The organism is Allokutzneria multivorans (assembly GCF_039537405.1).
In the GTDB taxonomy this organism is placed as follows: Bacteria; Actinomycetota; Actinomycetes; order Mycobacteriales; family Pseudonocardiaceae; genus Allokutzneria; species Allokutzneria multivorans.
Genome location: NZ_BAABAL010000026.1, coordinates 55,970 through 111,381, shown reverse-complemented (window position 1 = coordinate 111,381; position 55,412 = coordinate 55,970). Strand labels below are relative to the sequence as shown.

The following is a 55,412-nucleotide window of genomic DNA, read 5'->3' as shown; positions in this document are numbered from 1 at the left end:
ACCTGGGCGCGCCCGGTCTGCCCCCGACCGACCCGGACGTCGAGGACCTCGGCGCGGCCAACGTCATCCTCACCAACGGCGCGCGCCTGTACGTCGACCACGCGCACCCGGAGTACTCCACCCCCGAGCTGACCAACGCCAGGGACGTGGTGATCTGGGACAAGGCCGGTGAGCGGATCATGGAGGAGGCCGCGCTGCGCTCGGCGAGCGTGCCCGGCCAGCCCAGGATCCAGCTCTACAAGAACAACATCGACGGCAAGGGCGCCAGCTACGGCACCCACGAGAACTACCTGATGTCGCGCTCCACCCCGTTCACCGCGGTGATCGCGGGCCTGACGCCGTTCTTCGCCTCCCGCCAGGTGGTCGTCGGCTCCGGCAGGGTTGGCCTCGGCACCGCCAGCGAGGACGCGGGCTACCAGCTCTCCCAGCGCTCGGACTACATCGAGGTCGAGGTCGGCCTGGAGACCACGCTCAAGCGCGGCATCATCAACACCCGCGACGAGCCGCACGCCGACGCGGACAAGTACCGCAGGCTGCACGTGATCATCGGTGACGCCAACCTCGCCGAGTACTCCACCTACCTCAAGGTGGGCACCGCCGCGATCGTGCTCGACATGATCGAGTCCGGTATGCGCTTCGACGACCTGCGGCTGTCCGACCCGGTCCGCGCGGTGCACACGATCAGCCGCGACCCCTCGCTCAAGGTCAGGGTCGACCTCGTCGGCGGGCGCAAGTACACCGGCCTGGACATCCAGCGCGCCTACCACGACCGCGCCGTGGAGTTCTACCACCGGCACGGCGCCGAACAGCCCACGCTGGACGTGCTGCGGATCTGGGGCGAGGTGCTCGACGCGCTGGCCAGGGACCCGATGGAGTGCGCCGACCGCCTGGACTGGCCCGCGAAGCTGCGCCTGCTGGAGGGCTACCGCGCCCGCGACGGCCTGACCTGGGCCTCGCCCCGGCTGCAGCTGGTCGACCTCCAGTACTCCGACGTGCGGCTGGACAAGGGCCTCTACAACCGCCTGGTGGCGCGCGGCTCGATGCGCAGGCTGGTCACCGAGGAGGAGATCCGCGAGGCGATCAAGGAGCCGCCGCAGGACACCAGGGCCTACTTCCGCGGCCGCTGCCTGTCCCGCTACCCCGGCGAGGTGGCCGCGGCGTCCTGGGACTCGGTCATCTTCGACCTGGGCCGGGAGTCGCTGGTGCGCATCCCCACGCTGGAGCCGCTGCGCGGGACCAAGGCGCACGTGGAACAGCTGCTCCAGGACTCCGAAACCGCCGAACAGCTGGTGGCGACCCTGACCCGACGCTGATCCGTAACAAGATCGATCAGACGGAGCAACGCCCGGTGCGGGACGAGTGTCGGTCCCGATCGGTACTGTTTGGACACAGGCGCCTATCGAACCGGAGGGCGAGATGGCACAGGAGCAGAAGCAGCGTCAGGGCGGCGGCGACGGCGACGACGGGTCGGACGACGCGGCGGCGGCCGGACAGGAACGCCGGGAGAAGATGGGCGAGGACGTCGACTCGATCCTCGACGAGATCGACGACGTCCTGGAGGAGAACGCCGAGGACTTCGTCCGGGCCTACGTGCAGAAGGGCGGCGAGTAGCCGCAGCGGGTCCGCCCCGCTCCCGTCCCAGCCGAGAAACCCTTGGAGACAAAGCCGATGGACAACCCCTCGGCCCGGTCCTACCCGGGCGCAGCCCTGCCGTCCGCCTTCTTCACCCCGGGCGTGTCGTCGTTCAGCGAGTTCTTGCAGGCCGCCGCGCCCGAGCTGCTGCCGGGGCGCAGACACGCCCCCGGCGGCGCACTCCACGGGAGCCACGGCGGGGGTCGCGGGAGCGAGGCGCACGCCCCGCACGGCACCACGATCGTCGCGCTGGTCTACGACGGCGGTGTGCTGATCGCCGGTGACCGCAGGGCCACCATGGGCAACGTGATCGCCCAGCGCGACATGGAGAAGGTCTTCCTCACCGACGAGTACTCCGCGGTCGGCATCGCCGGTGCGGCGGGGCTCGCGGTGGAGATGGTCCGGCTGTTCACCGTCGAGCTGCGGCACTACGAGAAGCTCGAAGGCGTGCCGCTGTCGCTGGACGGCAAGGCGAACAAGCTGGCCACGATGCTGCGCGGCAACCTCGACGCGGCCATGGCGGGCCTGGCGGTGCTGCCGCTGTTCGTCGGCTACGACCTCGACGAGCGCAGGGGCCGGATCGTCTCCTACGACGTCACCGGCGGCCGCTACGACGAGCACGGCGGCTACCACGCGGTGGGCTCGGGCTCGGTGTTCGCCAAGGGCGCGCTGAAGAAGCGGCACGAGGTGAGCGCGGACCGCGACACGGCCGTGCGCAACGCCGTCGAGGCGCTCTACGACGCCGCCGACGACGACTCCGCCACCAGCGGTCCCGACCTGACCAGGCGGATCTACCCGATCGTGGCCACGGTCGAGGAGAGCGGTTCGGTCCGGCTCGGCGCGGACGAGGTGGCCGAGGTCGCCGAGGCCGTGGTGCGCGGGCGCCACGAACGCCCCGGCGGCTGAGCCCGACCGACACCCTGGCCCCTGACCGCACTTCTCACGCCTGGAGCTCGCCATGACCATGCCGTTGTACGCATCCGCCGAGCAGGTGATGCGGGACCGCTCGGAGCTGGCCCGCAAGGGCATCGCCAAGGGCCGCAGCGTCGTCGTGCTCACCTACGCCGGCGGTGTGCTCTTCGTCGCCGAGAACATGTCCACCACGCTGCACAAGGTCTCCGAGATCTACGACCGGATCGGCTTCGCCGCCGTCGGCCGCTACAGCGAGTTCGAGAACCTGCGCACTGCGGGCATCCGCTGGGTGGACGTGCGCGGGTACTCCTACCACCCGCGCGATGTCAACGCCCGCGCGCTGGCAAACGTTTTCGCGCAGAGCCTGGGTTCGATCTTCACCGAGCAGCTCAAGCCCTTCGAGGTGGAGATCTGCATCGCCGAGGTCGGTGCCTCCTCCGCCGAGGACCAGCTCTACCGGCTCACCTACGACGGTTCGATCTTCGACGAGCCGCAGTTCGTGGTCATGGGCGGGCACGCGGAGGCGATCACCAACGCGCTCAAGGAGTCCTACCGGGAGAACATGGAGCTCTCCGACGCCGTCCAGGTCGCTGCCGCGGCACTGGCGGCGGGCACTCCGACCCCTCCCGCGGCGGCGAAGCAGGCGGCGGCCCCCGCCGCTCCCGCGGCCAAGGGCGGCGGTGGCTCCGGCGGCAAGCTGGAGGTCGCGATCCTGGACCGCACCCGTCCGCAGCGGGCCTTCCGCCGCATCGACGGTGCCGCGCTGGAAGAACTCTTCCCGGCCCCCGCAGAGGAAGCCCCCGCCGACAAGGCTGACAAGGCCGACAAGGACAAGGACACGGCCGAGGACGCTCCCGGGGAGTCCTGACGCGAAGCTCTCCGGCCGCCCCCATCCCCTCAGGGCTGGGGGCGGTCGCGCGTCACCAGGTGACCATCAGCCGGGTGGGGCGCATGTGGGCGGAGCCGCGCTGGAACGGGATGCGCTCCGGGCTGGTGGCCAGGCGCAGCCCGGGGAAGCGCTCGAACAGCTTCGAGAACGTCACCTCCAGTTCGAGCCGGGACAGTCCCGCGCCGATGCAGTAGTGCGCTCCGTGCCCGAAGTGGATGGGCGAGGCGTTGTCGCGGTGGATGTCGAAGCGGTGCGGGTCCGGGAACACCGCCGGGTCGTAGGCCGCCGCGAGCACCGGGGCGCACACCGAGGCACCCTGCGGGATCACCGTGCCGGACAGCTCGACCGGCTCGCGGGTGACGCGCAGCGCGCTCAGGTCGAAGCCGGGGCGGTAGCGCATGACCTCCTCGACAGCGGTCTTCCACAGCCGGGGGTTGGCGGTGCAAGCCGCGAGCTGCTCGGGGTGGTTGAGCAGCGCCTGCACGCCGAGGCCGACCACCGAGGACACCGTCTCGGTGCCGCCGACCAGCAGCACCGCCGCCGTGGCCAGCAGTTCGTCGTCGCTGAGCCGGTCCTCCTCGTCGCGGGCGGCGAGCATCATCGACAGCACACCGGTCCCCGGCCGCGCGCGTTGCTCGGCGACCAGCCGCTCCAGCAGCGCCCGCAGCATCCGGTACTGCCGCCGCAGGTCACCGGGCGCGGTCGTGGTGGTGTTGAAGCCCGATGCCAGCATCGCCGCCTCGGCCCAGTCCTTCGCCGCGATGCCGAACAGGTCGCAGTTCACCGAGATCGGCAGCGGGATCGCCAGCTGCGTCATCAGGTCCACCGGCGGCGTCAGCTGGGCGAGGTGCTCGATCAGCGCGCCGATCGAGCGCTCGATGAACGGCCGCAGGCCGCGCACGGCCCCCGGGGCGAAGACGGGGGCCAGGATGCGGCGCAGCCTGGTGTGGTCGGGCGCGTCCATGTTGAACATGTTCGCCGGGTCCCCGAACACCCCGACGCGCAGCAGCTTCGCGTCTCCGGTGCAGGTCAGAGCCCGGGAGAAGCGGGGGTCGGAGAGCACGGTGGCCACATCGCGGTAGCGGGTGACCAGCCAGACCAGCTCGCCGTCGGGCATCCGCATCGGGCACACCGGCCACCGCTCGCGCAGCTCGTCGAAGACCGGTGGCGGTCCGCCGTGCGGGTCCCTGGCGAACGGGTAGTCCACCCTCGGCCACGCCGGTGGGGACGACGGGGCGGCCGAAGCGGCGGTCATCGCACCGAGAGCCCCTCCCGGGCGTGGTCGTCGGCGGCGGCGCGCGGCGCGGGCACGATCGGCTCGGACTCGATCGAGACGACGACGTGGCCCTGGTCCGGGCTGATCCTGGGGGAGAAGGAGCTGCGCGAGAGCAGCTCGACCAGCGGGCTCTCCCGGTGGTAGCAGAAGACCGAGTTGGGCACGCCGAGGATGCGCGGGGTGTCCACCAGGAACGGCAGCTCGGCGAAGAGGTAGCCGATCAGGGACTCCCGGGTCCACGGGTCGGGGTTGGCCGAGCCGAAGTTCGTCTGCAGGACGCGCGTGGAGATCGACTCGCACGCCTCGCGGAACTCCTCGTTGTCCTGGTAGCCGGCCCACGCCTGCTCCAGGATTCGGTCGTAGTGGGCGTTGTCGGCCACCTCGGTCCAGGTGAAGGTGACCGCGTCCGGGTCGTCGACGCCGAGGTCCTCCAACGTCCGCTGCACCCTCCTGCGCAGCCGCGCCACCTCCTGCCGCGCCCGCTTCTTGGCCCGGCCGGGGTCGGCGCCGCGCATGCTGGGGATCCAGCTCGCCTCGGCACCCGGCAGCAGCACGTTGACGCGGGAGAACTCGCAGAAGGCCCAGCTCAGCAGCTGATCGACGCGCTCGTCGGTGTAGTAGCTGTTGAACGAGCTGATTCCCAGCAGAGCGTGCTCGCCGCTGCTGAGCAGGTCGGCGCAGCGCTCCGTGTAGGGACGGACGATCGGATCGGAACAACGGGAGACAACTCCGGGATTCATCGCCACCCGCTCAACGTAGATCGGTGACCCCGGTCACGGTATTGCCCGTGCGCGTGACGGCATTTCCCTCGTCTCGGCCGAACATCACCCTGCGAACACGTGAACGCCCGGCCGCAATCCACTGAACGGGGGGTGCGGCGGCGCGGCCGGGTTCACCGGTGCTCACGCCGCCGCACGAGTACCTCAGGTGAGGTTGTTGCGGCCGTGCTCCTCGCGGTAGGCGTGCAGCGCCGCCTCGTGCGCGGCGAAGCGGAACCGGTTGCCCTCCGGGCCGACCTCGCCGTCGGTGGCGATGGCCACGGCCGGGCCGAGCACCTCGACCACCAGGTTCGGCCGCTCCTGCTGCACGTAGGTGCGGCTGCGGTGCAGCGCCCCGGCCAGCGCGGAGGCCACGAACCGCATCCGCGACCACTTGATGTCGGCGCGGACGTAGCGGATGTCCAGCAGGCCGTCGTCCAGGCGCGGCCTGCGCGTGGGCGCGAACCCGCGCGGCCGGTAGGGGCCGTTGCCGACGAAGAGCAGCCACACCTTGTGCTTCTTGCCGTTGATCCGCACCTCCAGCGGCTGGGCCTGGTGCAGCACGCGGACCAGCGCGACGGCCGCCGCGGGCCACTTGCCCCACTTGCCCTGCCACTTCTCGCGCAGCGACACCATGTCCGGGTAGCCGCCGAGGCTGGCGGTGTTGATGAACCAGCGCTTGGGCTGGCCGTCGACCTTCACCGTGGCCAGGTCGACGCCGACCGCGTGGCCCTCGCGCACCGCGTCGTCGACGTCGAGGATGCCCTCGACGCCGATGTCGCGGGCGAAGTGGTTGAGCGTGCCCGCCGGGATCACCGCGAGCGGCAGCTTCTTGCGCGCGGCCACCGAGGCCATCGCGGCGACCGAGCCGTCCCCGCCCGCGACGCCGAGCGCCTTGACCTCGTCGACGGAGTCGGAGATCTCCTTGTCGATCTGCTCGATGAGGTCCATCCCCTCCTTCGGGTTGACGATCCGCGCGTTCGGCCAGACGCTGCGCACCTGCTCCGAGGGGTCCTCGCCGTCGATCCCGGAGTTCGGGTTGACCAGCACGAGCAGGCCCCTGCCCTCGTCTAGCGCGGCGGCCTCCACGTCGGGGCGGACCTCGGCGGGCTCGTCCGGGTGCACCGGCCACCAGCGGCGGGTCGCCAGCGCGATGCCCGTGCCGACGGCGGCGCCCGCGACCACGTCGCTGCCCCAGTGCACGCCGGTGTGCACCCGCGAGTACGCCACGGCGGCGGCCAGCGGCGCGATCGCGGCGCCGACCAGCGGCGACTCCATGGCGACCGCGGTGGTGAACGCGGCGGCGGAGGCGGCGTGGCCGGAGGGGAAGGAGGAGGAGGTCGGCGGGCTGGAGAGCCTGCGCCTCGGCGGCATCAGCTCGGCGGCCGGGCGCCTGCGCGGCAGCAGCAGCTTCATCGCCAGGTTGACGGTGGGACTGGTGCCCGCGATCGCCACGACACCCCGCGCGGCGGCTCGACGGGTCGGTCCCTTGCGGACGGCGAGCAGGCCCGCGACGGCGAACCAGAGCACGCCGTGGTTGGCGGCCCGGGACAGCGACTTCAGCGCGCGGTCGGCCTTGCTGCGCGGCAGGCTCGCACTGCGCCGGACCAGTGCCTGGTCGAGCTCGATGACGGCTTCTGTGGCCGCGTGCAGCTTCTCGATCACACCACGACGCTATGCAATGTCACATGTGCGCGCACACCGGCCCCGGTTGTGTGCCGTGGTGATGACGTTTGGGACACGCGGATCTTCATTCCCCGATCGGCGCACAGGTGATCGCCCGAAGACCCCCTACTGTGGAGAGATGCAGCGGCGGATCTTCGGCATCGAGACTGAGTTCGGGGTGACCTGCACCTTCCACGGGCAGCGCAGGCTCTCGCCGGATGAGGTGGCGCGCTACCTCTTCCGTCGTGTGGTGTCCTGGGGCAGATCGTCCAACGTGTTCCTGCGCAACGGCTCCCGGCTGTACCTGGATGTGGGTTCGCATCCGGAGTACGCCACGGCCGAGTGCGACGACCTGGCCCAGCTGGTCACCCACGACAAGGCGGGGGAGCGGATCCTGGAGGACCTGCTCATCGACGCCGAGCGGCGCCTGGCCGACGAGGGCATCGGCGGGGACATCTTCCTGTTCAAGAACAACACCGACTCCGCGGGCAACTCCTACGGCTGTCACGAGAACTACCTCGTGGCGCGCGCCGGGGAGTTCTCCAGGATCGCGGACGTGCTGCTGCCGTTCCTGGTGACGCGGCAGCTGATCTGCGGCGCGGGCAAGGTCCTGCAGACCCCGCGCGGCGCGGTCTACTGCCTGTCTCAGCGGGCCGAGCACATCTGGGAGGGCGTCTCCAGCGCCACCACGCGCTCGCGCCCGATCATCAACACCCGCGACGAGCCGCACGCCGACGCCGAGCGCTACCGGCGCCTGCACGTGATCGTCGGCGACTCGAACATGTCCGAGGTGACCACGCTGCTCAAGGTGGGCAGCGCGAACCTCGTGCTGGAGATGATCGAGGCGGGGGTGCAGTTCAAGGACTTCACCCTGGACAACCCGATACGGGCCATCCGCGAGATCAGCCACGACCTCACCGGCACCCGCCTGGTGCGGCTGGCGGGCGGGCGCGAGGCCTCCGCGCTGGACATCCAGCGGGAGTACTACAGCAAGGCGGTCGAGCACGTCGCCCAGCGGCAGCCCGACCCGATGGCCGACAAGGTCATCGAGCTGTGGGGCCGCACGCTGGACGCGGTGGAGCGCCAGGACCTGACGCTGATCGACCGCGAGATCGACTGGGCGATCAAGCACCGGCTGATCGAGCGGTACCGGGCCAAGCACGACATGGAGCTCTCCAGCCCCCGCGTCGCGCAGCTGGACCTGGCCTACCACGACATCCGGCGCGGGCGCGGCATCTTCGACCTGTTGCAGCGCAAGGACCAGGTGCTGCGGGTGACCGACGACAGCGAGATCGAGGCCGCCAAGGACACGCCCCCGCAGACCACGCGGGCCAAGCTGCGCGGGGACTTCATCGCCGCCGCGCAGGAGGCGGGCCGCGACTTCACCGTCGACTGGGTGCACCTCAAGCTCAACGACCAGGCCCAGCGGACCGTGCTCTGCAAGGACCCCTTCCGCGCGGTCGACGAACGCGTCGAACGCCTCATCGCCTCCCTCTAGAACCGCGTTCCGAAAGGGCGCCGCGCTCCCGCGCGGCGCCCTTCTCCGCGTGGGAAGGAGCTGGGTCAGGTGAGGGCGGCCAGGAGCTTGTCCAGGGCCGCGCGGGCGGTGGCGGAGGAGTACGGACCGACGGCGACGACGGCCGCGACGAGGGCGGCGATCTCGCCGGGGGTGAGGGGCACCGGGGCGACGGTGTGGCGGGTGGTGAAGGCGTAGCCGCCACACGGGCCTCGGCGGACGCTGATGGGCACACCGGCACCGACCAGGCGCGCCACGTCGCGCTCGACCGTGCGCACGCTGACGCCGAGGCGGGCGGCCAGGGTCTCGCCGGAGAGCCGCTGGGCGGCGCTCGCGCGCAGCTCCTCGATCAGCCGGTGCTGCCGCTCGACCAGCGGAGCACCCAGGTGCACCTGTTCGTAGGTCATCCCGATTCCCGTCACAGCCCTGTCGGGAATCGACCATACGCTCAGATCATGGGAACCACGTGGCACGACCAGCTGCACGAACAGCTCGACTGGTACTGGACGACCATGTTCCGGCCCAGGCTCGACGGGTTGACCGACGAGGAGTTCTTCTGGGAGCCGGTGCCGGGGTGCTGGTCGGTGCGACCGGGGCCGGACGGGCGGATGACCTGCGACTGGGCCTTCCCCGCGCCGGAGCCGCCGCCGTTCACCACGATCGCCTGGCGGCTGGCGCACATCGGCAGCGTCGTGCTCGCGATGCGGGCGTCCAACCACTTCGGCGACGGCTCGTTCAGCATGGACACGATCACCTGGCCGGGGAGTGCCTCGGCCGCGCTGGAGTACCTGGACGAGGGCTACCTGGCGTGGTCGCGCGGGGTCGCCGCGCTCGACGAGGAGGCTCTGGCCAGGCCCTGCGGGCCCCAGGAGGGGCCGTACGGGCACCTGCCGTTCGCCGCGCTCGTGCTGCACATCAACCGGGAGGTGGTGCACCACGGGGCCGAGGTGGCCACGCTGCGCGACCTCTACCGGGCGAGCGCGGGCGGCCGGACCTGGGGCGGAGATCGTTAGCACAGGTGTTCGACACACGTAGGGTGATGAGGGGCTAAGGTTCGCGGGTGCCGACCGTACGTGCCGAACGCCTGGTGAACCTGGTGCTGTGCCTGCTGGCCACGCGCCAGTACCTCACCGCTGAACGGATCAGGGGGATCGTCCCCGGCTACACCGACGCGCCCAGCGACGACGCGTTCTTCCGCATGTTCGAGCGGGACAAGGCGGAACTGCGCGATCTGGGCATCCCGCTGGAGACCGGGCGCAACTCCGTGTTCGACGCCGTGGACGGCTACCGGATCGCGCGCCGCGACTACGAGCTGGGCGAGATCGACCTGGAGCCGGACGAGGCCGCCGCGGTGGCGCTGGCCGTGCGGCTGTGGGACTCCCCCGACCTGACCGGGGCCGCGCACGGGGCGTTGATCAAGCTGCGCGCGGCCGGGGTGGAGGTGGACCCGGACGCCCCCGCCGTCGTCGAGCCCAAGGTCCGCACCTCGGAGCCCGCGTTCGCGCCGCTGCTCACGGCGGTGAACCGGGGTCGCGTGGTGGAGTTCGACTACCGCAAGCAGTCCTCGCCGCGACCGGCCCGCCGCACGGTGGAGCCCTGGGGCGTGGTGTCCTGGCGCGGCCGGTGGTACCTGGTCGGCCAGGACCGGATGCGGGAGGCGCCGCGCTGCTTCCGGCTGTCCCGGATCGTCGGAGCGGTCCGCGCGAGCGGCAAGGACGGCGTGGTGCACCGCCCGCCGGAGGTGGACCTGCTGGGCATGGTGGCCAAGCAGAACGACGCCCCGCCCGCCTCGTCCACCGCGCGGGTGTGGGTGGCGGCCGGCCGGGCGCAGGGGCTGCGCAGGCGGGCCAAGCCGATCGAGGACCTGGCACTGGACGGCGAACCGGGCGAGGTCGTGGAGATCGACCTGATCTACCCGGACTCGGCGGCCAGCTGGCTCGCCGGGTACGGCCCCGACGTGGTGGTGCTGGAGCCGGACTCGCTGCGCGCGCACGTCCAGATGCTGATGTCCGGGTTCGCGAAGGGAGCGGTGTAGTGGACTCCGCGCAGAACCGGCTGCCGAGGCTGCTGGCGCTGGTGCCGTACCTGCTGGCCAGGCCGGGCATCCTCGTCGCGGACGCGGCGGCCGACTTCGGCGTCACCGAGAAGCAGCTGCGGCGCGACCTGGAGCTGCTGTGGATGTGCGGGCTGCCGGGCTACGGGCCGGGCGACCTGATCGACATCTCCTTCGAGGGCGAGACCATCACCGTCGCCTTCGACGCGGGCATGCGGCGTCCGCTGCGGCTGACCGCCGAGGAGGCGACCGCGCTGCTGGTGGCCCTGCGCGCGGTGGGGGAGACCCCGGGCGTCGCCGACACCGACGCGGTGCAGCGGGCACTGGCCAAGGTCGAGTCGGCGGTGGGCAACGCCAAGCCCGCCGGGGTCGCGGTCGGCCTCGCCGGGCGGGAGAACCAGGCAACGGCGGAGATGCGCGAGCCGATCCAGGAGGCGCTGCACCGGGGCGTGGCGATCCGCATCCGCTACTACACGGTCTCCCGCGACGAGATCACCGAGCGCGTCGTCGACCCGATGCGGCTGCTGCTGGTGGACGGGCGCAGCTACCTGGAGGCGTGGTGCCGCCGGGCCGAAGGTGTCCGGCTGTTCCGGCTGGACCGCGTCGACGAGGTGACCGCGCTGACGGAGCGCGCCGCACCGCCGCCGCACGCCCGGCCCACCGACCTCTCCGAAGGCGTGTTCCGCGCCAGGGACGGCCAGGGGACGGCGGTGCTGCTGCTCGACCCGGACGCGCGCTGGATCGCGGAGTACTACCCCGTCGAGGAGGTCGCCGACCTGCCGGACGGGCGGATGCGGGTCGTGATGCGCTACGGCGACGAGTCGTGGATGGTGCGCCTGCTGCTCGGTCAGGGCGGTCGCGTGAGCGTGGAGGAACCCGCCTCGCTGGCCCGCCTGGTGGCCGAGCGGGCCGCCACCGCGCTGCGCAGGGCGGCCGCCGCGCAGGCCCGCGTGTGAGGTGCTGGTGAAGATCAGCTGGAGAATTCCGGCAGGCCGGACAACCTGGGACGAACCTTGGGCCAACCGGGTAGGACCGGTGTTCTCTCCGGGGCTCGTGACGGTTACGGTGTGCCAGTGCCGTACCTGCTGAGCCTGCTGCTGGTCCTCGCCGGACTGGTGGTCCTGCTGTTCGTCGCGGTCCGGGTCTTCCGCTCGCTGAGCCGCTTCGGCGCGGCGGCGGCGGCCGTCGGCGGGCACGTGGACGACCGCGCCGGCCTGCTCCGCGCCCGGACCGCCGCCCTGAAGGTGGCCATCGCGGAGCGCAGGTCCGACAAGACGAGCAACGACAGCGACGACTCCCTCGCACGTAGTATCTAGCGGGGGAGACGAGGAGGACACCGTGCCCAATCTCGGAGGCTTCGAGATCATCATCATCGCGCTCGTGGTGGTGCTGCTCTTCGGCGCTGCCAAGCTGCCGACGATGGCGCGATCCATCGGGCAGTCGATGCGCATCTTCAAGGCCGAGACCAAGGCCATGAACAAGGACGGCCAGGCCGAGGAGCAGGCCCCCGCCCAGCAGGCGCCGCAGCAGCAGTACCAGCAGCCCGCCCCGCTGCCCCCGGCGCAGCCGGTCCAGCAGCAGCCCGCCCCGCAGGTGGCGCCGCCGCTGGAGCAGCAGCCGCGCACCGACAACCGCTGAGAGAGGCCGGGACCACGAGGTGGCGAGCAATCCGCTGCGCCGCCTGATCCCGAGCGGGCGCAAGCGCAAGCCGTGGAGCCGGAAGCACAATCCCGACGGCACCATGACGCTGCTGGAGCACCTCCGTGAGCTGAAGCACCGGGTCGCGATCATCTCGCTGGCGCTCACCGTCGGCGGCGTCATCGGCTGGATCTGGTTCGAGACCAAGATCGGTCCCCTGCCCGCGCTGGAGACGCTGCTCAGGGAGCCCTACTGCGGGATTCCCGCCGCGCAGCGCTTCCCCAGTGACCAGTGCGTGCTGATCCAGCAGCAGCCCTTCGAGGCGTTCATCATCCGGATGAAGGTCGGACTCGGCGCGGGTGCCGCGCTGGTCAGCCCGGTGTGGCTGTACCAGCTGTGGGCGTTCATCACCCCGGGCCTGTACGCCAGGGAACGCAAGTTCGCGCGGATCTTCGTCTTCTCCGCGAGCTTCCTGTTCATCGTCGGCACCATCCTCGCCTACGTGGTGATCCCGGCGGGGCTGTCGGTGCTGGTCGGCTTCGCGGGGCAGTTCTACGTGACGGCGCTCAGCGGATCGTCCTACGTGAGCTTCGTGCTGACGATGCTGATCGTGTTCGGCGTCAGCTTCGAGATGCCGTTGATCATCGTGATGCTCAACCGGATCGGCGTGGTCAGCTACGAGAAGCTGAAGAAGTGGCGCCGGGGCATCATCTTCGGCCTCTTCGTCTTCGCGGCCGTCGCCACACCGGGCACCGACCCGGTCGGCATGGTGGTGCTGGCGCTCGCGCTGACGGTGCTCTTCGAGTTCGCGTTGCAGCTGTGCCGCGTGCACGACAAGCGCAAGGCCAAGCGGGACGAGACCTCGAAGTGGGCGAACATCTCGCCGGACGAGGCCGCGCCGCTGGACCTCACCCCGAGTGCGCCGGAGACCGCGACGCCGGAGCCCGTTGCTTCTGCGGAGCTTCCGCGCAACCGGTACGACGACGCCACGTGAGCAGCGGGCCGAAGGTCGCCTTAGTCGTCAGCCCCGCTTCTGGGGCTGGCGCGGCGGCCCGGGTCGCCGGGAGCGTCGCCTCGCGGATCAGGCCCGCTGTCGGAGAACTCGTGCAGTCCGTCGCGCGCAGCGGTGAGCACGCGATCGAGCTGGCCCACCGCGCGGTGGAGTCCGGTGTGGACGTTCTGGCGATGCTCGGCGGTGACGGGGCCGCGCATGCGGGCTTGCAGGCCTGCGCGGAGTCGGCGACGGCGTTCGCGGTGATCCCGGCGGGCACGGGCAACGACCTGGCCACGGCGCTGGGCTGGCCGAAGACCTCGCTGGCTGCGGCGGACGCCTTCGCGTCCGCGCTGGTCAGTGGCTCGTGGGGGCGCTTGGACCTGGGGCGGGTCGAGGGCGGCGCGTGGTTCGCCACGGTGCTCTGCGCGGGTTTCGACTCGGCGGTCAACGAGCGTGCCAACCGGATGCGCTGGCCGCGCGGGCCCAAGCGCTACGACCTGGCGATCCTGGCTGAGCTGGCGCACCTGCGCGCTCGACCGCTCGTCGTGGAGACCGAGCACGAGCGCCTAGAACTCGACGCCACGCTCGTCGCTGTCGGCAACACCCGTTGCTACGGCGGCGGAATCCCCGTCTGCCCGGACGCGGACGCCGGTGACGGGCTGTTCGATCTGACGGTGGTCACGGCCGCCCCGCGCGCGCTGATGGTGAAGATGCTGCCCCGCCTGCGTTCCGGCAGGCACGTCGAGCTGCCCGAGGTGCTGACGCTGCGCGCGCGGTCGGTGCGGCTGGGCGGGGACAACGACTGGGTGGCCTACGCGGACGGCGAGCGCCAGGCGGAGCTGCCGCTGACCGTGACCTCGGTGCCCGGGGCGCTGCGCGTGCTGGTGCCGGAATGATCAAGTTTGCGCGGCGTTGCGGCTGTCGCCGCCGCGCTGTCGGGGGTGTGTGACAACCTGGTCGGGTGTCAGCAAGCGGCTCCTCCCCGTCTGGTCCTCCTCCAGCAGCGGCCTACTCGGCGGCGAAGCGGCGTGCCGCCTTCCCCCGGCTCGCCGACTTCGAGCAGTTGGTCTCCTTCGAGCTCGACCCGTTCCAGCGCTCCTCCTGCGAGGCGCTGGAGGACGGCCACGGCGTGCTCGTGTGCGCGCCGACCGGCGCGGGCAAGACGGTCGTCGGCGAGTTCGCCGTGCACATGGCGCTCGGCGAGGGCCGCAAGTGCTTCTACACCACGCCGATCAAGGCGCTGTCCAACCAGAAGCACGCCGACCTGGTCGCCCGCTACGGCGCGGAGAACGTCGGCCTGCTGACCGGGGACACCTCCGTCAACGGCGGCGCGCCCGTGGTGGTGATGACCACCGAGGTGCTGCGCAACATGATCTACGCGGGTTCGTCCACTGTGGACAACCTGGGCTACGTGGTGATGGACGAGGTGCACTACCTCGCCGACCGCTTCCGCGGCGCGGTGTGGGAGGAGGTCATCCTCAGCCTCCCCGACCACGTGCGGCTGGTCAGCCTGTCGGCCACGGTCAGCAACGCCGAGGAGTTCGGCGAGTGGCTCAAGACCGTGCGCGGGGACACCACCATCGTCGTCGACGAGGTCCGCCCGGTGCCGCTGTGGCAGCACATGCTGGTGGGCAACCGGATGTACGACCTGTTCGCGGCCGAGGACGCGGCGAACTCCGGTGACACGCGGATCAACCCGGAGCTGGCCCGTCAGGTCGGCGAGCTGGACCGGCACTACACCCCGTTCTCCCGGGCGCGCGGGCCGCGCGGAGGTGGGCGCGGTCAGCGCTACCGCCCGCCGTCGCGCCCCGACGTCGTGCAGCGGCTGGACGGGGCCGGGCTGCTACCCGCGATCCTGTTCATCTTCAGCCGCGCGGGCTGCGACGACTCGGTCCGCCAGTGCCTGCGTGCCGGGGTGCGGCTGACGGTGGAGTCCGAGGTCGAGCAGATCCGCGAGATCATCAAGGAGAAGACCGCAGACCTGCCCGAGGGCGACCTGACGGTGCTCGGCTTCTGGGAGTGGCGCGAGGCGCTGGAGCGCGGCGTGGCCGCCCACCACGCCGGGATGCTGCCCGCGTTCAAGGAGACCGTGGAGGAGCTGTTCGTCCGCGGCCTGTGCAAGGCGGTCTTCGCCACCGAGACACTGGCGCTGGGCATCAACATGCCCGCGCGCACGGTGGTGCTGGAGAAGCTGGTGAAGTACAACGGCGAGGCCCACGTGGACCTCACGCCGGGGGAGTACACGCAGCTCACCGGGCGCGCGGGACGGCGGGGCATCGACATCGAGGGCCACGCGGTCGTGGTGTGGCAGCCGGGCATCGACCCCAAGCAGGTCGGCGGCCTGGCCTCCACCCGCACCTACCCGCTGCGCTCGTCCTTCCGGCCCGCCTACAACATGGCCGTGAACCTGGTGCAGCGCCTGGGCGTCGTGCAGTCCAGGGAGATGCTGGAGCAGTCCTTCGCGCAGTTCCAGGCCGACCGCTCGGTGGTGGGCGTCGCGCGCAAGATCGAGCGCAACCGCGAGGCGCTGGCGGGCTACTCCGAGTCGATGGCCTGCCACCTCGGCGACTTCGGCGAGTACGCGGGCCTGCGCAAGCAGATCTCCACCAGGGAGAAGGCGCTGGCCAAGCAGAACAGCTCGGCCAAGCGCGCCGAGGTGGAGACCTCGCTGGAGCGGTTGCACAAGGGTGACGTGATCGCCGTGCCGACCGGGCGGCGCAGCGGGCTGGCCATCGTCATCGACCCCGGGCTGGACCAGCGCGGCGAGACCCGGCCGCTGGTGGTCAACGAGGACCGCTGGGCGGGACGGCTCTCCGCCGCCGACTTCCCCGGCCCGGTCGAGCCGCTCGGCCAGGTGCGGCTGCCCAAGCAGGTCGACGTGCGCTCGCCCAAGTCCCGCCGCGACCTCGCCTCCACGCTGCGCGCCAGCGGGATCAGCGTGCCGGCGCGCGGCGGGCGCAAGCGCTCCGGCGTCGACGAGGACGGCGAGCTGGCGGCGCTGCGCAGGGCCCTGCGCGCGCACCCCTGCCACGGCTGCGACAAGCGCGAGGACCACGCCCGCTGGGGCGAGCGGTACTCGCGCCTGGAGGCCGAGACCGAGCAGCTGGAGCGCAAGGTCGCCGGGACGACGCACTCGCTGGCGCGGGCCTTCGACCGGATCAGGGCGCTGCTGCGCGAGCGCGGCTACCTCGACGGCGAGGGCCAGGACGAGCAGGTCACCGAGCACGGCCGCAGGCTGACCCGGCTCTACAGCGAGTGCGACCTGCTCGCTGCGGAGTGCCTGCGGCACGGCGTGTGGCGCGGACTGGACGCCCCCGAGCTGGCCGCGGTCATCTCCGCGCTGGTCTTCGAGGCGCGGCGGGACCCGCTCGGCGCGCCGAGGGTGCCCGCGGGCCCCGTCACCGAGGCGCTGGCCGCGACCGTGCGGCTGTGGGTCGACCTGGAGGACGACGAGCGCCGGTTCCGGCTGCAGAACCGCACCAGGGAGCCCGACATCGGCTTCGCCTGGCCGATCTTCCGCTGGGCCAGGGGCGAGTCGCTGGAGAAGGTGCTCACCGCCGCGGAGGTCAACGGCCAGGAGCTCTCCGCCGGTGACTTCGTCCGGTGGTGCCGCCAGGTGATCGACCTGCTCGACCAGGTCAGGGACGTCGTCGGCCGGGCCGATCCGGTCGGCGCGACCGCAGCCAAGGCGGCCAGCTCCCTGCGGCGCGGCGTGGTGGCGATGGGCACGTTGTGAGCGGTCAGGGGACACCAATGCGCGCCAATTCGCCGGTCCGCTGCGAAAGACGGCCGAAGCTGTGGTTGGATCGCGCGCAGCGACGCTCAGCCGACCAGACGTACCACCACCAGCAGTGCCGGGCGCGCGAAGTCGTCCATGGCGCGACCTCGATTCCGGAGGCGAACAGAGAATGACCAGCCCCTACGGCCCGCCCGGAGGGAACGACCCCAACCAGCAGCAGTGGGGTCAGCAGCCCTACGGCGGGGGGTACGGCCAGCAGGGCACCCCGTCCGGTGGTTTCCCCCAGCAGCCAGGCCAGCAGCCCCCGTACGACCCGAACCAGGGCCAGTTCGGCCAGCAGCCGGGCCAGCCCGGACAGTTCGGGCAGCCGCAGCAGCCCGGTGGCTACCCGCCGCCCGGCTACCAGCAGCAGCCCGGCCAGCAGGGCCAGCCCGGCCAGTTCGGCCAGCAGCCCGGCCAGCCCGGTCAGCAGCAGCCCGGTCAGTACCCGGGGCAGCAGCAGGCCGGCCAGCAGGGCTACCCCGGCCAGCAGGGCCAGCAGCCCGGCCAGCAGGGGCAGTTCGGCCAGAACCCCTACGGCGCGCAGCCGGAGAAGAAGAAGTCCAAGATGCCGCTGATCATCGGCATCGTGGCGATCGTGGTGCTGGCGGCCGTCGGCGTCACCGGGTTCATCACCCCGGGCTTCTTCGTGAGCAAGGTCTTCGACAACACGGCGATGCAGAACGACGTGAAGAAGATGCTCACCGAGCGCTACGGCCAGACCAAGACCGAATCGGTCACCTGCCCGGCAGGCCAGAAGGTCGCGCTCAACGCCACCTTCGAGTGCAAGGCCAAGATCGACGGCAAGGACAAGGCCATCCCGATCACGGTGAAGACCGCGGAGGGCCGCTACGAGGTCGGCTACCCCAAGTAGCACGGCAGAGCTGACAGGCGCGGGGCGATCGGATATCCGGTCGCCCCGTTCGCCTTTTCTGGAGAGGATCGCCGCGTGAGCGACTACCAGATCCGCCTGCTGGAGGAGTCCGAGACGCGCGCCGCGCACACGGTGTTCCTCGGCAGCATGCACAACGCCCCCGCCTCCGACGAGTCGTGGGAGCTGGGCTCGCGGGGTTATCCGACGCAGCGCTGTTTCGGCGCCTTCCGCGCGGGCCGGATCGTGGGCAGCGCCCAGTCCTTCCCCTCGACCATGGCCGTGCCCGGCGGCGCGGTGCTGCCGCTGGCCGCCGTGAGCCGGGTGGGCGTGCGCGCCGACCACACGCGGCGCGGCGTGCTGACCGAGCTGATGCGCGCGCAGCTGCGGCAGATCCGCGAGCTGGGCGAGCCGTTGGCCTCGCTGCACGCGTCCGAGTCGGTGATCTACGGCCGCTTCGGCTACGGCGTCGCCTGCCGGGGCCGCACGGTGGAGGTGGAGGCGAGCAGGGGGCGCCCGGTGCCGCCGCTGCCCGGCGTCGGCGAGGTCCGGATCCTGGACACCGAGGAGCTGGCCACCGAGCTGCCCAGGATCTACGAGCGGATCGGCCTGCACCGGCCCGGGATGATGAGCCGTCCGCGCGGCTGGTGGCTGATGCAGCTGGAGCGCAGGCTCGCGTTGAAGGAGCGCATCATCGCCATCGTCCACAGTGGACCGGATGGCGACGACGGGTACGCGCTCTACGAGACCACCATGGTGGACGCCGCGCCGGACCGCCAGGACCGCCGCATCGACGTGTTCGACATGCACGGGGTCTCGCTCGGTGTCGTGCTCGGCCTGTGGCGCTTCCTGCTGGGTGCCGATCTGGTCCGCAGCGTGCGGGCGTGGCTGAGACCGTTGGACGAGCCCGTCGAGCTGATCCTGCCGAACCGGGGCGACTGCCGGACCGCGAACCTGGAGGACGAGACCTGGCTGCGGCTGGTCGACGTGCCGACGGCGCTGGCCGCGCGGACCTACGGCGTGGCCGAGCCGGTGGTCCTTGAGGTGCACGACAGGTTCCTGCCGGAGAACTCCGGGCGCTACCGCGTCGGCAAGGACGGCGTGGAGCGCACCGACGCGCCCGCCGACCTGGAGCTGCCGGTGGACGCGCTGGCCATGCTCTTCCTCGGCGACCTGCCCGCGTCGCAGTTGGCCGCCACGGGCAAGCTCGTCCCGCACGAGCCCGCCGCGCTGGAGCGGGCCGACCGGCTCTTCAGCACCGCCCGCTCGCCCCACTCCGGGACCTTCTTCTGACACCCGAGGGCGACCACACTCCGGTGGCCGCCGCTCGGCGGGCGTAGTCGGCGAAGTCCCGTGGCTCGTGTCCGGTGGCTCGCAGCACCCCGTCGCTGAGGAATCCGGTGTTCCCGCGATGCAACCACTGGAACGGGCCCGCGTGCGTCCGCGCCGAGTCCCGGTCGTAGCCCCGGTCCATCAGGTGCCGCACGTACTCGGGCACGTCCACCGGCACGTACTCGATCTCCCGGCCGGTGGCCGTCGCGATCTCGGCCACCGCCTCGGCGAAGGTCATCGCCCTCGGTCCGGACAGCTCGTAGACCTGGTCCTGGTGGCCGTCCTCGGTGAGCGCGGCGACGGCAACCGAGGCGATGTCGACGGCGTCCACGAACGGCACGGTGCCCTCGCCGACGGGGATCAGCACCTCACCGTCGCGCACGGCGGACAGTTTCGGGTCCTCCTCGAAGGTCTGCGCGAACCAGCACGGTCGCACGATCGTCCACTCCACGCCGCTGTCCTGGGCGGCCCGCTCGCCGTCGACGACGGCCTTGGCCCAGGGGCCGTACGGGGTGTTCAGCAGGAAGTCCTCGCCGCCGTCGCCCCGCCCCGACAACGCCACGATCCGCCGCACCCCCGACCGCGCCGCCAGCTCGGTGAACTCCGAGGGGTCCGCGACTCCGACCACGCCCCACACGTTGAGGTATATCGTGTCCACAGTGGACAGTGCGGGTCGCCAGGTGTCCCTGTCCGCCCAGTCGAAGCGATCCGGGCTCGACCGGGACACCGCGCGCACGTGATGCCCTCGCTCGCGCAGCTGGACGACCACGTGGCGGCCGACCTTCCCGGTCGCGCCCATCACCAGGACGGTGGTCATGCTCGACACCTCACGCTCGTTTTTAGGTAAGGCTCACCTTGCCTGTTGAAGCGTGGTTGAGGTCAACTGTCGCCATGGACCAGATCTCGATCACCGCGACTTCGATCAGCAGAGCCGCGGAGCACTTCGGCCTGCCGCTGTCCACGTTGCGCTTCTGGGAGCACGAGGGCCTGCTCAGTTCGCACCGCCGTGCCAACCGGCGCTGCTACGACGTGGAGCAGCTGTACCGGATCGCGGTCGTCAAGCGCTGGCGGGACACGGCGTTGTTCGGCATCGACCAGATCCGCGAACTGCTCACCGCTGGGCGTGACGCGGTGACCTGGCACGGCGTGATCACCAGGGCCATCGAGGCCGTGGACGCCAAGATCGTTCGGTTGGAGGAGGCCCGCGACTACCTCCGCCACCTCCGCGACTGCGCCCACCACGGAGAAGACGACTGCCCCGGTTTCCGTGCGACGGTCACCCTGCCGCCCACCTAGCCGGTACGAGAAAGCGGCCCGCCTCCGGTGAAGGCGGGCCGCTTTCGTTGGTACCTCAGCGCTTCTCGGTGATCGTCTTGTCCGCGGGCGGCGCGGTGAGCTCGACCGGCTTGCCCCAGTCCTGGAAGGTGGTCGTGGAGGACAGCGGCTTCTTGTCCGGCCCGGGCGCCGTGGTCCGCCAGCGCAGCGGGACGTTGCCCGCCTGCACCCACACCTCGTGCTTGACGCTGGTCTTGCCGCTGTTGATGTCGTGCTCCAGCTGGGCCTTGAGCTGGAGGTTGTTGGCCGAGGCCACGCTCTTGAGGACCTTGGCGAGGTCCACGGTGATCGTGTACCGGATCGTGGGCACCCCGTCCACGACCTCCTCAGCCGCCCCCTCCAGCGTGCCGGAGGTGCGGAGCCAGTCGATCCGCAGCGTCGGGTGCGTCTCCTCCGCGGCGGTCGTCGCCAGCACCAGGTCCGCACTCGTTTCGCCGTACTTGCCCGGCGGGGCGAGCCGCTTCCAGGGCTTGTCCGGGTTCTGCTTGGCGGTGTTCGGGCTCTGGATGAAGTTCTCCCCGGCCAGCAGGAGGATCGTCGCGCGTCCCTCGGGGGTGGCGCTGATCGTCGAGGTGGACACCCGGTCGTCGCCGTCGAAGCGCACCTGCCCGGTGGCCTTCGTCGGGGTGATGCCCTCGCCGCTCTGCAGCTCGGCGGTGATGGCGGCGGTCTTCTTCGACCTCATGCCTTCGTTGACGGCGGTGACGAACTCGGTGGCGCTGCCCAGCTTCGCGGGCGCGGGCGGCGCCGTGGTGGTCGGGACCGAGCTGGCAGGCGCGGGTGGTGCGGGCGGCGGTGCGGTCGTGCAGGCGGCCAACGCCGCCAGCACGGTGGTGCTCATGACAACGAGCGAGATCCTGCGCATGGCGTCCCCCAGGATGCGTGGTGCTGCTTCGATCGGTCCTCTCGGACCTCGTCGGCAGTGACTGCCGACCCCCTTGATCTGGCAGCGTATCGACATCGTGTCCGAGCTGAATATGCCTTTCGGCAGTTGCGCTAGCCGAGCGCGGCCACCAGGCGGTCCACCGAGCGGCTGAGTCCCCACTGCTCCTGTAGCGCGCGCACGCGGTCCAGGTCGACCGGAGCGCTCGGCAGCACGTCGTCGCGGTCCAGGCTGACCGGGGCGTCCACGGCGACGCGGACCACCTTCGGCGCCACGGCGAGGTACTCGCGGGCGGCCTCCAGCTTCCCGCGCGAGCGCGTCGGGATGCGGGTGTCGGCCGGGTCGTCGAGCGCGGCGAGCAGGTCCTCCACCGAGCCCACGGCGGTGATCAGGCCCGCCGCGGTCTTCTCGCCGATCCCCGCGACGCCGGGCAGGCCGTCGGAGGGATCTCCGCGCAGCGCCGCCATGTCCGCGTACGCGGCGCCCGCGCGGTCGACCGGCAGGCCGTAGCGCGCGGCCAGCTCCTCCGGGCCGAAGAACTCGGCCTTGGCGATGCCCTTGCCGGTGTACATGACGCGCACCGGGGTCGGCTCCTCGCGCACGAGCTGGAAGAGGTCGCGGTCGCCGGTGACCACCTCGACCGGATCGCGGTCCTCGGCCGTGGCCAGCGCGCCGATCACGTCGTCGGCCTCGTAGCCCGCCGCCTCGGCCGTGGCGATGCCGAGCGCGTCGAGCAGCTCCAGGATCACCGGGACCTGCGGGGTGAGGGTGTCCGGCACTTCCTCGGCGTCGGCTCCTGGGCCCGATGTCACAGCTTCGGCGACGCGGTGCGCCTTGTAGGAGGGCAGCGCCTCCACGCGGAACGCGGGCCGCCAGTCGGCGTCCAGGCACGCGACGAACCGGGACGGCCGCCGGTCGGTGATGATCTTGGCGATCATGTCGGCGAAGCCGCGCACGGCGTTGACCGGGGTGCCGTCCGGCGCCGTCATCGACTCGGGCAGCGCGTAGAAGGCACGGAACCACAGGCTCGCGGAGTCGAGCAGCACCAGGGGAGTCCTCACCCGGCACAGCCTGCCACCGCCCCCCGACAACCGCCGGAGGACCTCCTTGCGCGTTTTGCAATATGTTCATATTGTAAAAACATGCCCAAGGTGATCGACCACGAGCTCCGGCGCGCACAGGTGGTGCACGCCCTGCTGCGGCTCACCGCCGAGCGCGGGCTGGACGAGGTCAGCGTGGCCAAGGTGGCCGCGGCGGCCGGGGTCTCGGTCGGACTGGTGCAGCACTACTTCGCCACCAAGGACGAGATGCTGCTGCTGGCCTTCCACACCATCGACGAGCGCTTCGACGAACGCCTGCGCCGGTGGCTGGAGGACGGCGGCCGGGACCTGGCCGAGGTCCCCGCGCGCTCGCTGGTGCGCGAGGCGCTGTCGCAGCTGATGCCGCTGGACGACGAGCGCGCCGACGAGGTGCGGGTCTGGCTGGCCTTCTGCGCGCGCGGCGTGGCGACCCCGCAGCTGGCCAAGGTCTACGAGACCGCGCTGCTGCGCCGGGTCGAGCAGATGACCGACGCGCTGCGGCGCGGGCAGGCGGCGGGGGAGATCCCGGCGGGGCTCGACATCGAGGCCGAGGCGCTGCACCTGCTCGCCTTCGCCGAAGGCTTGGCCCAGCAGGCGTTGCTCGCCTCGGGGCACATCACCGCGGAGCGGGTCGTCGACGCCGTCGACGCGCGGCTCGGGCGCGTGTTCACGTCACCAGGAACAGGGTCACCAGGAACAGGGGAGAACGCATGATCTACTGGGCCATCATCGGAGCCGAGGTCGGGTTCTGGTTGTTCATCGCGCTGGGGCTCTTCTCGCGCTACGTCCTGAAGATGCCCAAGCTCGGCGTCGTCTTCCTGATCTGCACCCCGCTCACCGACGTGTTCCTGCTCGCGGTCGCCGGCTACGACCTCTCCGTCGGCGGCAAGGCGGAGTTCCACCACGCGGTCGCCGCCCTCTACCTCGGCATCTCCGTGGTGTGGGGGCACAAGATGATCAACTGGGCCGACCAGCGGATGAACCACCGCTTCGCCGGGGGCCCGCCGCCGGTGCGCAAGCCCGAGCACGGCCGCGCGCACGCCCGGCACCTGCGCTCCGGGTGGTTCCGGCACGTCGCGTCGTGGGCGCTGGGCGTCAGCCTGCTCGCCGGGGGCCTGTGGCTGGCCGACTGGGACCTGAGCCGGGCCGAGGCGCTGGCCGACGTGGCGATGATCTGGACCGCCGTGCTGGTCGTCGACGGCGTCTACTCGCTGTCGTTCACCGTCAAGCCCAAGCCCGAGCCCCGTCAGCGCGAGGTCTCGCTCTCCGGCTCCTGAGACAGGTTCCCGCCGCCCCCGGTCGCTGTCGGCCGGGGCGGTTGCGCTCTGCGCACTGAACGACTCAGCGCACTGGGCCACTCGGTCGTGTTCGCGCGTCCGCTCTCCGTAATCGAAACGTGAGCATGGTTCGCCTGGTGGGTTCGCAACTACTCTGATCGGATTACTTCGGTTACGACTACCGATCGCTTTCGGTAACTGATCTGCCAAGAACGCATTGCAAAGGCTCCTTGGCGAACTACCTTTCCGCGCGTGCCGACAACGACCGACTCCACGCGGCGGGGGCAGCCACTGGACGCCCGCAGCCTCCGGGGCCTGGCGCACCCGCTGCGCCTGCGCATCCTCGGGCTGCTCCGCGCGGACGGCCCGGCGACCGCCTCCGGGCTCGCCGCCCTTCTCGGCGAGAGCTCCGGCAGCACCAGCTGGCACCTGCGCCAGCTCGCCGAGTACGGGTTCATCGAAGAGGACCCCGACCGCGGCAACCGGCGCGACCGGTGGTGGCGGGCCCGTCACGAGGTGACCGCTTTCGACACGGCGCGGTTCCTGGACGACCCCGACTCATCGGGCGCGTTGCAGGTGCTGATGCACGAGGGGGTCAACCGCGACTTCGGCCACGCCGCCGCGTTCGTCGCCGCCGTGGAGTCCTGGCGCCGCGAATGGGTGTGCGCCGCGACCCTGTCCGACTGGGACCTGCGGCTCACCGCACCGGAGCTGGCCCGGCTCGTCGAGGAGCTGGGCACCGTCGTCGAGCGCTACCGCCGTGCGGGCGCCGAGGGCGATGAGGCGGTCCGGGTGCAGTTGCAGGCCTTCCCCCGCACCCGCCACGAGGAGCAGCAGCCTTGACCCTTGCCGAACCCGCCCCGCTACCGCGCGCAGGAGTCGGGTCGTTCCCGGCGCGGGCACCCGAGCGCGCGCGAGGGCCGCTCGCTTCGGTGCTCGTCGCGAACGCGGTCTCCGGGTGCGGGACGACCATGACCCTGATGGCCATCCCGTGGTTCGTGCTCCAGACCACCGGCAGCGCCACCCAGACCGGCCTCGTCGCGGCCATCGAAGCGGTCGGCCTCGTGCTGTCCTCGGTGCTGGGCGGGCCGCTCGTCGGCCGCTTCGGCGCCAAGCGCGTCAGCATGGCCTCCGACCTCGTCGCCGCCGTCGCCGTCGGGCTGATCCCGTTGCTGCACGCGGCGAACGGCCTGCCGATCTGGCAGCTGGTCGTGCTGGCCATGGTGCTCGGCCTCAGCCGCGCGCCCGGTGACACCGCGCGCTACAGCATGCTGCCCGGGCTGACCGAGCTGGCCGGGACCACCATGGAGCGCGCGGCCAGCGGCTACGACGGCGCGGGCCGGGCGACCAGGATGCTCGGCGGACCGCTGGCCGGTTCGCTGATCGCGCTCACCGGGCCGCCGCAGGTGCTGGTGCTCGACGCGGTGACGTTCCTGTTCTCCGCCATGGTGATCGCCGTCGGAGTGCGCGGTCTCGACACCGAGCGCCCCGAGCGCAGGCACTACTTCGCCGAGCTGCGCGAGGGCCTGGCGTACCTGCGCTCCGACCGGCTGATCGCGGCCATCGCCGGGATGATCGCCGTGACCAACGCGCTGGACAGCGCCACGATCACCGTGCTCATGCCCTCCTACGCCCGCGACGTGCTGCACAGCAGCGTCGCGCTCGGCATGATCATCGGCGTCTTCGGCGCGTGCGCGCTGACCGGAACGCTCGTCTACGGCTGGCTCGGCCACCGCATCCACCAGCGCAGGCTGCTGTTCACCACGGCCTTCATCCTGGTCGGCCCCGTGCGGCTGCTGATCTACACCGTCGACCCCGGCCTGCCCGCGATCCTGTTGGTGGTCGCCGTCGCCGGGTTCGCCGCGGGCTCGATCAACCCGCTGCTCGCCGTGGTGGAGTACGGCCGCATCCCCGTGCACATCCGCAGCACCGTGATCGGCGCGATCGGCGCGTGCGCGCTCGTCGGCATGCCGCTGGGCGCACTGCTCGGCGGGCTGGCCGTGGAGACCTGGGAGGTGCACCTGACCTTCGCGGCGGGCGGCCTCATCTACCTCTGCGCCACCCTCTGCCCCCTGGTCTTCCCCATCTGGCGCCAGATGGACGCCCGCTGACCGCCCACCCCTTAAGCCCTGAACGACCCGTTTGGTGCGTTGAGCGCACTGAACGGGTCGTTCAGTGCGTTAGACGCACCAAACGGGGCTTTCGTGGTGGGCGGAGTGCGGCCTTGCCCGAGGGGGATGCGAGTGTCTACAGAGGACGGTGGTCAGCCGCGTTTGGTGAAGCGGCTGCCGCCGTACTTCTTGTGCACGGCCTGTTTGGACACGCCGAGCGCCTCGGCGATCAGCGCCCACGGCAGGCCCCTGGTGCGGGCGCGCCGCACCTGGACGGCCTCGATGCGCTCGGCCTCGTGCCGGATCTCGGCGGCGGCGTGCAGTGCCTTGAGCGGGTCGTCGTCGCCCGCCTGCCCGACCAGCGTTGCCAACCTGTCGACCTCCATCCGCTCAACCTACGTGCTCGCTCCACGTCAATCTAGGTTGACTTGACGGGCACGTCAACTTTGGTTGACTTCGACTAGTCTGGTACGCATGTCCACGAACACCGGGACGCTCGACGTCCCAGCGCTTCGCGCCCGTCTGGGCCGTGCCGCGGAGGCCACCGGGAAGGCCGGGGCGGACGCCCTGGTGATCGCTCCCGGATCGGATCTGCGGTACCTGCTCGGCGTCGGCGGCGGCTCGCACGAGCGGCTGAGCTGCCTGCTGCTGCCAGCCGACGGCGTGCCGGTGCTGCTGCTGCCCGCGCTGGAGGCTCCGGGGTACGCGCACCTGCCGCTGGCCGAGCTCGGCGTCCAGCAGCGCACGTGGGTGGACGGCGAGGACCCGTTCCGGATGGCGGCCGACCACCTCTCCGGGGCGGCGGTGTTCGCGGTGTCGGACATGATGCCCGCACTGCACGCGTTGCAGCTGCGCGACGCGCTCGGCGACGCGCGCCAGGACCTGGCCGGGCCGATCGTGCGGGAACTGCGGATGCGCAAGGACGCGGCGGAGATCGAGGCGCTGGCGGAAGCGGGCGCGGCGATCGACCGCGTGCACGCGCGGATGGGCGAGTGGCTGCGCGCGGGGCGCACCGAGGCGGAGGTGCGCGCGGACATCGCGGCCGCGATCGTCGAGGAGGGGCACCTCACCGCCGAGTTCGTGATCGTCGGCTCCGGCCCCAACGGCGCCAGCCCGCACCACGAGGTCTCCGACCGGGTCATCGAGCGGGGCGACGTCGTGGTGATCGACATCGGTGGGCCGATGCCGAGCGGCTACAACTCCGACTGCACGAGGACGTACTCGATCGGCCGGCCCTCGGGCGCGGGCGTCGCCGACGCCTACGAGATCCTGCGGATCGCCCAGGACGCCGCCGTCCGCGCGGTGCACCCCGGTGCCACCGCCGAGTCCATCGACGCGGCGGCCCGCTCCCCGATCGCCGCCGCGGGCTTCGGCGAGTACTTCGTGCACCGCACCGGCCACGGCATCGGGCTCGACGTGCACGAGGAGCCGTACGTGGTGGCGGGCAACGAGATCCCGCTGGAGCCGGGCATGGCCTTCAGCGTGGAGCCGGGGATCTACCTGCCGGGCCGGTGGGGCGCGCGGATCGAGGACATCGTGGTGGTCACCGAGGAAGGCCACCGGTCGCTGAACAACCAGCCGCATGAACTGGTGGTGCTGTGAACACCTCGTTGGAGGCCATCGACCGGGCGATCCTGCGCGAGCTCAGCGAGGACGGGCGGTGCAGTTTCACCGACCTCGCCGAGCGCGTGGGCCTGAGCGTCTCCGCCGTGCACCAGCGCGTGCGGCGGCTGGAGCAGCGCGGGGTGCTGCGCGGCTACCAGGGGCAGCTGGACTACGAGCAGGTCGGGCTGCCGCTGACGGCGTTCATCTCCGTCACACCGATCGACCCCTCGGCGCCGGATGACTACCCGCAGCGGCTGGAGCACCTCCGCGAGATCGAGGCCTGCTACTCCGTCGCCGGGGACTACTCCTACATCCTGCTCGTGCGCGTCGCCCGCGCCACCGCGCTGGAGGACCTGCTGCGCCGCATCCGCGAGTCGGCCAACGTGTCCACGAAGACCACCGTGGTCCTCTCCACCCCGTACGAGGCGCGCCCCCCGGCGGTCTAGCTCAACTGGTCTCGGAGCAGGGCGGGGACCTCGGCGAGGGCGACCTGGCCCGCGTGGGCGGCGCGCAGCACCTGGAAAGCCTTCTCGTACAGGAGATGTGGCAAGCCCTCACCGCGTACCAAGCGCTCGTGGCACACGTCGTTGAAGTCCATCAGGTGCGCGCGCAGCACCTCGATCGGCGAGCCCTTCGGCACCGGCCACCGCTGCGTCAGCGCCGGGTAGCCGTGGCGGTAGCGGTCGTGCCCGGCGACGATCTGCGTCGAGTCGACGGTGTCGCTGCGCTGGTCGGCCACGCGGTGGTAGACCACGGTGTGCCGCCCGGTCGTCGCGGCCCGCCAACCGTGGCCGTGCACCAAGCGCAGCAACAGCTCCCAGTCCACGAGCACCGGGATCGACGGGTCGAAGCGCGCCGCGCGGTCGTTGCGGCACACGATCGTCGAAGTCGGGATGTAGTTGGCGACGAGGAGCAGGCTCGGATCGAACTCCACGTCGAAGAAAGCCTTGGCGTGCAAGGGTTCCTCGCCCGGTTCGAGGCGGCGCTCGCTGGTGAGGCAGTGCGCGTGGACGAGATCGCTGTGCCGCAGCGCTGCGACCGCGGACTCCAAGTGGTCCGGCAGGTGGAGATCGTAGTCGTCCAGGAAGGCCAGGTAGCGGCCGTTGGCGGCCTCGATGCCGGTGTTGCGCGCGCTAGCGTGCCCTTGCGAGAGGGGTGACTCGATCAGCGTGACGTCGTCGAGCCCGGCGTTCTCGACGACGTCCTTGACGCTCGCCCCGCCGTCGTTGACCACCACGACCTCGACCCGGTGCGCCGAGCCCGGATCGCAGAGTGTCTGTGCCGCAACGCTTTCCAGGGCTGCGGCAAGTGAATCCGGGCGGTCCTTCGTCGGCACCACGACGCTCACCAGGGGCTCCATGATCATGACCGTAGTGGCGCCCGCGGCCCGCAAGAACCCGTGCGCGAGCCCTCCCCTGAGGCAAACGCAGGGGCCTCGCCGTTGCTGGGTGGGGCTCAGCCGGGGGTGCGGTTGAGGGCGGCTTCGCCGATGAGGAGGTCGAGGTCCCCTGCGGCGGTGGGCACGCACGCGCCGAAGCGCTCCGGCGTCCTGAGGAAGCGGCCCAGGCACCTGCCGATCTGCTGGTGGCCGTCGCCGTTGGGGTGGAAGGACTCCTGCATCGCGTGCCGCGCGCGGTCGTCGTGCCGCAGATCGCCCCAGTTCACCGTCAACCGGGTGAACCACTCCGAGCGGCCCTCCACCGCCGACGTGCACGCCTCGTGGCCGATGCCCGCTCCGGCGAGGTCGAGGAAGCGCGCACCCGCGCTGTCGGCGGCTCGGCGCAGGCCGTCGGAGAGCTGGTGGACGGCCTTGGTGCGCACCCACTTCAGGTCTTCGAGGCGGAACGGGCAGCCCGCCAGGCTCTGGAGGTTCGTCTGCACGTCAGGGCCAACGGGCGCGGCGTAGGACTGCACGACCAGCGAGTAAGCGGAGTCCCGGTAGCCTGCCCCGCGCATCACGGCGCGGATGTCGGCGAGCGCGGCGCTGACCTTGGGCACCATGCGCTCGACCCGCTTGGGCCACTCCTCGGTGAGGTTCGCCGCGCACCCGGCCGTGCGCCCGAGCAGCCACGCCCCGGCGCAGTCGGTCACGGTGCGGGCGAAACCGGGGTCGTCGTTGGCGCCCATCTGCACGACCACGGTGGTGACCCGGAACAGCCGTGCCAGCTCGGCGAGCCGCCGCGCCTGCGAGCGCTCGGTGTTGTGGGTGGCCTCGGTCAGGCCGACATCGCGCGCGACCGCGCCGGAACAGGCGAGGTTGACGGTGGTGATCGCCCTGGTCATCGCGGTGTGGTGGACCAGCGCCCGGCTGGAGCGGTGGCACCAGTTGCCGTTCTCGCCGTTGGTGCCCAGCTCGTAGTCGCCGACGCCCTCGCCGGACATCGAGCTGTCGCCGAGGGCCACCACGGCGTGCGGGGCCTCGGCGGGTGGACCGGGGGCGGTGGGGGCGCGGCCGTCGGCCAGCAGCACGCTCACCCCGATGATCGGCACCGCGAGCGTGAACAGGACCAGCCGCAGCGGGCGGAAGCGGTCTCGGGCGCGCATCGCGTCGAGTCTATCGAGGCGTGCGGCGCGGAGACTGGGCGTTTCGAGTACTTCTCAGGCCGCCTCGGAAGGAGCGGGCGGAGAGGGCCGGGTCAGGACGCTTCGCGGTGGCGGTGCCCGGACGCCTCGGCCTCGGCCTCGGTGGCGGTCTCCTCGGCGGTGTCGGTGGCGACCGACTCGGTGATGCCCTTGAAGATCTCGTCGACCAGCTCGTCGTAGATCGGTGTGGCGGCTGCCTGATCCATGGGGTCCCCCTATTGGTCTAACCGGAACCTGGGAAGGCTAACGCAGAGTTCCGGCGATCGCATGTCCTTGATGTCGATGCGATCTTCGTCACGAATGCGCGTTGGCGGGCCGTGACCGCTTCGCCACGCCGTGTGTGTCCCCCGTTCCGGGCAATCACGTCGGGAAACGTTTCGATTCCTTTTCCGTGGTTCGCGCCCCCTTTCGGATAAGGCCGTTATCCCGGTCACAGTGGGGAACCGGCCCCGGTCGAAGTGCGAGCGTGAGCCCTGTTCACGTTGCTTGACGAAAGGGAACGGCGCGGCGCGGAGAGGGGGGTGCTCGATTTTCCCGACGTCGCCGGAGCTGTTCGAGTGAGGCTGCGCGGAAAGGCTTTCCGGGCGCGGGGCAATGTGCGGATCGCATTCGGGCGGTGCTCACGCACAGTGATCGTCGCGGAGTCCCTCGCAGTGGGGACGGCCGGGGCGGTCGGAGCGTCCACTGTGGACGGATGTGCCCGCGTTCTCACGCGGCCCGGACGCGCCCCTCGACCAGGCGCAGCCGGCGGTGCGCCGCTTCGTGGACCTCGTTGTCGTGGGTGGCCACCAGCACCGCGGTGCCCTCGTCGGCCGCGCGCTTGAGCAGGCCGAGCACCACGGGCACGGTCGCGTGGTCGAGGTGCGCGGTCGGCTCGTCGGCCAGCAACAGGCGCGGGCGCGGCGCGAGGGCTCGGGCGAGCGCGGCGCGCTGCCGCTGCCCGAAGGACAGTTCTGTCGGGTAGCGATCGCCCAGCGCGCCGATGCCGAGCTCGTCGAGCAGCTCCTGGACGCGCGCGGTCGGCTCCTCGCCGCGCAGGCGCAGCGGCAGCGCGACGTTCTCCGCGACGGTCAGCTCGTCGGCCAGGCCCATCACCTGCGGCAGCACGGCGCAGTCCTGCCACGCCGGGTGGGCGGACATCCGTTCGCCGAGCAGCAGCACCTCGCCGGAGTCCGCGCTGTCGAAGCCGCTCAGCACGGCGAACAGCGCGCTCTTGCCGGAGCCGGAGGGACCGGCCAGCGTCACGAACTCGCCGGCGCAGACCTCCAAGTCCACGCCGGTCAGCACCTCGACCTGGCCGAAGGACCGACGGACCGCCTGCGCACTGAGAATCGGGCTCATCGTTGGACCCTTCCGTCGCGCAGGCGCACTACCGGCTCGCCCAGCTCGATCAGGCGGTCGTCGTGCGAGGCGGCCACCACGGTCACGTCCCAAGTTGCCAGCTCGGCAAGGGTTTCCAGCACCAGCGTCGCCGAGCGCGCGTCCAGCTGCGAGGTCGGCTCGTCGGCGAGCACCACCTCCGCGCCGGCCGCCAGCGCGCACGCGAACGCCAGCCGCTGTTGCTGGCCGCCGGAGAGCGCGCTGGTCCGCCAGTCCTCGGTGCCCGGCAGACCCAAGCGCTCCAGCAGCTCCGGCGGTGCCGAGGTGCGCCCGGCCAGCTGGGCGGCTGCGCGCAGGTTCTCGCCGACCGTCAGGTAGTCGAACAGGTTGTCCGGCGGGTTCTGGAAGATCATCACGACGCGGTCGCGGCGCAGCCGGCGCAGCCTGCGGTGGGCCAGGCCGGTCACGGGCTCGCCGCCGAAGAACACCGTGCCCTCGGTCGGCTGCTCCACCAGGCCGAGCAGCCGCAGCAACGTGGACTTGCCCGACCCGGACGGCCCGGCGAGCACGGTCAGCCCGCGCTTGGGCACCGCGAGGTCGACATCGGCCACGGCGGTCACCGGGCCGGACGCGGTCGGGTAGTCCACGCGGACCCCGCTCAGTTCCAGAACTGTCTCAGCCACGCAGCAGCTCCCCGGCTCGTGCGGTTCGGGCCGCCCGCACCGCGACCGCGCCCGCCAGCCCCACGACCACCAGGGCGGCGAGCGTGGTCAGCAGCACGAACGACGTCGGGTTCGGGACGGCGGGGAAGGGCGCCAGCCGGGGAGCGGGGTCCAGCCGCGCCGCAGACAGGGCCGCGCTGACCACTCCCGCCGCCGTGCCCACGACCGTGGCCAGCGCCGCGATCACGCCCAGCTCCACGAGATGGCTGGACACCAGGGTTCGCCGCCGCAGCCCCATGCGCGTCGCCAACGCGCTGAACAAGGCGTTCTGCCGTCGCCGCACCTCGACGGAGAGCAGCAGCGAGCAGGCCGCGAGCACCGCGAGGACGGCTCCGAGCGCGGTGATGAAGGAGAACGTCCAGCTGACGACGTAGAACGGCAGCGCGTCGATCGCCTTGGAGCGGCTCTGCGGGTTGAAGTAGCTGACCCCGCCCGCCGTGAGCTGCCCGGTGAGCTGGTTGATGTCGGTGGACGTGCTCCACAACCGCCATGCTGTCGCGTCGTAGGCGTTCGGCAGGGCCTCGCGCGCGATCACGTAGCCCCGGTCGACGCCGAACCCCGGGAACTGCGGCACGGACGTGACGGTGCGCAGCTTCACGCCGTTGATCGGCTCCCACTGACCGTCGGGTGTCTTGCCGACGCGGATCGCGGGTGCTGTGCCGGAGGCGTCGCGCGGGCCGAGCGCGGCGAGGGCCGCACCGGTGTCGATCGAGGACAACGACCACGCGACGCGGTCGAAGCTCGCGCGGTCGACCACGAGGATCTTCACCTGGTCGCCGTTGACCAGGCCGGGCGCGTCACCGACGAGCGTGGTCGTTGCGCTCAGCTCGGCGGGCAAGGTGATCTTGCCCTCCGCGACCCCGAGCGGCAGCTGCACGGCGGTGTTCGCGCCGACGATCATGCCGGACTTGTCGTCGAGGGCGTTCTGCTGCGCGCTCGCGACGCCGTAGCCGACCGCGACCGTGCCGACGGCCAGCGCGGCGACGGTGAGCACTCCGGTCGCGGTCGTCCTGGAGATCGCGAGCCGCCGCACCGCGAGCTGCACGGCCGGCCAGGACCACACGTCGAGCCGGTGCGAAGCGCCGAGGGACGCGCCGAGCACCCGCGAGATCAGCCCGGCCGCCGTCAGCACCACGAGCAGCGGGAAGGCCAGCGCGATCGGGTCGATGCGCGGCAGCACCTCGCCTCGCTGCACGGTCAGCGCGCCGTCGAGCAGTCGCGTCCACGACCACACCGCGAGCGCGGACGTGCCCAGCTCCCAAGGAATCCAGCGCAGCACGCGGCGTTCTCGCGGCTTGGACTGGAAGGTGTGGCGCACGTGGACGGCCGTCGTCGCGCCGACCACCAGCAGCGCGACCGCGAGCACCGCCGTGACGACCGTCGCGACGAGGCCGAACGTGCCGGGCTCCAACGCGGTGCTCGGCGCGAACAGCGGCAGCGCGAGCCTGCCGAGCCCGACCCCGGCCGCTCCGCCGAGCACGAACGGCACGACCAGCTCCAGCACTGCCTTGCCGCCCAAGGCGGCGGGGGAGACGCCGCGCACCCACAGCAGGCGCACTTCGGCGCGGCGGCGCTGACACCACTGGAGGGCGACCGCGCCGACCGCGACCAAGCCGACGAGCACGGTGACGGCCGTCAGCGGGAGCACCGCGAGCAGCACGCTGGTCCTCGCCTGCTCGGCCAGCTCGATGCCTCGGCGCAGCAGATCGGTCTTGGTGAACTTGCCACCCAGCGCGGTGAGGTCCTCCAGCAGCGCGGTCGAGCGCGCCGACAGCTCGTGCGCTTCGGTCAGCGTTGTCGGCAGCTGGTGCGGGAAGCGCAGCGTGAGCGTGTAGCTGGTGGAGAGCCTGGCCATGATCCGGTCGAACTCCGCGCGGTCGGGCAGCAAGCCCAGCGGGGCCGTCGACCCCTCGGCCGCGAGCGGATTGGCGACGACGTAGCGCTCCTCGCCGCACCACCAGTCCCCGCTCGGCGTCGTGATGTCCTCGAAGATCGTCGTCACCGGGGGCAGCAGTCCGCCTTGCCCGCGGTCGCCGAGCTTCACCGAACCCGCCTCCGCGACGCTCCTCGGCAGCCACAGTCCGGAGCGCTCGCCCCCGGCGATGACCTTGACGTGGTCGGCGGCGCCCTCGCGGTGACCGAGTCGCAGCAACGGCGTCCTGCCGTTGAAGTCCGTCCGCCCCACCGCCGCGTAGCGACCCGCCAGTGCACTGCCGAAACCGTTGCGGGCAGCGGCTTCCGAGCCGGTGCGCACCGCCTGCTCGACCTCGGCGGGGCGCAACCGGGTGCCGTCGACGGTGGGCGTGACGATCGCCGGGCAGCCCCGCCCGGTCTGGTAGGCGACCGCCGCCGAGCCGCTCGCGACGGTGTGGCTGATCGCCGCCGTCACCACGAACGAGAGCACGAGTCCGGCGAGCGCAGCCACCAGCACGGTGGAGGCGCTGGCGAGCGCGGCGCGAGGCGCACGGGTCCAGGGGAGGCGCACATGCGGACGGTACCTGCGAAAACGCTCTCCTGGGCCAGATCCGCCAACTCGGGCCGTCCGTCGCAACCCCCGCTGCGCCACCCGGAGTGCGGCGGTCGGAGCAGCGCCCGGTATTCATAGTGGATCACCACGGCGAACGCGCTGAACGGGTCCTTCAGGTACTTGAACGCACTGAACGGGCCGTTCGGGTACTTCAACGCACTGAACGACCCGTTCAGTGCGTTGAGCGCACCAAACGGGTCGTTCAGGGCTAAAGCGGGAGTGGGGGGCGTGGGCGGTCACGGCGGGGTGGCGGGCGGGTACGCGGTGCTGGACGTGGAGACCACGGGGTTGTCCTCGGGGTGGCACGACCGGGTCGTGGAGATCGGCGTGGTGCTGCTCGACCGGGACGGCGCGGTGGTGGGGGACTGGTGCACGCTGGTGAACCCCGGTCGCGACCTGGGGCCGCAACACATCCACGGCATCCTCGCGGCTGACGTGCGCCGGGCGCCGACGTTCCCGGAGATCGCCGCGGAGCTGGCCGGAGTGCTGGCGGGACGGGTGATCGTGGCGCACAACCTGGCCTTCGACGCGCGCTTCATCGCCGCGGAGTTCGCGAGGGCGGGCATGGCGGTCCCGGTCCGCTCGGACCTCGGCCTGTGCACGATGGAGCTGTCCAGGAGCTACCTGACGACCTCCTCGCGCTCGCTCGCGGCCTGCTGCGCGGTGGCCGGGATTCCCTTGCAGCGCGCGCACTCCGCGCTCGACGACGCCTACGCGGCGGCCGGGCTGATGGTGACCTACCTCGGCATGGCGGAGGGGAGGGAGCCGTGGAGGGAGCTGGTGGAGGACGCGCTGAACCGCCCTTGGCCGGTGAGTCCGGCCGGTCCGCAAGGGGAGACCGTGCGCAGGGGAGTGTCGGACACCGGGCTCTTCGTCGAGCGCATCCCGCACTCGGCAGGGCCATTGTCTACAGTGGACGGTTACCTCGAGGTGCTCGACAGGACGCTGATCGACCGCGTGCTCAGCGCGAGCGAGCAGGACGAGCTGGTGGAAGCCGCCGCACAGCGCGGGATCGACCGTGCGACGGCCGAAGTGCTGCACCGCAAGTACCTCGCCGAGTTCGCGCCGCCCAGCCCAGCGGACCGCGCGGCCGTCGCGGACCTGCTGGGCCTGCCCGCCGAACTGGCGGACCGGCCAGCCGTCCGAGCGGTGTGGGGGACCTTCGCGCTCTGCCCGGGCGACCGGATCACCTTCACCGGCGAGACCGTCAAGCCGCGCGAGCTGTGGCAGGACGAGGCGCGCGCCCGCAGGCTGGTGGTGTCCCCGCCGAACATCTGCAAGTGGACCCGAGTGCTCGTCGCCGCCGACCCGGACTCGTTGTCCACCAAGGCCCGCAAGGCGCGGGACTACGGTGTGCCCGTCGTCGTGGAGGACGGGTTCGCGCGGCTGCTGGCCGAGATGCCGGTCCGGGAGGGGTCCCGGGTCTAGCGGTCATCCTCCAACACCGACAGGCTCGACCTGGTGAGGCTGGGGGTGCGAACGATCAGCTCGGTGAGCAGGTGGTGGCTGAGCAGGTTGCCGATCGGCTGCGGCAGATCGGTCTCGACCAGCCCGAACACGCCCTTCTCCGACAGGCGCAGGCGCACGGCCTCCACCACCCGGTCCATCTTGCGCACGTTCCAGTCGTCGGCGGGGAACAGCTCGGCCAGCTGGGTGGCGGCCTGGCCCCTGGCCAACGGCTGGGCGCGCGGGTTGTCGCGCAGGTACTCCTGGCCGAGCACGGTCAGCACGAGCCGTTCCTTCTCCGACAGCTCCCACGTGTGCCCCGGCGTGGTGTGCTGGCCGAACAGCGGCCTCGGCAGCGTGCCGTCGCCCGCGTTCACGTACAGCTCCACCACGTGGTGGCGGCCTGCGGGCGTGGTGATCAGCGCCGAGGTCACGCCCGGCCGCAGCGGCACCGTCTCGCCGTCGTCGCGCAGCGTGTACTCGCCCACCCCGATGGGGAGCTTGCCGGTGTTGCCGAGGTGCCACCATCCTTGGCGGTGCACGAGCAGGCCGTGCTGCCTGCTGACCTTGGTGTCGTCCTCGCCGATCGTGACGTCGGCGGGCTTGTCCCTGTCCTGGGGGCGTCCTCGGCCGAAGCGCACGCGGGCGCCCTCCACCGGAGCCGCCGCCGCCGCGCCCGCGACCGTCCTGACGATGAGCGCGCCGGGCGTGGTCCACGGCTTCGTCCGGGGCAGCCCACCCGGCCCCTCGATGCGTGCGACGTTCACCCCGAGATCCTACGAACCCAGGGACACCTTGTGACCATGCGTTTGCCCGCTCTGTCGTTGCTGCTGCTCAGCGTCGTGGCGTGCGCGTCGCCGCCGCCTCCCGCCCCGCAGGCGCCGCCGGTCGTCACGACCACCGCGGCCGCCGTCACCACCACCCAGCAGGTGCCGGACCGCCAGCCGCACACGCTGGTGCTCAACGCGACCGGCAGCGGCGACATGATGCTGAACAAGGTCAAGTACACCCTCGACGGCCAGGTCCAGGAAGAGGGCGACATCCCGCTGCCCTGGCGCAAGTCGCTCACCGTGCCCGCCGACGGGCTCCCGCACTCCTGGGAACTGAAGATCACCTACACCGCCGGGCGCAGCGCCAAGCTCGATGTCTTCGTGCTCTACGACGGCAAGGAGGTCAGCCGCACCGGCGGCGGAGGCGGTGGCACGGGCAACACGAAGATGACCGGCGGCTCCTCCATCGGCGGCAGCGTCAGCGGCTGAGCCGTCCGCGCAGTGGGCGTGTTGTCGAACCAATGTGGCATTGGTTACGCGAGACGTAACCAATGCCGCATTGGTTACGTCAGTCCGCGCTGAAGAGGTTGAGGTGGGGCGGCGTCAGGGGTGGATGGGCGAACCAGATGAAGTTGAGGCAGGGCGGGTCGGGCTAGCCCGGTGGCTGCGCGGACGGCGGGGTCGTGCCAGAGGAGCGGACGGCGGGGTCGCGTCAGAGGAGCGGACGGTAGGGGCGCGTCAGACAGCAGCGGTGCCGGGCGAAGACAGCGTGAGGCAGGAGCAGCCTCAGACGGGGCCCGCGTCGTGGGTCCACCAGTCGATCATGGCGAGCGGTGAGGTGCCCCGGTGAGCGACGACGCGGATGGCGAAACGCTCGTCGGTCCACGCCATGCCGCGCTCACCGGTCTCCTTGTAGGTGTAGCAGCGCAGGTTTCCCGTGCCGCCGCCGCGCGAGTAGTCGCTGCCGCCGTTGAAACCCTCGGGGAGGTTCCGGCAGTCGTTGTCCTGCCCGCCGACGGGACCGTGCACGGTACGCATGGTCGTGACGTCGGAGAACTGGTAGTACGCAACGAGTTCCGCGCCGCTGGTGCGCCCGCACGCGACGCCGACGGCGGGGAGCGCGCCGACGTCCCGCCACTTCAGGCTGGGCGCGGCGCGCACGCAGTGGTTGCGCGACACGGGCGGGATGTGGTCGAGCAGCTTGCGCTCGTCGGCGGTGGGGAAGGGCGGGTCGGCCTGGGCGTTGGTCGCCTCGACGATGCGGTTCAGCGGCGAGAGGTGCCACTGCGACCACCAGCCGTGCACGGCGCGCGGATCGGAGCCGGTGACCACACCGATGATCGACAGCGGCTCCATCGTCCACGAGATGCTGAGCGCGCCGTCGGCACCGGTGCGGCACATCAGCTGGCCGATGTCCGTGCCGAGCCAGTCATGTCGTTGTGTGCCAAGGAATCCCGGAGCGTTCGCGCACGAGACGCCGACGGGGGCCTTGGCTTCGGCGACCATGCCGGTGAACTGGTCGCGCAGCGGCGGCAGCGACGCGAAGCGGTAGTAGCTGACCTGCTGCGCGCCGATGCCGAGCGGAGTGCAGGTGACACCGGCAAGAGCCGTGGGGAACGCGTCGAGGTCGGCTCGCACGCAGTTCGCGCCTGAGCTGACCGAGATCGTGGCGCGCTCGTCCTCGGTCGGGAACGCTGCCGTGCCACCGGTCCACGATGTCCACGCTTGGCGCAGCGGCGCGTCCTGCGGAGCTTCGGCGCGAGTCAAGGTGCGCGCGGCGATGTCGGTCCAGACGACATGGGCGACGCCGTCCCTGGCGTAGCAGAGAACGCGGCCCTTGGCGGGACCCGTCAAGGGGTAGCGGTGCTCGCCGCCGTTCGCGCTCGCGCAGTCACCGTTCTTGGCCACGCCCGCCGAGCGCACCGCGCGCCCGTAGGCCTCGTCGACCCCGGCTTGGTCGGCGAGCAGCTCCGTCGAGGTCTCCTGGCCCTCCCGCGTGCGACACGTGATCGTCGCCGGGGTCGCAGCTGAGCAGTCTCCACGCAGCGCCTCGGGAACGCGGTCCAGAGCGAGCGGAATGTTGTTGCCGCTCAACAGGATTGTTGTCGTCGCGAGCACTGCGACCACGCCGAGCGCGGTGAGGCTCAGCTTCAGCGTGCGGCGCGACTTCGCGGTGGCGAGCGCGTGGACGAACTCCGCGCAGGAGCCGAAGCGGTCGGCGGGATCGGGTGCGAGCGCCTTCGCCAGGACGCGGTGGACCGCCGGAGCGGTGCTGAGCCGGGTTGACGGCGAGCCGGTGAGGCAGTGCTGCACCACCACCGCGAGCGAGTACACGTCCGTGCGGCGGTCGATCATGCCGCCGCGAACCTGTTCCGGTGACGAGTAGTCCGGAGTGCCGACGAACACCCCGGTCGCCGTGAGCCCGGTCGTGGAGATGTCCTTCGCGATGCCGAAGTCGCACAGGTACACGTGCCCGGTGCCGTCCTCGATCATGATGTTCGCGGGCTTCACGTCGCGGTGCACCAGGCCGAGCGCGTGCGTGCTGTCGAGCGCGGCGGCGACCTGGCCGACGATGCGCAGCGTCTCCTGGAAGCCGAGCACACCGTTGCGCTCGTTCAGCACCTGGCGCAGGTTGTGGCCCTGGACGTAGTGCATCGCCAGGTAGCGCGAGCGCCCGACCTCGCCCGCCGCGTACACCGGGACCACGTTGGGGTGCTCGATGGTCAGCGCGATGCGGGACTCCCGCTCGAAGCGCTCGCTCAGCCCGGGCGAGGACTCCTGGACCTTCAGCGCGACCAAGCGGTTGTGGTGGGTCAGGTCCTCGGCGAGGTAGACCGTGCTCATGTTCGTGCGCGAGAGCGCGGTGCGACGGCGGTAGGCGGGCAGCAGGTCCCAGGCGACGTCGTCGAGGTACCCGTCTTCTGTCTCTTGCACCGCCGTCCTCAGGGTTGGAGGTCAGCGCAGTTTACCGGCTGGGCGGGCTCGGCCTGGAGGAACCGAGCCCACCCACGCCGGGTCAGGCCAGTGCTTCCGCCAACGACTCGGGCAGCGGCGCGGAGTGCACGACGCCGAGGCGCTGCGTCGCGCGGGTCAACGCGACGTACAGGTCGTTGACGCCCTTCACGGACTCTTCGCGGATCATCGCGGGCTCGACCACGATCACGCCGTCGAACTCCAGGCCCTTGGCCTCGCGCACGGTGAGCACGCTGACTCGCTCGGACGGGCGAAGCACCTCGCGCAGCGACGCCGGGACGAGCACGCCGAGCGTGCCCTCGCCGACCTCGGCCAGCTCCTTGCCCGCCAGTTCCGCGAGGCGCGCGGGCAGGTCCTCGGCGGGCACGGCGAGGCTCCACGGCGCGACACCGGTGCTGCGCACGGACTTCGTCTCGGTGATCGACGTGCCGAGTTCGCGCAGGACCGCGCTCGCCACGCTCATGATCTCGGCCGGAGTGCGGTAGTTGACCGTCAGCTCCTCCATCCGCCAGCGGTCGGCCATGTGCGGGGCGAGGACCTGCTCCCAGGACTCCGCGCCCGCGAGGTCGCCGGTCTGGGCGACGTCACCCACGAGGGTCATCGACCGCGACGGCGCGCGCCGCATCAGCAGCCGCCACGCCATCGCCGACAGCTCCTGGGCCTCGTCCACGATCACGTGCCCGAAGGTCCAGGTGCGGTCCTGCGCGGCGCGCTCAGCGGTGGTCAGGGTGCTGGAGCGCTCGTGCCGCTCGGCCAGGTGGTCGGCGGTGATCATGTTCATCGCCATGAGCACGTCGTCGTCGGCGACCTCCTCGTCGATGCGCATGATGTCGACGACGCCCTCGGCGAACTCCAGTCGCTCCTGGCGCTTCTTCGCCGCCAGCGCCTTGGCCGCCCGGTCGTCCTCGCCGAGCAGCTCCATCGCCTCGTCCAGCAGCGGCACGTCGGCGGGCGTCCAGCCGTAATGCTCCGGCCGGTGCAACAGCGCGCGCTCATCTGCGGACAGGTGCGGCAGGGCCGACTCCAGCAGGTCAGGCGAGGCGTACAGCTCCTTGAGCAGCCGCTGCGGCGAGAGCACCGGCCACAGCCAGTCCAGCGCCTCGATGACGTCGCGCTCCTCGCGCAGCTCCCTGGCGATGTCGGCCAGATCGCCCGCCTCCAGCAGGTCGGCGCCCAGGTTGTCCGCGACGATCCGGGTCAGTTCCCGCACGATCGCGGCGCTGAAGGTCGGCTCCGCGCGGTTGTGCAGCGTGCCCAGCCGCAGCGCCGCCGCCTTGGCCCGCTCCACCGCCTCCGGCTGGAGCAGCAGCGTCTCGCGCTCGAAGACGATCTCCATGGGCGCGTCGGGCACGCGCTGCCGGTCGGCGACCGCCTTGGCCAGCACCTCGACCATGTCGGGGCGGCCCTTGATCGCGGCGGCCTCGTCGGGCTCGGTCAGCTTCGGCCGCACATCGGGGAAGAGGTCGCCGACCGTGGCCATCAGCACCCCGGTCTCGCCCAGCGAGGGCAGCACCTGGGAGATGTAGTTGAGGAACTCCGTGTTCGGGCCGACCACGAGCACGCCGCGCTTGGCCAGCTGCTCGCGGTGGGTGTACAGCAGGTACGCGGCGCGGTGCAGCGCGACGGCCGTCTTGCCGGTGCCCGGCCCGCCCTGCACGACCAGCACGCCGTGCAGCGGGGAGCGGATGATGTTGTCCTGCTCGGCCTGGATGGTGCGGACGATGTCGGTCATCCGGCCCGTGCGCTTGGCGTTGAGCGCGGCCAGCAACGCCGTCTCGCCGGTGACCGCGTCGGCGTCCTCCACCCCGGACAGGTCCAGCAGCTCGTCGTCGACGCCGATCACCGTGCGCTTGCGGATGCGCAGGTGCCTGCGCAGGCGAACGCCCTCGGTGGTCGCGCCGGTCGCCACGTAGAACGGCCGCGCGGCGGGCGCCCGCCAGTCCACCAGCAGCGGCTCGTAGTCGTTGTCCTCGTCGAGAATGCCGATCAGCCCGATATAGCGGTCGGTGTCGTCGGTGAATTCCAGCTTGCCGAAGCACAGGCCCGTCTCAGCGGCGGCGTACTGCGCCAGTTGTTCGGTGTGCATCCTGGTCGCGGCATTTCTCTCCGTGTGCGCCTGCTCGGAGTCAGGGATCTGCCGCAGTGCCGAGGAGAGGAACTGTTGTGCCTGCTCACGCAGGATGTCGAAGCGGTCGTAGAGCCGTGTGACGTAGTCCTGCTCCTCCGCGAGCACGGTGCTGTCGCTCGTTTCCGGCGCATTCGATACGGTTGACAACCGGCCCCCTCTTACTTTACAATCGGGAGAGATATTCACTCCTGATTCCATTTTGCGCATGCGGAGTCGACTATAGCGTTCGATTCCCCTCTCGCGCTAATCGCTCTTTTCGGGCCGGCGCTCTCGCCACTTCGCGAGCAGCGAGGGCATCTCGGCCTCCATGAACCGGAAGAACGCCAGCGTCTCCGCCATGCGCGTGCCCGCCGGAGTGTCCTCGCCGAGCACCTCGATGCCCTCGGCCAGCGCGTCCGCCCAGCGCTTCATCAGCTGCTGGCGGCTGAGCATCGTCTGCTGCCACATCGGGCCCGACGCCTGGTAGTGGTCGCGGCGGGTGCCGGGCTCGCGGTCGCGCACGGCGATCTGCGTGTCGCTGAGGTAGCGCACCGCGCCGGAGATCGCGGCGGGGGACACCTGCAACGTCTCGGCCAGCTCCGCCGCCGTGAGCTTCCCGGAGTCGCTGACCAGCAGCGCGATGAACACGCGCGCGGGCATCCTCGGCCAGCCCACGTCGGAGAGCATCGCCGCAGAGCGCTCGATGAACGAGGCCAGTCCCTCGTCGGGCACGGCGGTCATCTCGCCTCCAGGGTCAACGGGTGAGGTGAGGAGTTTACCCATGTCACTATGTTCACTAAATTGTGAAGACCATGTAGGTTGAGCGCCATGGCAACGGCGATCTCGGTGTCCGGGCTGGTCAAGAGCTTCGGCAAGACGCGTGCGCTGGACGGGCTCGACCTGGAGGTGCGGACCGGCGAGGTGCACGGCTTCCTCGGCCCGAACGGCGCGGGCAAGTCGACGACGATCCGCGTGCTGCTGGGGCTGCTGCGCAAGGACGCGGGCGAGGTCGCTCTGCTCGGCGGCGATCCCTGGCGCGACTCCACCGAGCTGCACCGGCGGCTGGCGTACGTGCCGGGCGATGTGACGCTGTGGCCGAACCTGACCGGCGGCGAGGTGATCGACCTGCTCGGGCGGCTGCGCGGCAAGCTCGATCCGCGGCGCCGCGACGACCTGCTCGACCGCTTCGCCCTGGACCCGCGCAAGGCCGGGCGCGCCTACTCGAAGGGCAACCGGCAGAAGGTCGCCCTCGTCGCGGCGCTGGCCTCGGACGTGGAACTGCTCCTCCTCGACGAGCCCACCTCCGGGCTGGACCCGTTGATGGAGGAGGTCTTCCGCGAGTGCGTCGCGGAGGAGCGCCGAGCCGGGCGGACCGTGCTCCTCTCCAGTCACGTGCTCGCCGAGGTCGAGGCGTTGTGCGACCGCGTGAGCATCGTCAGGGACGGTCGAACGGTCGAGTCCGGCACGCTCGCCGAGCTGCGGCACCTGACCCGGACCTCGGTGACCGCCGAGCTGGACCGGCCGGTGGATCTGTCCACTGTGGAGGGTGTGCACGGGCTCGTCGTCGAAGGTGATCGGCTTCGTTGTCAGGTCGACACGGCCGCGCTCGGCGTGGTGCTCGGCTTGTTGTCCGGAGCGGGTGTGCGGGCGTTGACGAGTCAGCCGCCGACGCTGGAGGAGCTGTTCCTGCGCCACTACTCCACGGATCAGCTCGCCCAGTCCAGCAGCGTGTGATGCCGCTGGGGATCGCGCAGCCGCCGCATCGCTTCCTTCTCCAGCTGGCGGATGCGTTCCCTGGTCAGCCCCAGGCGCTCGGCGATCTCCTGGAGCGTGCGCTGGTGGCCGTCGTTGAGGCCGTACCGCAGCGTGATGATCAGCGCCTCGCGCGGCGGTAGCTGGTCGATGACGGCGCGCAGCTCGTTGGCCAGCGCGCGGTACTCCAGCACGTCCGGCGCGGAGAGCACCTCGGTGTCCTGGATGAGATCACCCACCCGGGTTTCGCCGTCGGTGCCCACCAGGCTGTCCAGGCTCAGCGACTCACGGCCGACGCGCCGCAGCTCGATCACCTTGTGCACGGGCACCTCGGCCGCGATCGCGACCTCCTGGGCGGTGGGTTCGCGGTCCAGGCTCGACTGGAGGGCGCGCTCGACCTTCGCCAGCTTCGACAGCGTTTCGATCACGTGCACGGGGAGCCGGATCGTGCGGCCCTGCTCGGCCAAGCCCCTGTCGATGGCCTGGCGGATCCACCACGTGCCGTAGGTGGAGAACTTGAAACCCTTGGTGTAGTCGAACTTCTCCACCGCGCGGATCAGGCCGAGGTTGCCTTCCTGAACCACGTCCAGCACGGGTACGCCGCGTCGTGCGTACTTCTTCGCGGTGGCGACCACGAGCCGCAGGTTCGCGCGGATCATGTGCGCCTTTGCCTCTGCCCCGTCCCTCGCGACCAGCTCCAGCTCGGGCGCGCGGCCCCGGTGCGCGCCCTCGTCGAGCAGGTGTCTCGCGTAGACGCCGGCTTCGATCCTCCGGGCCAACCACACCTCCTGCTCGGCGGTGAGCAGTGGTGTAGCGGCGATCTGGTTGAGGTACTGCCGCATCAGGTCTGGCTCTTCGCCTGCGAGGCGAGGTTCCTGGCGCCGAGCGGACACCTCGTTCACGACGGTCACCTCCGGCTGCTGCTGTGGAGAACGATCTCCACTTCGGCTACCCGGTTCGGGCGGAGGCAACCAGCTGGCTCCCGATCAGTGCGATCGGGGTCAGTCCGATCCGCGCACGATGTGCGGTTCGGTCTCCCTGGGCTCGTCGCCGAGCCAGGACCAGCGCGCCCAGACCGCGGTGTTGTGCGTGTCGGCCGGGGCCTCCGCGCTGCGCGGGAACGGCACGACGCTCTGCCTTCGTGCGGTTGTGCTTCCCATGGTTGTTCCTCCTTCCCCGCCGTCGCCGGCGTGGGCTGTGAGTGTCCCTACACAGTGGTGATCGCCACCAGAGTCGTCATCGTTTCGATGTACCACTCGTTGGGAAACAACTTGACTTCGCAGGGGAATCCCTACTTGCCAAGAGGGTGTGCCCGGTAGTTGTCCGCGATGAACTTCGCCACCACGACCGGGGCGGGTGAAGGCTGTGCGGGCGAGGCGCTCAGGTACTGGTGGCCGGTGGGTTCCGCGTCCACGTCGAAGGACGAGCGGACCGCGACCGACCACCCGGCGCGCGCGGTCCAGCAGGCGGCGACGGAGCTTCCCGCGAGGTCCATCCGGACGGCGTCCGCGCGGTGGTCGGCCCCGAGGTCGAGTCGCTCCACCAGGATCGCGTGGTCCAGTACGGCGCGCTCCACTTGGAGGAAGTAGTCGATGGAGGCCGCCGTGGCGTGTTGTGACATGTGCTCACGGTAAGCGCCAGAACGCCGCCGCGCCATCGTCGGTCTCAGTGACCGCACGGGGCAGCCGTGTGCCGCAGTGCGCGCGAGATCGCTTGCGGGACAGGGGCAGTCGCTCGATTCGTCCATTGTGGACGCTCCTGTATCGATGCCTTGATCGATGCTGTAATCGATTTAGCGGCTCGGGCAAATCGATTGCGCAGAGTGACTGCGACGGGAAGGCTTCCCCCATGCGACTGGTGCACTCCGAGGTGCTGGCCGGGCTCGCGGCCAACCCCGCGCTCCCGCGCGCGCTGCTGGCGCGCTTCGTGGCCGACGCCGACGAGGAGCTGAGCGCGGAGCTTGCCCGCCGCACCGACCTCACGGCTGATCAGGAGCGCGTTCTCGCTGGTAGAGCGTCTGCCGAAGATCCTGCGGCAATGCTCGTCGATCCCGATCCGCTGGTCCGTGTGCGACTGGCGTGCTGGCCCGCCATCGGCGCTGCCGCCGTCGAGGTGCTGGCCCGCGATCCGGACATCGACGTGCTCACCTCGGCCGCCACGTGTCAGCCGCTGTCCGGCGCGCTGGTGGACGAACTGATGCGGGACGAGCGCCCGGAGGTCCGCAAGGCCTTGGCGCGCAACCACCACCTGCCCGCTTCCGTGCTCGCGGTCCTGGCGGAGGACAGCGACGAAGCTACGCACATCGCGCTCGCGGAGAATCCGCGCGCGCCTGTCGAGGTGCTGCTGCCGTGGCTGGGGCACACCGGCGTCCACGTCCGGTGGGCGCTCGCGCGCCGGACCGATCTGCCCGTGGACGCCTATGAGCGGCTCGCTGAGGACCCCTTGCCCGGCGCGCAGTGGGACGTCGCGGCCAACCCGGCGCTCGCCGACACCGAACGTGGCCGTGCTCTGGTGGCTCGGCTGGCGTTGAGCGAGGACCGCTGGCTGCTGCAACGCCTCGTGCACAATCCGGGCATCGAGTTGGGAGCACTTGAACGCCTCGTGCCGAACGTGCGCGTCGGGCCGGTGCTGCTGCCCAGAATCGCGCGGGCGACTTCGGCTGAGCTGCGCGTGCTCGCCGCGTCGTCGGCGCCACAGGTCCGGGCGCTCCTGGCGTATCGGCCGGACCTGCCCGCGGACCTCGTGGTGCCGTTGCTCAAGGGCGCGAAGCTGAAGGTGCGGCGTGCTTTGGCGGCGCAGCGCAACCTGCCCGTTGAGTCCATTGTGGACTTTCTGGGCGGCTCCGATGCCCGGGCCGCTCGTGCGGCGGCGGCCAACCCCTCGCTGCCCGTCGCGGAGATGGAGCGGCTGCTCTCCTAGGGTGGTTGTCATGTTCACTGTCGAGGAACGAGACCGCTTGCGGGACAGCCTGATCGAGGCCGCTCGGGCGGACGCGCGGATCATCGGCGCGGCACTGACCGGCTCGGCGTCGGTGGGGGCGGAGGACCAGTGGTCCGACGTAGACCTCGCGTTCGGGGTTTCCGGTGACCAGCGTGAAGTGCTCGCCGACTGGAGCGAGCTGATGTATCGCGAGCACGGCGCGGTGCACCACACCGATGTGCGGTTCCGCTCGACGATCTACCGGGTTTTCTTGCTGGACAACACTTTGCAGGTGGACATCGCGTTCGCCCCTGCGGAGGAGTTCGGCGCGCTCGCACCCACGTTCCGGCTCGTTTTCGGTGAGGCACGTGAACAACCGCAGTCCGCGCCCGCCGATCCGGTGTCGCTGGTGGGCATGGGCTGGCTGTATGCGCTGCACGCCCGGTCGAGCATCCAGCGCGGCCGAGTGTGGCAGGCGGAGTACATGATCAGCGGCGTGCGCGACCACGCGCTGGCGCTGGCGTGCCTGCGCCACGGGCTGCCCGCGAGCCAGGGGCGGGGCATGGACCGCCTGCCCGGCACCGTGACCGAGGTCGTGACCGGCGCGCTCGTGCGGTCGCTGGAGATTTCCGAGCTGTGGCGGGCTTTCGGTGTCGCCACCGACGCGCTGCTGATCGAGGTGGAGCTTGTCGATGCCGCCCTCGCGGAGCGGATCGCCGGGCCGTTGGAGCGGCTCAGCCGGTCGGCACGGTGAGGCCGACCTTCACCCGGTCCAGCACGACGTTGGTGGTGAAGCGCCGTACGGTGGGGTTGTCGAAGAGCACGCGGCGCGTCACCGCGTCGAACTCGGCCATGTCCCGCGCGCTGATCACCAGCACGAAGTCGATCTGGCCGGTGACGCAGTAGCACTGCTGCACGTGCTCGTCCTCCAGGAAGCGCCGCCGCAGCTCTTCGAGCAGGTGGGCGCGCTCGCGCTCCAGCTCGACCAGCACGACGAAGGTCATCTCCTGGCCGAGCGCGCGCGGGTCCAGCACCGCGACCTCGCGGTTGATCGTGCCGTTCTCGCGCAGCCGCTTGATCCGGCGCTGCACGGCCGCCGCGGACAGGCCGACCTCGGCGCCGATGTCCTCGGCGATGGTCCTGCTGTTGCGCTGGAGGATGGCCAGGATCGCCCGGTCCACGTCGTCGATCTGCATGACCGCACGATAGGCGCTCAGCACGCGGTTTGGCCGCGTCGTTTGTGCAGCTGACGCGCCCGAACCGCGTGCGCGGTCTCTAGGATTTCCAGTCATGCGGCTCGACGGGGTGTATCGGTATCCGGTGAAGGGTTTCGCCGGGCAGGAGGTGCCTGAGGCGGCGCTGCTGCCTGGGCGCGGAGTGCCCTTCGATCGGCAGCTCGCCGTGGCGCACGGCGGCCAGGACGTGGCCGACGGCGGAGCGTGGACCTCGTGCCACGCGTTCGTGCGCACCGGGCCGTATCGGGGGCTCCCGCTGTTCGGCGTGGACTTCGACGGCACGGCGCTCTCGATGAGCCGCCCCGGTGGCACGCCGGTGGCCTTCCCGTTGGACGACCTCGCGCGCGCCTCCCTTGAACTGGCGGAGTGGTTTCCCGGCACGACGCCGCGCCTGGTGCGCGCGGGTAACGGGTACTGGGACTACTCCGACGCCTCGGTTTCGTTGATCAACACCGCGACGATCGCGGCGTTGGGGCACGGCATCGACCCGCTGTCCTTCCGCGCCAACTTCTACCTGTCCGACCTGGAGCCGTGGGCGGAGTTCGGCCTCGTCGGCAGGCGCATCCGGATCGGGGAGGCCGAGCTGGAGGTGCTGCGGCCGATCGACCGCTGCTCGACCACGTCTGTCCACCCCACCACGGGCGAGGAGATCACCAACGTTCCCGCCTTGCTGGCGCGGGACTTTGGGCACATCTACTGCGGCGTCTACGCGCGCGTCGTCGTCGGCGGACGTGTTGCGCCGGGTGACTCGGTCGTCGATCTCGGACCTGCCCCTGAAGCCGCTCGCGCGGGCACCGAGCCGTACAACGCGCCGCCCACCGCGCAGTGGCCTCGGCCGGCTCGCGTGGCGCGGCGAGTGGTGGAGAGCCCGTCGGTGACGAGCTTGTGGCTGACCGATCCGCTCGCCGCCCTTCGGCCGGAACCGCTTGCCGGGCAGCACATTCGCATCCACCACAGTGGACGGTGGAGGGCTTACACGATCTCCGCCGTCGACGGTGATCAGCTCCGGATCAGCGTGAAGCGCGACGGGGTGATGTCCACGCTGTTGCAGTCCGCCGTTGAGGAGCTGGTGATCACCGGGCCGTTCGGGCACGTGGTCCTGGACTCCGACCCTTCGCCGTTGTTGTTGGTGAGCGCGGGGATCGGGATCACGCAGATGCTGCCGATGCTCCGCGCGGCGGGGGATCGGCCGGTGACGTTGCTGCACGCGGCGCGCGAGGAGTCCCCGGCGTTGTGGGCCGAGGCTCGGTCGCTGCTTCCCGCTGCCCGGTTGTTCCGGAGCCCGAACCGTTTGGACGCGGAAACCGTTGCGGCTGCGGCTGATCCGTCGAGTTCGGTGTACCTGTGCGGACCGGTCGAGTTCATGCGCGCGATGCGTGAAGCCCTTGTGGCGTCAGGTGTTCCGGACTCGCGCGTGCGCCAGGAGGTGTTCGTCTCGCCGCTGGCGTCCTCGGGTGAACGGACGCCGCCGCCCTCGCCCGGGCCGTTCCGCGTGCTGTTCGCCGGGAGCGGGGTCGAGGCGCAATGGAAAGCGGAGTGCGGCACCTTGCTGGAACTCGCTGAGCAGGCCGGGGTCGCCGTGCCGTCCAGCTGCCGCGCGGGCGCGTGTGACACGTGCGTACAGCGGCTGAGCGGGGGTTCGACCGCGTACCTCGCCGAGCCGGTGCTCAGGCCCGCGCCCGATCGGGTCCTATTGTGTTGCTCCGTTCCGACCAGTGATGTGACTATCGACGCGTGACGGTGGATGACTCGATTCGGCGCAAGTTCACGGTCCGGTTCGGACCAGCCGTGGGGGAGTGGCTCGACGCGCTGCCCGCGCTCGTCGAATCGCTGTGCGCGCGGTGGAACCTCACCGTTGAGCACGCCATCGCGGTGGGTGGCACGTCGCGCGTGTTCCGGTGCCGCCGCGAGGACGGCTCGCGCGCGTTCCTGAAGCTCACCCCCGACCGCGAGGTCGCCACGACCGAGCTGACCGCTCTGCGTGCTTGGCGGCGATCACCGCACATGGTGGACGTTCTCGTTGCCGACGTCGACGCGGGCGCGCTGCTGCTGCCCGCCATCGCGCCGGGGACCATGATCGAGGACGAGCCCGAGCTGATCCCGTTCGAGGTGCTGCGCTCGTTGCGCGAGGACGTCGACCTGCCCGCCGGGCTACCGCACCTCTCGGACCGCGTGCGGTTCATGGCGGAGCTGACCGTGCGTCGCGCTCCCGAGCTGGAGTCCTTGACCGGCAAGGGGATCGAGCTGACCGAAGGCGGCGTTCAGGGGCTCGTGCACGGCGACCTGCACGGGCGCAACGTGCTGCGCGGACCGCACGGGCTCGTCGCCATCGACCCGCGCCCGACCATCGGCGACCTCACCTTCGACCTCGTCGACTGGGCGCTGGCCCCCGGTGTCGCCACGCGGGAGGAGTTGGAGCGGCGCATCACCAGGATCACCGCAGGACTGTCCTATGTGGACGGTGAGCGGCTGCTGGCGTGGTGCTCCGCCGTCGCCGTCATCATCGCCGCGACCCTGCGGCCCGGCGCGCAGCGCGACTTCCTGGTGGAACTGGCGCAGCGGTAGGTAGTTCCACGGATGTCGTGCGTCCGGGGTGTGTCCGACGCTCAGCGCATGTCGAGAGAGGGCCGAGCGGCCGCGTACGCGTTACTGGCGGTTGTCGCGCTGAGCGTCCCCGTCGTCCTGGTTCTGCTGCTCCAGGAAGTCTTCATGCTGACGATCGCCTACTGGCTGGCTCCGTTGCTCAACCTGTTGAGCCGTCGGTGAGCTCGCGGGAGATGTCGAGGTGCCCGGCGTGCCGCGCGTACTCCTGGAGCACGTGGAACAAGATCCAGCCCAGGGTGGGGCGGTCGTCCTCGGAGAACCGGCCGCCCGCCCGCGCCACCTCGGTCAGCTCCGCGCTCGCGGCGATCTCCCGGGAGTGCGCGCACTGCTCGTGGAAGAACGCCAGCACCTCGGCGGTCGGCCGCTCCGGCGTCCAGTTCCCGCTGTCACCCCACGGGCTGTCCACCTGCTCGGCGCGGAAACCCCAGCGCAGCCACCGCCGCTCCATGTGCGCGAGGTGGTTGACCAGGCCGATCGGCGTCCAGCCCGACGGCACGCGCGAGGACCGCAGCTCGGCCTCGCCCAGCCCGTCGATCTTGCGCAGCACCTCGGAGCGGTAGAAGTCGAGGTACCCCGCCAGCAGCTCGGCGGGGTCCCCCAACGTGATCTCGGGCTCGTCGTCCATGCCCCGAAGACTACGACGCGGCGAAGGCGGCGGTGACCGTCTGCTCCAGCAGCAGCGCGATCGTGGTCGGACCGACCCCGCCCGGCACCGGAGTGATCAGCGACGCGTGCGGCAGCGCCTCGGCGTAAGCCACGTCACCCACGTTGCCCTCGTTGTAGCCCGCGTCGATCACCACCGCGCCCGGCTTGATCCAGTCGCCCTTGACGAACTCCGGCTTGCCGACCGCCGCCACCACGATGTCCGCCGTGCGCACGATCGACGGCAGGTCCCGCGTGCGCGAATGGCACACCGTGACCGTGGCGTCCTTGGCCAGCAACAACATCGCGGCCGGCTTGCCCAGGATCGGGCTGCGGCCGATCACCACCGCGTGCTTGCCGCTCGGCTCGACGCCGTAGTCCTCCAGCAACCGCATGATCCCGCCCGGCGTGCACGAGGCGAACCCCGGCTCACCGAAGGACATCGCCGCGAACGAGTGCATCGTCACGCCGTCCACGTCCTTGCCCGGCGCGATCGCCTCGAACGCCGCCCGCTCGTCGATGTGCGCCGGAACGGGGTGCTGCAACAGGATCCCGTGCACCGACGGGTCCTCGGAGAGCTCCCGCACCGCCGCGACGAGCTGCTCCGTCGTGGTCTCCTCCGGCAACGGCACGTGGCGCGAGGTGATCCCCGCCTTCGCGCAGCGGTTGCGCTTCATCTTCACGTAGGTCACCGACGCCGGGTCGTCACCGACGATCACCGTCGCCAGGCACGGCTTGGTACCGGTGAGCCGTTCGAACTCGGCTGCGCGCTCGGCGGTGGCCTTCACGATCGTCGCGGCGAGATCGGTGCCGGGCATGGAACGACTGGTCACGGGGGCTCCCTGGGGTGGCGTGGTCGTGGTCTGCTCACCCAGGCGCGCGGCTGGGACCGGTGTGGCCGGTCGGGCCGCTCCCCGGTGGTGACCCACCTTCAGCGCCAGTCACGGCCCGGACGGGAGTTTACGCGGTGGTGTGGTCGGGCTTTGGGGTTGGGGTTCCTGGTCGCGCCGGTATCAGCTGGGGGTGCGGTTGGGTGTGTGGGGCGCGCCGGTGCCTGCGGGGGTCGGCTTGACCTGGGGGCCCTTGCGCGTGCCCCTGGGCCTTACAGGGGCACGGGATGAAGCACCCGGCCCTCGCGCGAGCGTATGGCACGCGCACCCCAGGTAAAGCCGACGGTTCCAGCCGCGTGTCGCGTTTTGTTTGGGGCGCCTGGGCTGGGTGTCGCTGAGAGTTAGTCCACTGTGGACAGTGCTCGAATGTGCTCGGTTTTGTGCTGGTGGTATTACGGGTTGGAACCGTTGGCAGACAGGGGAATCACCCGCTGGTACTTCGCCATTTCCGTCTCCTCTTTCTACTATTGAAGGAGGAGGGGAACATATGGAGATCACTGATTTTATAGATCATCTCACAGGGTTGCAGCCGTATCAGCTGCCGGAGGAAGAGATCCTGCCGACGTTGCAGGAACTGGAGACGGTGCAGCGGATGGTGGTCGCGGTCATGGCCGACCTGGCGGCCGAAGCCGAGACCCGGAGTCTGCATGTGGTGCACGGGTGCCGGAGCTTGGCGGTGTTGTTACGGGACACTCTGGTGTTGTCGCCGTATGAGGCCCGGCGGCGGGCGCGGTTGGTGAAAGAACTGCCGTCGCTGCCTGAGACGGCGAGGGCGTTGCGGGACGGCGACATCCAGGCGGAGCATGTGTTCGTCATCTCTGACACCCTCCGTGCCTTGCCCGCTGAACACCGTGAGGACGCTGAGCGGGAGTTGGCCAAGCATGCCCGCACGTTGAACCACAAGGAGTTGGAGAAGGCCGGGAAGTATGTGCGGGCGTTGCTGGATCCCGACGGTGTCTTCACAGAGGAGCAGGACAGCATCACCAAACGGGGCTTGAAGGCGCATCAGGACGCCAACGGGAACACGGTCATCCGGGGCGTGCTGGACCCCGAGGCGGGTGAGGCGTTCATGACCGCGATGCAGTCCCTGGCCAAACCTCGCAAGGATGATGATCGGACACCGGAGCAGCGCAACGCCGATGCCCTGGTCGAGTTGGTGCGGGTGGCGATGGCTTCTCAGGGGTTGCCGATGCAGGGCGGGGAGCGACCGCAGGTGATCATCACGATCTCCTACGAAGCCCTCCTCGCTGGGCTCTCGGTCGGGTGGACATCGTGGAGCGGGCCGCTGTCGGCGCAGTTGGTGCGCAAGATTGCCTGCGACGCCACCGCCATCCCCATCGTCCTCGACGGCAACGGGGTGCCCTTGGACTACGGGCGGGAGAAACGCGCCGCGCCGAAAGCGCTCCGGAAGGCACTGGCGGTGCGGGACAAGGGGTGTGCCTTCCCGGGCTGCGACCGGCCTCCGGCATGGACGGAAGCCCATCATGTCGTGCATTGGATCAATGGGGGCGAGACGAGCCTGGGCAACATGGTCCTGCTGTGCTCACATCACCACCACGTCATCCACCAGCAAGAGTGGGAGATCGTCTTCGACGCGGGGTTGCCGGTGTTCCTGCCGCCCGCCTGGATCGACCCGGCACGGGAGCCACGCAGGAACATCCGGCTCGCGGGCTAGGTGGTCAGCAGGTCGGCAAGGCTCGCTCGGTGGGTGTCGGCGACCTCGGCGGCGCCGCGCGGCGGGGTCACGCCCAGCTCGGCGAGGCGGTCGGTGCGGAGGGTGGCGCGCAGCGGGCGGGTCGGCCAGTGGGGGCGTGGGGTGGGGCGGATCAGCTCGGTGGGGGCGCCGACGGCCTCGGCCAGCAGGCGGGACCAGGCTAGCTTGGTGTGCTGCTCCTGCGGGGCGATGTGGACGATTCCCTTGGCGCCCAACGTGATCAGGTCGGCGAAGCAGCGGGCGACGTCGTCGACGAACGCGGGTTGGCGGATCTCCTCGTCGTCGGTGCGGACCTCCTCGCCGCGCGCGAGCTTGGTCAGGACCTGGGCGGGCCAGGTGGGGCGCGGCTGGGAGCCGAGGCCGTAGAGGAGGGGGACTCGGACGATGAGCGCTGAACCTGCGGCCTGCTCGGCGGCGAGTTTGGAGCGGCCGTACTCCTGAGCGGGGGTGGGGGAATCGGTTTCGCGGTAGCCGCCGTCGCCGTCGCCCGCGAAGACCCAGTCGGTTGACACGTGGAGGAGGCGAGCGCCGATGCGCGTTGCCTGAGTGGCGACCAGCTCGGTGCCGTCGACGTTGACCAGCCGTGCCAGGTCGGGGTCCTTCTCGCACTGGGCGACGTCGGGGATGGCGGCGCAGTGCACGACGACCTCGGGCTCCGTGCGGGCGAAGACCTCGGCGACGGACTCGGCGCTGGTGATGTCCAGGCGCTCGCCGCCGGAGTTCTTGTTGTGGTGGCACGGGATCACGGTGTGTCCGGTGCCTTCGAGCCGCTGCCGCACTGCCGTGCCGAGGAGTCCGCTGGCGCCGGTGATCAGAACTCGGGTCATGCGCTCAGCTTAAGGACTCGACACGGTCTGCTAGCGTTTTCCTCGTGTCGAGCCCCGAGGCCTCCAGAGCCTAGCCACCGGTAGTCCGGTGGCTGCTTTCTGACACCCACCGGATCGCCGCGTCGTGGACCGCGGTCGACCTCCTTTCCTTTTCTGTCTGTGCTCCCGCGGTCCTTTTCCGGGTTTGAATCCGCAAAAGCAGGGAGTCGCTTCGTCATGCCCTTCGCCGTCTACGTGCTGGGGGTGGCGGTCTTCGCCATCAGCACGTCCGAATTCATGCTGTCGGGCCTCGTGCCCGCCATCGCAACGGACCTCGTGGTCTCCATCCCGGACGCGGGGATGCTGACCTCGGCGTTCGCCATCGGCATGGTCGTCGGCGGTCCGCCGCTGGCCGTGCTGACGATGCGCTGGGAGCGCCGCCGCGCGCTCGGCGCGTTCCTCGTCGTCTTCGCCGTCGTGCACGTGGTCGGGGCGCTGTCCTCCGACTACGCGGTGCTGATGGTGACCCGCGTGCTCGGAGCGCTCGCGTGCGCCGGGTTCTGGGCGGTTGCGGCCGTCGCCGCGATCAGCATGGCCGGGGAGAACGCCAAAGCCCGCGCGATGTCGGTCGTGGTCGGCGGAACCACGCTCGCGTGCGTCGCGGGCGTGCCCGGAGGAGCCTTCCTCGGGCAGCACCTCGGCTGGCGCGCAGCCTTCTGGGCGGTCGCGGTCCTGTCGGCGCTGTCGGTGATCGCTGTGCTGGCCACGCTGCCGAAGAGCGCGCCGGAGCCCGTCGGG

Annotated in this window: 57 protein-coding genes and 1 riboswitch (2 of these 58 running past the window's edge); of the genes, 32 read left to right on the top strand and 25 right to left on the bottom strand. The window is 71.0% G+C overall.

Going from position 1 to position 55,412, the window contains the following annotated elements; translation table 11 throughout:
* From dop to prcA, 4 genes are all read left to right on the top strand, one after another.
* Positions 1-1,313: the 3' portion of a depupylase/deamidase Dop gene (gene dop, locus ABD798_RS34780; RefSeq protein ID WP_344885009.1), read on the top strand. The gene continues 187 nt to the left of window position 1, outside the view; the window shows 1,313 of its 1,500 coding nt (coding positions 188-1,500); its start codon lies beyond the left edge, outside the window; the stop codon is at positions 1,311-1,313.
* Between the two features lie 103 nt (positions 1,314-1,416).
* Entirely contained in the window at positions 1,417-1,611 is a 195-nt protein-coding gene (locus ABD798_RS34775; RefSeq protein WP_086825147.1) for a ubiquitin-like protein Pup, read from the top strand.
* A gap of 57 nt (positions 1,612-1,668) precedes the next feature.
* On the top strand, positions 1,669-2,538 hold the full coding sequence (prcB, locus tag ABD798_RS34770) for a proteasome subunit beta (protein WP_344885004.1): 870 nt from the start codon (positions 1,669-1,671) through the stop codon (positions 2,536-2,538).
* A 52-nt stretch (positions 2,539-2,590) separates the two neighbouring features.
* Positions 2,591-3,412 carry a proteasome subunit alpha gene (gene prcA / locus ABD798_RS34765; RefSeq protein WP_344885002.1) on the top strand — a complete coding sequence of 274 codons (822 nt, stop codon included), beginning with the start codon at positions 2,591-2,593 and terminating at the stop codon, positions 3,410-3,412.
* Positions 3,413-3,464: 52 nt separating this feature from the next.
* On the opposite strand, the gene ABD798_RS34760 is transcribed toward prcA, so the two are convergent.
* The 3 genes from ABD798_RS34760 to ABD798_RS34750 all read right to left on the bottom strand — a co-directional run bounded on the left by ABD798_RS34760 (position 3,465) and on the right by ABD798_RS34750 (position 7,132).
* Positions 3,465-4,688, bottom strand: coding sequence for a cytochrome P450 (locus ABD798_RS34760; protein ID WP_344884999.1), 1,224 nt, complete (start codon positions 4,686-4,688; stop codon positions 3,465-3,467).
* Positions 4,685-5,449, bottom strand: a complete 765-nt coding sequence (locus ABD798_RS34755; RefSeq protein ID WP_344885509.1) for a tRNA-dependent cyclodipeptide synthase — start codon at positions 5,447-5,449, stop codon at positions 4,685-4,687. Before ABD798_RS34755 ends, ABD798_RS34760 begins: the two co-directional genes overlap by 4 nt.
* A 183-nt stretch (positions 5,450-5,632) precedes the next feature.
* Positions 5,633-7,132 (bottom strand): bifunctional phosphatase PAP2/diacylglycerol kinase family protein, encoded by a 1,500-nt coding sequence (locus tag ABD798_RS34750; RefSeq protein ID WP_344884995.1) that lies wholly within the window; start codon positions 7,130-7,132, stop codon positions 5,633-5,635.
* A 139-nt stretch (positions 7,133-7,271) separates the two neighbouring features.
* Here ABD798_RS34750 and pafA point away from each other — a divergent pair, with 139 nt between their 5' ends.
* A complete protein-coding gene (pafA, locus tag ABD798_RS34745; protein WP_344884992.1) occupies positions 7,272-8,630 on the top strand; it encodes a Pup--protein ligase in 1,359 nt (452 codons plus the stop codon).
* Between the two features lie 65 nt (positions 8,631-8,695).
* On the opposite strand, the gene ABD798_RS34740 is transcribed toward pafA, so the two are convergent.
* A complete protein-coding gene (locus ABD798_RS34740) occupies positions 8,696-9,055 on the bottom strand; it encodes a helix-turn-helix transcriptional regulator (RefSeq protein WP_344884989.1) in 360 nt (119 codons plus the stop codon).
* A gap of 48 nt (positions 9,056-9,103) precedes the next feature.
* Between ABD798_RS34740 and ABD798_RS34735 the strand changes: the two genes are divergently transcribed.
* The 10 genes from ABD798_RS34735 to ABD798_RS34690 all read left to right on the top strand — a co-directional run bounded on the left by ABD798_RS34735 (position 9,104) and on the right by ABD798_RS34690 (position 19,275).
* Positions 9,104-9,661: a DinB family protein gene (locus tag ABD798_RS34735; RefSeq protein ID WP_344884986.1), complete on the top strand. Its 558-nt coding sequence runs from the start codon at positions 9,104-9,106 to the stop codon at positions 9,659-9,661.
* Between the two features lie 47 nt (positions 9,662-9,708).
* Positions 9,709-10,683 (top strand): helix-turn-helix transcriptional regulator, encoded by a 975-nt coding sequence (locus ABD798_RS34730; protein ID WP_344884983.1) that lies wholly within the window; start codon positions 9,709-9,711, stop codon positions 10,681-10,683.
* The gene (locus tag ABD798_RS34725; RefSeq protein WP_344884980.1) at positions 10,683-11,657 is read left to right on the top strand and encodes a helix-turn-helix transcriptional regulator; all 975 of its coding nucleotides are present in this window, start codon (positions 10,683-10,685) and stop codon (positions 11,655-11,657) included. Before ABD798_RS34730 ends, ABD798_RS34725 begins: the two co-directional genes overlap by 1 nt.
* Before the next feature lie 117 nt (positions 11,658-11,774).
* Entirely contained in the window at positions 11,775-12,017 is a 243-nt protein-coding gene (locus tag ABD798_RS34720; protein ID WP_344884977.1) for a bacteriophage holin, read from the top strand.
* Positions 12,018-12,039: 22 nt separating this feature from the next.
* Positions 12,040-12,339: a Sec-independent protein translocase subunit TatA gene (gene tatA, locus ABD798_RS34715; RefSeq protein WP_344884974.1), complete on the top strand. Its 300-nt coding sequence runs from the start codon at positions 12,040-12,042 to the stop codon at positions 12,337-12,339.
* A gap of 19 nt (positions 12,340-12,358) precedes the next feature.
* On the top strand, positions 12,359-13,333 hold the full coding sequence (gene tatC, locus ABD798_RS34710) for a twin-arginine translocase subunit TatC (protein WP_344884971.1): 975 nt from the start codon (positions 12,359-12,361) through the stop codon (positions 13,331-13,333).
* The gene (locus ABD798_RS34705; protein ID WP_344884968.1) at positions 13,330-14,229 is read left to right on the top strand and encodes a diacylglycerol kinase family protein; all 900 of its coding nucleotides are present in this window, start codon (positions 13,330-13,332) and stop codon (positions 14,227-14,229) included. The genes tatC and ABD798_RS34705 overlap by 4 nt, the downstream gene beginning before the upstream one ends.
* A gap of 65 nt (positions 14,230-14,294) precedes the next feature.
* Positions 14,295-17,069 (top strand): DEAD/DEAH box helicase, encoded by a 2,775-nt coding sequence (locus ABD798_RS34700; RefSeq protein WP_344884965.1) that lies wholly within the window; start codon positions 14,295-14,297, stop codon positions 17,067-17,069.
* 172 nt (positions 17,070-17,241) lie between these two features.
* Positions 17,242-17,985: a DUF4333 domain-containing protein gene (locus ABD798_RS34695; RefSeq protein WP_344884962.1), complete on the top strand. Its 744-nt coding sequence runs from the start codon at positions 17,242-17,244 to the stop codon at positions 17,983-17,985.
* A 75-nt stretch (positions 17,986-18,060) separates the two neighbouring features.
* Complete coding sequence (locus tag ABD798_RS34690; protein ID WP_344884959.1) at positions 18,061-19,275, top strand: GNAT family N-acetyltransferase; 1,215 nt, start codon at positions 18,061-18,063, stop codon at positions 19,273-19,275.
* Here ABD798_RS34690 and ABD798_RS34685 read toward each other — a convergent pair.
* The gene (locus ABD798_RS34685; RefSeq protein ID WP_344884956.1) at positions 19,235-20,131 is read right to left on the bottom strand and encodes an NAD(P)H-binding protein; all 897 of its coding nucleotides are present in this window, start codon (positions 20,129-20,131) and stop codon (positions 19,235-19,237) included. The two genes, ABD798_RS34690 and ABD798_RS34685, sit on opposite strands and share 41 nt — an antisense overlap.
* Positions 20,132-20,205: 74 nt before the next feature.
* Here ABD798_RS34685 and ABD798_RS34680 point away from each other — a divergent pair, with 74 nt between their 5' ends.
* Positions 20,206-20,610: a MerR family transcriptional regulator gene (locus ABD798_RS34680; RefSeq protein WP_344884952.1), complete on the top strand. Its 405-nt coding sequence runs from the start codon at positions 20,206-20,208 to the stop codon at positions 20,608-20,610.
* Between the two features lie 55 nt (positions 20,611-20,665).
* Here ABD798_RS34680 and ABD798_RS34675 read toward each other — a convergent pair whose 3' ends face one another.
* On the bottom strand, positions 20,666-21,514 hold the full coding sequence (locus ABD798_RS34675; protein WP_344884949.1) for an SCO4651 family lipoprotein: 849 nt from the start codon (positions 21,512-21,514) through the stop codon (positions 20,666-20,668).
* A 131-nt stretch (positions 21,515-21,645) separates the two neighbouring features.
* Complete coding sequence (locus ABD798_RS34670) at positions 21,646-22,593, bottom strand: 5'-3' exonuclease (RefSeq protein ID WP_344884946.1); 948 nt, start codon at positions 22,591-22,593, stop codon at positions 21,646-21,648.
* Positions 22,594-22,674: 81 nt separating this feature from the next.
* On the opposite strand from ABD798_RS34670, the gene ABD798_RS34665 reads away from it, so the two are divergent.
* From ABD798_RS34665 to ABD798_RS34650, 4 genes are all read left to right on the top strand, one after another.
* Positions 22,675-23,325, top strand: a complete 651-nt coding sequence (locus ABD798_RS34665) for a TetR family transcriptional regulator C-terminal domain-containing protein (protein WP_344884943.1) — start codon at positions 22,675-22,677, stop codon at positions 23,323-23,325.
* Complete coding sequence (locus ABD798_RS34660) at positions 23,322-23,888, top strand: hypothetical protein (RefSeq protein ID WP_344884940.1); 567 nt, start codon at positions 23,322-23,324, stop codon at positions 23,886-23,888. The genes ABD798_RS34665 and ABD798_RS34660 overlap by 4 nt, the downstream gene beginning before the upstream one ends.
* A 252-nt stretch (positions 23,889-24,140) precedes the next feature.
* Positions 24,141-24,731, top strand: a complete 591-nt coding sequence (locus tag ABD798_RS34655; protein WP_344884937.1) for a helix-turn-helix domain-containing protein — start codon at positions 24,141-24,143, stop codon at positions 24,729-24,731.
* Positions 24,728-25,999 (top strand): MFS transporter, encoded by a 1,272-nt coding sequence (locus ABD798_RS34650; protein ID WP_344884934.1) that lies wholly within the window; start codon positions 24,728-24,730, stop codon positions 25,997-25,999. Before ABD798_RS34655 ends, ABD798_RS34650 begins: the two co-directional genes overlap by 4 nt.
* Before the next feature lie 152 nt (positions 26,000-26,151).
* Here ABD798_RS34650 and ABD798_RS34645 read toward each other — a convergent pair whose 3' ends face one another.
* Positions 26,152-26,385 (bottom strand): hypothetical protein, encoded by a 234-nt coding sequence (locus tag ABD798_RS34645; RefSeq protein ID WP_344884931.1) that lies wholly within the window; start codon positions 26,383-26,385, stop codon positions 26,152-26,154.
* A gap of 79 nt (positions 26,386-26,464) precedes the next feature.
* On the opposite strand from ABD798_RS34645, the gene ABD798_RS34640 reads away from it, so the two are divergent.
* Together ABD798_RS34640 and ABD798_RS34635 are read left to right on the top strand one after the other, a co-directional pair.
* Positions 26,465-27,601, top strand: coding sequence for a M24 family metallopeptidase (locus tag ABD798_RS34640; protein WP_425549326.1), 1,137 nt, complete (start codon positions 26,465-26,467; stop codon positions 27,599-27,601).
* The gene (locus ABD798_RS34635; RefSeq protein ID WP_344884925.1) at positions 27,598-28,050 is read left to right on the top strand and encodes an Lrp/AsnC family transcriptional regulator; all 453 of its coding nucleotides are present in this window, start codon (positions 27,598-27,600) and stop codon (positions 28,048-28,050) included. The genes ABD798_RS34640 and ABD798_RS34635 overlap by 4 nt, the downstream gene beginning before the upstream one ends.
* On the opposite strand, the gene ABD798_RS34630 is transcribed toward ABD798_RS34635, so the two are convergent.
* The 6 genes from ABD798_RS34630 to ABD798_RS34605 form a co-directional block, all read right to left on the bottom strand.
* Positions 28,047-28,964: a glycosyltransferase family 2 protein gene (locus ABD798_RS34630; protein ID WP_344884922.1), complete on the bottom strand. Its 918-nt coding sequence runs from the start codon at positions 28,962-28,964 to the stop codon at positions 28,047-28,049. The genes ABD798_RS34635 and ABD798_RS34630 overlap by 4 nt on opposite strands.
* Positions 28,965-29,059: 95 nt before the next feature.
* Positions 29,060-30,148, bottom strand: a complete 1,089-nt coding sequence (locus ABD798_RS34625; RefSeq protein ID WP_344884919.1) for a GDSL-type esterase/lipase family protein — start codon at positions 30,146-30,148, stop codon at positions 29,060-29,062.
* 92 nt (positions 30,149-30,240) lie between these two features.
* Positions 30,241-30,393, bottom strand: coding sequence for a hypothetical protein (locus ABD798_RS34620; protein ID WP_344884915.1), 153 nt, complete (start codon positions 30,391-30,393; stop codon positions 30,241-30,243).
* A 502-nt stretch (positions 30,394-30,895) separates the two neighbouring features.
* Positions 30,896-31,528: an ABC transporter ATP-binding protein gene (locus ABD798_RS34615; RefSeq protein WP_344884912.1), complete on the bottom strand. Its 633-nt coding sequence runs from the start codon at positions 31,526-31,528 to the stop codon at positions 30,896-30,898.
* Positions 31,525-32,190: an ABC transporter ATP-binding protein gene (locus ABD798_RS34610; protein WP_344884909.1), complete on the bottom strand. Its 666-nt coding sequence runs from the start codon at positions 32,188-32,190 to the stop codon at positions 31,525-31,527. Before ABD798_RS34610 ends, ABD798_RS34615 begins: the two co-directional genes overlap by 4 nt.
* On the bottom strand, positions 32,183-34,714 hold the full coding sequence (locus ABD798_RS34605; protein ID WP_344884906.1) for an FtsX-like permease family protein: 2,532 nt from the start codon (positions 34,712-34,714) through the stop codon (positions 32,183-32,185). The genes ABD798_RS34610 and ABD798_RS34605 overlap by 8 nt, the downstream gene beginning before the upstream one ends.
* Positions 34,715-34,984: 270 nt before the next feature.
* Here ABD798_RS34605 and ABD798_RS34600 point away from each other — a divergent pair, with 270 nt between their 5' ends.
* The gene (locus ABD798_RS34600) at positions 34,985-36,184 is read left to right on the top strand and encodes an exonuclease domain-containing protein (protein WP_344884903.1); all 1,200 of its coding nucleotides are present in this window, start codon (positions 34,985-34,987) and stop codon (positions 36,182-36,184) included.
* On the opposite strand, the gene ABD798_RS34595 is transcribed toward ABD798_RS34600, so the two are convergent.
* Complete coding sequence (locus ABD798_RS34595; RefSeq protein WP_344884900.1) at positions 36,181-36,969, bottom strand: FHA domain-containing protein; 789 nt, start codon at positions 36,967-36,969, stop codon at positions 36,181-36,183. The genes ABD798_RS34600 and ABD798_RS34595 overlap by 4 nt on opposite strands.
* 36 nt (positions 36,970-37,005) lie before the next feature.
* Here ABD798_RS34595 and ABD798_RS34590 point away from each other — a divergent pair, with 36 nt between their 5' ends.
* Positions 37,006-37,461, top strand: a complete 456-nt coding sequence (locus tag ABD798_RS34590; protein ID WP_344884897.1) for a hypothetical protein — start codon at positions 37,006-37,008, stop codon at positions 37,459-37,461.
* 297 nt (positions 37,462-37,758) lie between these two features.
* Here the strand turns inward: ABD798_RS34590 and ABD798_RS34585 are convergent, their stop codons facing one another.
* The 3 genes from ABD798_RS34585 to ABD798_RS34575 form a co-directional block, all read right to left on the bottom strand.
* Positions 37,759-39,906 carry a serine/threonine protein kinase gene (locus ABD798_RS34585; protein ID WP_344884894.1) on the bottom strand — a complete coding sequence of 716 codons (2,148 nt, stop codon included), beginning with the start codon at positions 39,904-39,906 and terminating at the stop codon, positions 37,759-37,761.
* 82 nt (positions 39,907-39,988) lie between these two features.
* Complete coding sequence (locus ABD798_RS34580) at positions 39,989-42,271, bottom strand: HelD family protein (RefSeq protein ID WP_425549325.1); 2,283 nt, start codon at positions 42,269-42,271, stop codon at positions 39,989-39,991.
* Positions 42,272-42,316: 45 nt separating this feature from the next.
* Positions 42,317-42,793, bottom strand: a complete 477-nt coding sequence (locus tag ABD798_RS34575; RefSeq protein WP_344884890.1) for a GbsR/MarR family transcriptional regulator — start codon at positions 42,791-42,793, stop codon at positions 42,317-42,319.
* An 87-nt stretch (positions 42,794-42,880) separates the two neighbouring features.
* On the opposite strand from ABD798_RS34575, the gene ABD798_RS34570 reads away from it, so the two are divergent.
* Entirely contained in the window at positions 42,881-43,786 is a 906-nt protein-coding gene (locus ABD798_RS34570; protein WP_344884887.1) for an ABC transporter ATP-binding protein, read from the top strand.
* Here ABD798_RS34570 and ABD798_RS34565 read toward each other — a convergent pair.
* The 3 genes from ABD798_RS34565 to ABD798_RS34555 all read right to left on the bottom strand — a co-directional run bounded on the left by ABD798_RS34565 (position 43,759) and on the right by ABD798_RS34555 (position 45,425).
* Positions 43,759-44,706 carry a sigma-70 family RNA polymerase sigma factor gene (locus tag ABD798_RS34565; protein WP_344884884.1) on the bottom strand — a complete coding sequence of 316 codons (948 nt, stop codon included), beginning with the start codon at positions 44,704-44,706 and terminating at the stop codon, positions 43,759-43,761. The genes ABD798_RS34570 and ABD798_RS34565 overlap by 28 nt on opposite strands.
* A 99-nt stretch (positions 44,707-44,805) precedes the next feature.
* Entirely contained in the window at positions 44,806-44,964 is a 159-nt protein-coding gene (locus ABD798_RS34560; protein ID WP_344884880.1) for a hypothetical protein, read from the bottom strand.
* A 131-nt stretch (positions 44,965-45,095) separates the two neighbouring features.
* Positions 45,096-45,425, bottom strand: coding sequence for a hypothetical protein (locus ABD798_RS34555; protein WP_344884877.1), 330 nt, complete (start codon positions 45,423-45,425; stop codon positions 45,096-45,098).
* A 227-nt stretch (positions 45,426-45,652) separates the two neighbouring features.
* Between ABD798_RS34555 and ABD798_RS34550 the strand changes: the two genes are divergently transcribed.
* A complete protein-coding gene (locus ABD798_RS34550; RefSeq protein WP_344884874.1) occupies positions 45,653-46,723 on the top strand; it encodes a hypothetical protein in 1,071 nt (356 codons plus the stop codon).
* Positions 46,724-46,733: 10 nt separating this feature from the next.
* Complete coding sequence (locus ABD798_RS34545; RefSeq protein WP_344884872.1) at positions 46,734-47,477, top strand: nucleotidyltransferase domain-containing protein; 744 nt, start codon at positions 46,734-46,736, stop codon at positions 47,475-47,477.
* On the opposite strand, the gene ABD798_RS34540 is transcribed toward ABD798_RS34545, so the two are convergent.
* A complete protein-coding gene (locus ABD798_RS34540; protein WP_344884869.1) occupies positions 47,458-47,919 on the bottom strand; it encodes an Lrp/AsnC family transcriptional regulator in 462 nt (153 codons plus the stop codon). The genes ABD798_RS34545 and ABD798_RS34540 overlap by 20 nt on opposite strands.
* A 94-nt stretch (positions 47,920-48,013) precedes the next feature.
* Here ABD798_RS34540 and ABD798_RS34535 point away from each other — a divergent pair, with 94 nt between their 5' ends.
* The 3 genes from ABD798_RS34535 to ABD798_RS34525 are packed head-to-tail and all read left to right on the top strand — an operon-like array spanning position 48,014 to position 50,724.
* Positions 48,014-49,696 carry an MOSC domain-containing protein gene (locus tag ABD798_RS34535; protein WP_344884866.1) on the top strand — a complete coding sequence of 561 codons (1,683 nt, stop codon included), beginning with the start codon at positions 48,014-48,016 and terminating at the stop codon, positions 49,694-49,696.
* Positions 49,693-50,523 (top strand): aminoglycoside phosphotransferase family protein, encoded by an 831-nt coding sequence (locus ABD798_RS34530; RefSeq protein WP_344884863.1) that lies wholly within the window; start codon positions 49,693-49,695, stop codon positions 50,521-50,523. Before ABD798_RS34535 ends, ABD798_RS34530 begins: the two co-directional genes overlap by 4 nt.
* A 48-nt stretch (positions 50,524-50,571) precedes the next feature.
* Entirely contained in the window at positions 50,572-50,724 is a 153-nt protein-coding gene (locus ABD798_RS34525; protein WP_344884860.1) for a hypothetical protein, read from the top strand.
* On the opposite strand, the gene ABD798_RS34520 is transcribed toward ABD798_RS34525, so the two are convergent.
* Both ABD798_RS34520 and ABD798_RS34515 read right to left on the bottom strand, forming a co-directional pair.
* Entirely contained in the window at positions 50,702-51,187 is a 486-nt protein-coding gene (locus ABD798_RS34520; protein WP_344884857.1) for a DinB family protein, read from the bottom strand. The genes ABD798_RS34525 and ABD798_RS34520 overlap by 23 nt on opposite strands.
* 10 nt (positions 51,188-51,197) lie before the next feature.
* Positions 51,198-52,037: a bifunctional 5,10-methylenetetrahydrofolate dehydrogenase/5,10-methenyltetrahydrofolate cyclohydrolase gene (locus tag ABD798_RS34515; RefSeq protein WP_344884854.1), complete on the bottom strand. Its 840-nt coding sequence runs from the start codon at positions 52,035-52,037 to the stop codon at positions 51,198-51,200.
* 29 nt (positions 52,038-52,066) lie between these two features.
* Positions 52,067-52,159, bottom strand: a riboswitch (ZMP/ZTP riboswitch).
* Between the two features lie 422 nt (positions 52,160-52,581).
* Here ABD798_RS34515 and ABD798_RS34510 point away from each other — a divergent pair.
* A complete protein-coding gene (locus ABD798_RS34510) occupies positions 52,582-53,769 on the top strand; it encodes an HNH endonuclease signature motif containing protein (RefSeq protein WP_344884851.1) in 1,188 nt (395 codons plus the stop codon).
* Here ABD798_RS34510 and ABD798_RS34505 read toward each other — a convergent pair.
* Positions 53,766-54,635, bottom strand: coding sequence for an SDR family oxidoreductase (locus ABD798_RS34505; protein ID WP_344884848.1), 870 nt, complete (start codon positions 54,633-54,635; stop codon positions 53,766-53,768). The genes ABD798_RS34510 and ABD798_RS34505 overlap by 4 nt on opposite strands.
* Positions 54,636-54,851: 216 nt before the next feature.
* Here ABD798_RS34505 and ABD798_RS34500 point away from each other — a divergent pair, with 216 nt between their 5' ends.
* Positions 54,852-55,412, top strand: partial view of a Cmx/CmrA family chloramphenicol efflux MFS transporter gene (locus ABD798_RS34500; RefSeq protein WP_344884845.1) — the beginning only. Its footprint extends 621 nt past the window's final position; the window shows 561 of its 1,182 coding nt (coding positions 1-561); the start codon lies at positions 54,852-54,854; the stop codon falls past the right edge of the window.

Coding starts and splice junctions, on each gene's coding strand:
- ABD798_RS34775 (WP_086825147.1), top strand. CDS start 1,417: ATGGCACAGGAGCAGAAGCAGCGTCAGGGCGGCGGCGACGGCGACGAC.
- ABD798_RS34520 (WP_344884857.1), bottom strand. CDS start 51,187: ATGGACGACGAGCCCGAGATCACGTTGGGGGACCCCGCCGAGCTGCTG.
- ABD798_RS34560 (WP_344884880.1), bottom strand. CDS start 44,964: ATGGGAAGCACAACCGCACGAAGGCAGAGCGTCGTGCCGTTCCCGCGC.
- ABD798_RS34755 (WP_344885509.1), bottom strand. CDS start 5,449: ATGAATCCCGGAGTTGTCTCCCGTTGTTCCGATCCGATCGTCCGTCCC.
- ABD798_RS34570 (WP_344884887.1), top strand. CDS start 42,881: ATGGCAACGGCGATCTCGGTGTCCGGGCTGGTCAAGAGCTTCGGCAAG.
- ABD798_RS34510 (WP_344884851.1), top strand. CDS start 52,582: ATGGAGATCACTGATTTTATAGATCATCTCACAGGGTTGCAGCCGTAT.
- ABD798_RS34675 (WP_344884949.1), bottom strand. CDS start 21,514: ATGCGCAGGATCTCGCTCGTTGTCATGAGCACCACCGTGCTGGCGGCG.
- ABD798_RS34665 (WP_344884943.1), top strand. CDS start 22,675: ATGCCCAAGGTGATCGACCACGAGCTCCGGCGCGCACAGGTGGTGCAC.
- ABD798_RS34550 (WP_344884874.1), top strand. CDS start 45,653: ATGCGACTGGTGCACTCCGAGGTGCTGGCCGGGCTCGCGGCCAACCCC.
- ABD798_RS34505 (WP_344884848.1), bottom strand. CDS start 54,635: ATGACCCGAGTTCTGATCACCGGCGCCAGCGGACTCCTCGGCACGGCA.
- prcB (WP_344885004.1), top strand. CDS start 1,669: ATGGACAACCCCTCGGCCCGGTCCTACCCGGGCGCAGCCCTGCCGTCC.
- ABD798_RS34680 (WP_344884952.1), top strand. CDS start 20,206: ATGGACCAGATCTCGATCACCGCGACTTCGATCAGCAGAGCCGCGGAG.
- ABD798_RS34540 (WP_344884869.1), bottom strand. CDS start 47,919: ATGCAGATCGACGACGTGGACCGGGCGATCCTGGCCATCCTCCAGCGC.
- ABD798_RS34575 (WP_344884890.1), bottom strand. CDS start 42,793: ATGACCGCCGTGCCCGACGAGGGACTGGCCTCGTTCATCGAGCGCTCT.
- ABD798_RS34630 (WP_344884922.1), bottom strand. CDS start 28,964: ATGGAGCCCCTGGTGAGCGTCGTGGTGCCGACGAAGGACCGCCCGGAT.
- ABD798_RS34545 (WP_344884872.1), top strand. CDS start 46,734: ATGTTCACTGTCGAGGAACGAGACCGCTTGCGGGACAGCCTGATCGAG.
- ABD798_RS34620 (WP_344884915.1), bottom strand. CDS start 30,393: ATGGATCAGGCAGCCGCCACACCGATCTACGACGAGCTGGTCGACGAG.
- pafA (WP_344884992.1), top strand. CDS start 7,272: ATGCAGCGGCGGATCTTCGGCATCGAGACTGAGTTCGGGGTGACCTGC.
- ABD798_RS34735 (WP_344884986.1), top strand. CDS start 9,104: ATGGGAACCACGTGGCACGACCAGCTGCACGAACAGCTCGACTGGTAC.
- ABD798_RS34580 (WP_425549325.1), bottom strand. CDS start 42,271: ATGGAATCAGGAGTGAATATCTCTCCCGATTGTAAAGTAAGAGGGGGC.
- ABD798_RS34535 (WP_344884866.1), top strand. CDS start 48,014: ATGCGGCTCGACGGGGTGTATCGGTATCCGGTGAAGGGTTTCGCCGGG.
- ABD798_RS34615 (WP_344884912.1), bottom strand. CDS start 31,528: ATGAGCCCGATTCTCAGTGCGCAGGCGGTCCGTCGGTCCTTCGGCCAG.
- ABD798_RS34625 (WP_344884919.1), bottom strand. CDS start 30,148: ATGCGCGCCCGAGACCGCTTCCGCCCGCTGCGGCTGGTCCTGTTCACG.
- ABD798_RS34740 (WP_344884989.1), bottom strand. CDS start 9,055: ATGACCTACGAACAGGTGCACCTGGGTGCTCCGCTGGTCGAGCGGCAG.
- ABD798_RS34695 (WP_344884962.1), top strand. CDS start 17,242: ATGACCAGCCCCTACGGCCCGCCCGGAGGGAACGACCCCAACCAGCAG.
- ABD798_RS34760 (WP_344884999.1), bottom strand. CDS start 4,688: ATGACCGCCGCTTCGGCCGCCCCGTCGTCCCCACCGGCGTGGCCGAGG.
- ABD798_RS34660 (WP_344884940.1), top strand. CDS start 23,322: ATGATCTACTGGGCCATCATCGGAGCCGAGGTCGGGTTCTGGTTGTTC.
- ABD798_RS34685 (WP_344884956.1), bottom strand. CDS start 20,131: ATGACCACCGTCCTGGTGATGGGCGCGACCGGGAAGGTCGGCCGCCAC.
- ABD798_RS34590 (WP_344884897.1), top strand. CDS start 37,006: ATGCGTTTGCCCGCTCTGTCGTTGCTGCTGCTCAGCGTCGTGGCGTGC.
- ABD798_RS34555 (WP_344884877.1), bottom strand. CDS start 45,425: ATGTCACAACACGCCACGGCGGCCTCCATCGACTACTTCCTCCAAGTG.
- ABD798_RS34645 (WP_344884931.1), bottom strand. CDS start 26,385: ATGGAGGTCGACAGGTTGGCAACGCTGGTCGGGCAGGCGGGCGACGAC.
- prcA (WP_344885002.1), top strand. CDS start 2,591: ATGACCATGCCGTTGTACGCATCCGCCGAGCAGGTGATGCGGGACCGC.
- ABD798_RS34525 (WP_344884860.1), top strand. CDS start 50,572: ATGTCGAGAGAGGGCCGAGCGGCCGCGTACGCGTTACTGGCGGTTGTC.